Origin of the sequence: Antribacter soli, assembly GCF_021568775.1 — a bacterium.
Classification (GTDB): domain Bacteria; phylum Actinomycetota; class Actinomycetes; order Actinomycetales; family Cellulomonadaceae; genus Antribacter; species Antribacter soli.
Genome location: NZ_JAKGSG010000028.1, coordinates 1 through 52731 on the forward strand (window position 1 = coordinate 1; position 52731 = coordinate 52731).

Sequence of the window (52731 nt, forward strand, 5' to 3'; positions counted from 1 at the left end):
GCGCACCCCGCCGGGGCGGTCGCGCCCGCCGGCCCGCCGGCGGGGGGGTTTGCCCCCCCCCCCCCCCGCGGCGCCGCTCAGCGCGGCGGCAGAGACTCCGCGTTTCCATCCCGCCCTATGTGCGCGCCGGATGGTCGACGGGCTGGTCCTCCGCGACGGCGCGCAGCAGCTGCAGCAGCAGGGCCCGCTCGACCGGGGTGAGGCGCTCGAGGCGCCCTGCAGCACCCGCCCGGCGCCGCGACCAGAGGTCTTCGAGCACCTCGTGGCCGGCGTCCGTGAGCTCCAGCAGGCGCGCCCGCCTGTCCGACGGGTCGGGTACGCGACGCACGTACCCGTCCGCCTCCGCCTGGTCCACCTTGCTCGTGACGGACCGCGGCGCGAGCTCCATCGCCGCCGCCACGTCCGCGGCGCGCACCGGTCCCGACGCGTGGGCCAGGAAGCGCAGGAGGCGCACCTGGCCGGGCGTGGTGCCGGGCGGCTCGGCGCAGTCGGCGACGGCCTCGCGGCGCATCCGGCGCGAGGCCGTGTGCAGCAGCTCGAGCAGCTCGGCCGCGTCGTCCCGTGCCACGCCGCCTGCACCGGGCTGCCCGTCATGCTCCGGGCGACCGGGGTGCCCGCCGCCCTGCTCCGCCCGGCTCGTCATGCGTCACACCCTACCATTCTTGTGAGCCAGGCACATGATGAGTTATGCTCACTATCGGCCCTGGCGCACCGCCGCCCGGGCGACCATCCTTCTCCCCACGCTCGGGAGGTACCGCATGAGCATGCAACACATGACCGGAGGCGGTCGGGGCGGCGGCATGGGCGGGGGCGGCACGATGCGGCTGTTCACCCAGGACTCGTCCGTCACCGACCATCATCTCGGCCGCAGCACCCTGCGGCGCATCCTCACCTTCGCGCGCCCCTATCGCGCGCGTCTCGCCTTCTTCCTGGTCCTGCTGGCGCTCGACGCCGCGGCCGGGGCTGCCACCCCACTCCTCTTCAAGTACCTCATCGACGACGGCATCGCCCAGGGCGACGGCCGGCTCGTCATGCTCCTGGCGGGCGGCGCCGCCGCGCTCGCCCTCGTCTCGGCCGGCCTGTCGGTCGCCGAGCGCTGGGTCTCGTCCCAGGTCGGCGAGGGCCTGATCCTCGACCTGCGCACCGCGGTCTTCGACCACGTGCAGCGCATGCCGCTCGCGTTCTTCTCGCGCGCCCGCACCGGCGCCCTGGTGCAGCGCCTCAACGGCGACGTGCTCGGAGCCCAGCGCGCGTTCACGAGCACCCTCCAGACCGTCGTCTCCAACGCGCTGACCATCGTGTTCACGCTCGCCGCGATGTTCTCGATGTCGTGGCAGCTCACGCTCCTGTCGCTCGTGCTGGTGCCGGTCTTCGTGCTGCCGGCGCGCTGGTTCGGGCGCCGGCTGGCCGCACTCACGCGCCGCGGCTACGAGCTCAACGCCGACCTCGGCCAGCTGATGAACGAGCGGTTCAACGTCGCCGGCGCCCACCTGGTCAAGGTGTTCGGCGACCCGGCACGCGAGTCCGAGCAGTACGCCGGTCACGCCCGCGCCCTGCGTGACCTCGGTGTCCGCACCGCCCTGCTCTCGACGTGGTTCCGCGTGGGGCTCACGACCGTCGCGTCGCTCGCGGTCGCGACCGTCTACGGCCTCGGCGGCCTCCAGGCGATCGGGGGCACGCTCACCGTGGGCGTGGTCGTCGCTCTCACCGCCTACCTCGGCCGCCTGTACGGCCCGCTCACGGCCATGTCGAACGTCCAGGTGGACGTCATGACCGCCTTGGTCAGCTTCGAGCGCGTCCTCGAGGTGCTCGACCTGGAGCCAACCGTCGCAGAAAAGCCTGGCGCGGCGGACCTGCGCCCTGCGGTGGCAGAGCAGGGCGCGAGCGTCGAGCTGGACGGCGTCGTCTTCCGGTACCCGGGTGCGGACGAGGTCTCGCTCGCGTCGCTCGAGTCGGTCGCGACCCTGCGGCACGACCCCACGGCGGACACCCTGCGCGGGGTCTCGTTCACGGTCCCGGCCGGCGCCATGGTCGCGCTCGTCGGCCCGTCGGGAGCCGGCAAGACCACGGTCTCCCAGCTCGTGACCCGGATGTACGACCCGACCGAGGGAACGGTCCGCATCGCGGGCCAGGACCTGCGCGACGTCACCTCCGCCTCGCTGCGGGACACGGTGGGCGTCGTCTCGCAGGAGGCACACCTGTTCCACGACAGCGTCGGCGCCAACCTGCGCTACGTGCGCCCCGACGCAACCGACGCGGAGCTCGAGCGGGCGCTGCGTCAGGCCCGCATCTGGGGCCTCGTGACGTCGCTCCCCGAGGGCCTCGACACGGTCGTGGGCGACCGCGGCTACCGCCTCTCGGGCGGCGAGCGTCAGCGCCTCGCCATCGCCCGGCTCCTGCTCAGGGCACCTGACGTCGTGGTGCTCGACGAGGCCACCGCCCACCTGGACTCCGAGTCCGAGGCCGCCGTGCAGGAGGCCCTGGACCACGCCCTCGCCGGGCGAACGTCCCTCGTCATCGCGCACCGCCTCTCGACGGTCCGCGCCGCGGACCTGATCGTGGTGCTCGACGACGGGGTCGTGGCCGAGCAGGGCACGCACGCCCAGCTTCTGGCGAGGGACGGTCTCTACGCGGACCTGTACCGCACCCAGTTCGCAGACCGGTCGTCCGATGCGGACGGTGGGGAGGGTGCGGAGGACGCGGGCGTGGCCGCCGACCGCAAGCCCACGGCCACGCCCGAGCCGACGATCGTCTGACGCCGCCCCGGGCGCAGCCGGGGCGGGCTGGCGCCGGCCCCCCGCAACCCCGGCGCGGCCGCGGGCGAGCGCCCGGCCCTCGCCGCCGTGCACGACCGCCCGAGCAACGCTCAGACGAACCGCCCCAGGTGGATCCCGGCGAGCGCGAGCGCTGCGATGGTCTCCCCGTCGCGGATCCCGCCGGCGGCGACCAGACCGAGCGCGTCCGCGAACGGCACCCACCGCACGTCGGCGATGCCTTCCTCCTCCTGGGTGGCGGCCACCGCGCCCGCGGGCATCACGGCGGGGCGCAGCCCGCGCGCCAGGAACACGTGCTCGGGCGCCACGGCGATCCCGTTCAGCGCCTCCATCCGGCCGACGGGCGCCCACTCGGCGGCCTCCAGCCCCGTCTCCTCGAGCAGCTCACGCCGCGCGGCCTCGACGGGCTCCTGGCCGTCGGTCCCGCCGGCGGGCACCTCCACCGAGCCGGGACCGGTCGTGTAGCGGTCGACCGTCACGAGCAGCACGCGGTCGTCGTCGTCCAGCGCCACCACGAACACCGATGGCTGCCGCAGCTCCAGCACGCCGTAGACGCCCGCACCGCCGTCGGGCCGGGTCACGGCGTCTTCCCGCACCCGGATCCAGGGGTTCTCGTAGGCGGTGCGGCTGCTGCGCGTGTTCCAGGACATGGCAGGAATCGTAGGCGCGAGAACGGCCCGCCACCCCGAGGGGTGGCGGGCCGTCGTGTCGGTCATGGCCTGCGGCGGTCAGACCGCCGCAGGCCAGACATCACCAGCTCAGTTGCCGGTGAGCTTCTCGCGCAGAGCGGCGAGCGCCTCGTCCGAGGCCAGCGTGCCGGTCGCCTCCTGGGCCGGAGCCGAGGAGTACGTCGTGGCACCGCCGTTGCCGCCACCGGCGGCCGGGGCGTCGCCCGAGGCCTCCGAGTCGGCCGTGAGCGCCTCGGCGACCTGCTTGCGGTGCGCGGTCCAGCGCTCGTGCGCCTTCGCGTACTCCGCCTCCCACGACTCGCGCTGGGTCTCGAAGCCCTCGAGCCACTCGTTGGTCTCCGGGTCGAAGCCCTCGGGGTACTTGTAGTTGCCCTGGTCGTCGTACTCCGCCGCCATGCCGTACAGCGCGGGGTCGAAGTCCTCGGACTCGGGGTCGACGCCCTCGTTGGCCTGCTTGAGCGACAGCGAGATGCGGCGACGCTCGAGGTCGATGTCGATGACCTTGACGAACACCTCGGCACCCACGGTGACGACCTGCTCGGGCAGCTCGACGTGGCGCACGGCCAGCTCGGAGATGTGCACCAGACCCTCGATGCCGTCCTCGACGCGCACGAACGCACCGAACGGGACGAGCTTCGTGACCTTGCCGGGCACGACCTGGCCGATGGCGTGCGTCCGGGCGAACGTCTGCCACGGGTCCTCCTGCGTCGCCTTCAGCGACAGGGAGACACGCTCGCGGTCGAAGTCGACGTCGAGAACCTCGACCGTGACCTCCTGGCCCACCTCGACGACCTCGGAGGGGTGGTCGATGTGCTTCCAGGACAGCTCGGACACGTGGACGAGACCGTCGACGCCGCCGAGGTCCACGAACGCACCGAAGTTGACGATCGAGGAGACGACACCGGGGCGGACCTGGCCCTTCTGCAGCGTCTGCAGGAAGGTGGAACGGACCTCGGACTGCGTCTGCTCGAGCCACGCGCGGCGGGACAGCACCACGTTGTTGCGGTTCTTGTCGAGCTCGATGATCTTGGCCTCGATCTCCTTGCCGACGTACGGCTGGAGGTCGCGGACTCGACGCATCTCCACGAGGGACGCCGGGAGGAAGCCGCGGAGGCCGATGTCGAGGATGAGGCCACCCTTGACGACCTCGATGACGGTGCCGGTGACGACGCCGTCCTCTTCCTTGATCTTCTCGATCGTGCCCCAGGCACGCTCGTACTGAGCGCGCTTCTTGGACAGGATCAGACGACCCTCCTTGTCCTCCTTCTGGAGAACCAGGGCCTCGACGGCGTCGCCGACGGCGACGACCTCGCCGGGGTCGACGTCGTGCTTGATGGAGAGCTCCCGGGACGGGATGACACCCTCGGTCTTGTAACCGATGTCGAGAAGGACCTCGTCACGGTCCACCTTGACGATCGTGCCCTCGACGATGTCACCATCGTTGAAGTACTTGATGGTGGCGTCGACAGCAGCAAGGAAGTCCTCCTCGGTGCCGATGTCGTTGACGGCAACCTGGGGTGCGGACTTCGCAGGGGTGGAGATGGTCATTGAGTTCGATGCTCCGATGCGGACAGGGCGTAGTGCGGACAGGGTCGTGGCGAGTACGCTGCGGCTCGACGACGTCCGAGGACGAGAAGGCCCCACGGCCGACGGCTTCCAGGAGACTGGGCCACCAGCCGGCGAGATGCCGGGATGACGGGATCGCGCGGGCGCACTGCACCGCGGAACATCCTACCGAGACGGCGTGTCGTGGGTCAACGCGAGCGAGCCCGGCCCGGCGAGCCGCCGGACCCACCGGCCCCCTGCAGAGCGGCAGGTCACCGGCAGGCCCGCGTCAGACCGCCAGATCCAGGTCCCGGCCGGGGATCGCGTCGAGCAGCGCACGGGTGTAGTCGGTCTGGGGTGTGTCGAACACCTCGTCCACCGTGCCCTCCTCGACGAGCCGCCCGGCCTGCATGACGATCACCCGGTCGGCGATCTGCCGCACCACGGCCAGGTCGTGGGTGATGAAGAGGTAGGTGAGGCCCAGGTCCTCCTGCAGCTGCGCGAGCAACCGCAGGATCTGAGCCTGGACCACGACGTCGAGCGCCGAGACGGCCTCGTCGCACACGACCAGCTCGGGCGACAGGGCCAGGGCGCGCGCGATCGCGACGCGCTGGCGCTGCCCGCCGGACAGCTCCGACGGGAACCGCCGCAGCACCCCCTTGCCGAGCGCCACCTGCTCCGCGAGCTCCTCGACGCGCGCACGGCGCTCCGCGGGATCGCCGTAACCGTGCGCGCGCAGCGGCTCCTCGATCGCCCGGTACACCGAGTACAGCGGGTCGAGCGACGAATAGGGGTCCTGGAACACGGGCTGCACGCGCCGCCGGTACGCGATGCGCGACCGGTGGTCGTGCCCGCCGGCGGGCGCCCCGTCGAACTCGATCGTGCCCGACGTCGGCTTCTCGATGTCGAGGATCATCCGCGCCAGGGTGGACTTGCCCGAGCCGGACTCCCCCACCACCGCGACGGTGCCGCCGCGCGGCACGTCCAGGCTCACGCCCTCCACAGCGGTGAAGTCGCGTCCCCGGGACAGCAGCCCGTTGCCGCGGATGCGGAAGACCTTCGTGACGTCGCGCACCTGCACCAGCGCCGCCGTCGTGGGCTCGTCCGGGTTCCCGGACGCAGTGCCGTCGTCGGACGAGCCGGTCTCGGCCGAGGGGGCGAGAAGGGCCTCCTCGAGCACCTCCTCGAGGCCGCGCTCGCGCGCGATCTCGATCCGGCGCGACGCGAGCGACGGCGCGGCCGCCATGAGGCGCTTGGTGTACTCGTGCTGCGGCTCGGTCAGGACCCGGCGGGCGGGTCCCTGCTCGACGATCTCGCCGCGGTACATGACCACGACGACGTCGGCACGCTCGGCGGCGAGGCCGAGGTCGTGCGTGATGAGGAGCACCGCCGTCCCGAGGTCCCGGGTCAGGCCCGCGAGCTGGTCGAGGATGCCCCGCTGGACGGTGACGTCGAGCGCGGAGGTCGGCTCGTCCGCGACGAGCAGCGCCGGCCGCGCCGACAGGCCCATCGCGATGAGCGCGCGCTGGCGCATGCCGCCCGAGAACTCGTGGGGGTACTGGGAGGCGCGGCGGGCGGCGTCGGGCAGCCCGACCTCCTGGAGGAGCTCGACGGTACGGGCCCGGGCTGTGCGGAGCGTCCGCACGCCGTTGTCGATCAGGCCCTCGTCGATCTGGCGGCCGATGCGCATGACCGGGTCCAGGTTCGTCATCGGGTCCTGCGGCACGAGGCCGAGCTCCGTCCCGCGCAGCTGCGCCATGCGCTGCGCGCCGGCCGCCCCCAGGTCCTCGCCCTTGAACCAGATGTGGCCCTGCGCCACGGCGCCGTTGCTCGCCAGGAGCCCGAGCACTGCCATCGCGAGGGTCGTCTTGCCCGAGCCGGACTCGCCGACGATCGCCACGGTCTGCCCGCGCCGGACCTCCACGTTCGCCCCGGTCACAGCGCGTGCGGCACCGGACTCCGTGCGGAAGTCGACGGCAAGGTCCTCGACGCGCAGGACGACGTCGTCGTCGGCCGGCACCGCCGTGGCGGCCACGGCGATCTCCTTCTCGGGCGCGGGCGTCTCGGTCACGGCGGCCTCCGGGCGGTCGGGCTGGTCGGTGCTGTGCTGCGTCATCGGCGGGTCCTGTTCCGCGGGTCGAGGGCCTCGCGCAGGCTCTCGCCGACGAGCGTGAAGCCGAGAGCGGTGATCGCGATGCAGATGCCGGGCAGGATCGCCAGGCGCGGCGCGACCGCGAGCTCCTGCTGGGCGGCGGTGAGCATGCGGCCCCACTCCGCCGTGGACGGCTCTCCGCCACCCAGGCCGAGGAAGGACAGCGCGGCCGCCTCGATGACCGCGGTGGCGAGCGTCAACGTGGCCTGCACGATGACCGGGCCGACGCTGTTCGGCAGCACGTGGCTCATCGTCACCGAGCGCCGGGTCAGGCCGAGCGCGCTCGCCGCGAGCACGTAGTCCTGGCCCCGCTGGGCCAGCATCGAGCCACGCAGCAGGCGGGCGAAGATCGGCACCTGGACGACGGCGATGGCCACGATCACCGACCAGGGCGTCTGCCCCGCGATCGCGGCGATGGACACCGCCAGGAGCAGCGACGGGACGGACAGCATGAGGTCCACGAGGCGCATCGCGGAGACGTCGACCCAGCCGCCGAACCAGCCGGCGACCAGGCCGAGCAGGACGCCGCCGGCCAGGCCGAGCAGGGTGGACAGCACGCCCACCAGCAGCGAGGCGCGCGCACCCCAGATGAGCTTGCTCAGCACGTCGCCGCCGTAACGGTCCAGCCCGAGCGGGTAGTCGGCCGACGGGCCGGGGATCTGCGTCGGTCGGATCTCGCCGCGGCCGGGCAGCTCGTGCGGGCCGAACGGCGCGAGCAGCGGCGCGAGCAGCGCGACCAGGAGGAAGAGCGCGACGATGACGAAGCCGGCGATCGCAACGGGGTTCTTCCGGAGCGTGCGCCATGCGCGGGCCCAGACGCCCTCGCCGGCGGTGTCGCGGCCGGCCGGGTCGGTGCCGTCGCCGTGGATGCTGGCGGGGGCGTGGAGCGGCGCCGTCGGGGCGCCGTCGATCGGGGGGAGCTCGTTGGCGCTCACTGCTGCCTCCTCAGCCGCGGGTCGATCAGCCCGTACGACACGTCGACGATCAGGTTCACGAGGGCATAGACGACCGCGATGAGCAGGACGAAGCCCTGCAGGACGGGGTAGTCGGCGTTGAAGACGGCCTGCGCGAGGAAGCTGCCGATGCCGCTGAACGCGAACACGGTCTCGGTGAGCACCGCGCCGGAGAGCAGCAGGCCCACCTGGAGGCCGATCGTGGTGAGGACGGGGAGCATGGCGTTGCGCAGGATGTGGTCCCCGCGCAGGCGCGCGGCCGTGATGCCCTTGGCTCGGGCCGTGCGTACGTAGTCCGCGTTCTGCACCTCGGACACGGCGGCGCGGGTCATGCGCGCCACGATCGCCAGCGGGATCGACCCCAGGGCGATGCCGGGCAGGACCAGGTGTACCAGGGCGTCCCAGGCCGCGTCCCACTCGGCGGTGAGCAGGCCGTCCAGGACGTAGAAGTTCGTGGGGTGGGTGGCGACCATCGTCGTCGACTGGCGCCCCGCCGACGGGAACCAGCCCAGCTCGACGGCGAACAGGTACTTGAGGATGAACGCGAGGAAGAAGACCGGCACGGTCACGCCCACCAGGGACACGACGACGGACGCGTGGTCCACGACCGAGCCCGCGCGGCGCGCCGCGACGTAGCCCAGCGGGATGCCGATGCCGATCGCGAAGACCAGGGCCACGACGGTCAGCTCCATCGTGGCCGGGAAACGGACGAGGAACTCCTCCACGACCGGGCGTCCGGTCCGCAGCGAGGTGCCGAGGTCACCCTGCAGAAGCTGGCCGAGGTACTTGCCGTACTGGACCCAGACTGGCTGGTCCAGCCCCATCTCGGCCTCGATCGCGGCGGCGGCCTCCGGGGTGTAACGCTCGCCGAGCATGGCCGTGACCGGCCCTCCGGGCAGAGCCCGGACCCAGGCGAACAGGAGCACTGACAGCCCCAGGAGCAGCGGTATCAAGAGCAGCAGCCGCTGCACGACAAGTCTGAGCATGGACGAACCTCTGGTAAGCGGGGGGCCTGGGTCGCAGGCGCCGCCGGCCGGACGGGAACAGCGGTCGGGGCGCGGCACGCGCCGCGCCCCGACCTGGTGCGCGCCTCCCGCGAGGGTCCCGGCCGGCCGAGGCCGGCGGAAACCCAGAAGGCGCTGGTACGACTCACCTCACAGGTGGGTCAGTGTGTCACTCCGTGAAGGTGATGACGCTGAAGACCTCGTCCTGTACCGGAGAGATCGGGTAACCCTCGATACCGGGCGCGACGACCAGCGACGGAACCGGGCTCGCGATCGGCAGGCCCGGGAGGAAGTCCATCAGGGCCTCGTTCGCGGCCTTGTAGGCGTCCTCCTGCTCGTCGACCGGCGCGTTGCGGGCGGCGTCGATCACCGAGAAGATCTCCGGGTTGTTGAAGCCCCACTCGTTCGACTCGGCGCCGAAGAAGGTGCCGATGAAGTTGTAGGTATCGTTGTAGTCACCCGTCCAGCCCAGCAGGTGCAGGCCGTGGGCGGAGCCGCCCTGGATGGTGTCGAGGTAGGTGGGACGCCACGGCGCGGCGGTGGCCTTGACCGTGATGCCGACCGCCTCGAGGTCGGCCGAGATCGCCTCGAAGTACGCGGCGGGGTCCGGCATGTACGGGCGGGAGACGTCGGTCGGGTAGTTGAACTCGATCTCCAGGGTCGTCAGGCCCGCCTCGGCCAGGAGCGCCTTCGCCTTCTCCGGGTCGTACTCGTACGTCGTCACGTCGTCGCTGTAGCCCGTGACCGACTCGGGCACGAACTGCGTGGCGACGGCAGTGCCCTCGGGCAGCGTCGCCTGCACCAGGGCCTCGCGGTCGATCGCGTACGCGATCGCCTGGCGGACCAAGATGTTGTCGAGCGGCGCAGCCTTCTGGTTCATGCCCAGGTACAGGATGTTGAAGGCCGGGCGCTGGTGGAGCGTGAAGCCTGCCGTGGTCAGCGCGTCCACGTCGGCCGGGGCGACCAGGTCGTAGCCGTCGATGTCGCCGGCCTCGAGCGCCTGACGTCGGGCGGTGCCGTCCGGGATGACCGTGAAGACGATCTTCTTGACGTCGCCGATCTCGCCCCAGTAGCCGTCGAAGGCCTCGAGCGTGATGCTCTCGCCCGTCTTCCACTCGACGAACGTGTAGGGGCCGGTGCCGACCGGGTGACCCTGGCCGTACTCGGTCAGCTGCGGTGCGTCCTCGGTGCCCTGCACGTCGTCCGCGGCGAACTCCTCGAGGGCGGCCGGCGACTGCATGGAGAACGCGGGGAGCGACAGCGCCGCGATCAGCTCGGGGACCGGCGCGCCCAGCGTGACGACCGCGGTCGTCGCGTCGGAGGCCGCGCACGACGCGTACTTGCTGTCCGCGCCCCAGCCGCCGAAGACGGCCTTGTAGTAGTACGAGAGGCTCTCGGTCGCGGCCAGGCCGGTGAAGTTGACCCAGCGGTCGAAGTTGAAGCACACGGCCTCGGCGTCGAAGTCCGTGTCGTCCTGGAACTTCACGCCCTCCTTGAGGTGGAACGTGTACTCCAGGCCGTCCTCGCTGATGTCCCAGCTCTCGGCGAGCAGCGGCGCGGGGTCGGCCGTCCCGGGCTCGACGCCGACCAGGCCCTCGAAGATCTGGCGGGCGACGCGGAACGTCTCGCCGTCGCTGGCGAACGCGGGGTCGAGCGTGGCCGGGTCGGCCGAGCCGGCGAACACGAACGTGTCCTTGCCGGTGCTCTCCTCGCCGGTGGCCTGGTCACGCTCGCTGGCCACGCAGCCGGACAGGCCGACGGCGAGTGCCGCCACGAGAGCGGCGGCACCGGCCAGGCGGCTCGTTGGGCGCAGACGCATGGCATCTCCTTCCTAGGGACGCACGGCGACGACTTGGTTGGGGCCGCTCGTGCTGACGTTGGGCCGACTCTAGGAGTGCAAGCGTTGCGGGAGTGTTTCCGGTGTCCTGTCCGGGCGAATCGTGACCTTTTCGTGACTCGTCCTACCGGTCGCTTTTGGGACGCGGTCGCCGCGTCGGCGGAGGCGGCCTCCGACGTCGCCGCAGGTCACGGCGGGGCTGTCCCGCCAAGGCCGCAAAGCGGTGCGCGGCACGCCTCGGACCAGCGATGATGGGCCGGTGGAACCTGCCCCGCCCCGGCCCGCGTCGTTCGGGTACCGCAACGTGCCCGACGCCGAAGGCGGCTCCGCGGGCCGGCAATGGTGGGACGCCAACGCGGCGGAGTACCTCGAGGAGCACGGCGCGTTCCTCGGCGACACCGGGTTCCGCTGGGGGCCGGAGGGTCTCACAGAGGGCGAGGCCGGGCTCCTGGGCGACGTCACGGGCAAGCGGGTCCTCGAGGTCGGCTCGGGCGCCGCACAGTGCTCCCGCTGGCTCGCCGGCGCGCGCGGCGCGCACGCCGTCGCGACGGACGTGTCCGCTGCGATGCTCGGCGGCGCGCTCCAGATCAACGCCGCCACGCGGGTGTGGGTGCCCGTCGTGCAGGCCGACGCGCGGGCCCTGCCGTTCGCCGACGCCTCCTTCGACGCCGTCTTCACGTCGTTCGGCGCGATCCCCTTCGTGCCCGACGCGTGGCGGGTGCACCGCGAGTCCGCCCGCGTCCTGCGTCCGGGCGGTCGCTGGGTGTTCTCCGTGACGCACCCGCTGCGCTGGGCGTTCCCCGACGACCCGACCCGGCAGGGCCTCACCGCCACGAGGTCGTACTTCGACCGCCGGCCGTATGTCGAGGCCGACACGACCGGGAGCGTGCTCTACGCCGAGTACCACCGCACGCTCGGCGACCACGTCCGGGACGTGGCCGCCGCGGGGCTGCGCCTGCTCGACGTCGTCGAGCCCGAGTGGCCGGCGTGGAACACGCAGACCTGGGGTGGCTGGGGCCCCGAGCGGGGCGCCTTCCTGCCCGGCACGGCCGTCTTCGTCACGCAGAAGTCGTAGGGCGGTCTCGGACGGGCGCTCAGTGCCCCGCCTCGTGCCACGTGGCGCCCGCGCCGACGGACACGTCGAGCGGGACGTCGAGCTCCACGGCCGCCCCCATCTGCGTCCGCAGCACGTCCTCGGCCGCATCCCGCTCCCCCGACGCGACCTCGACCACGAGCTCGTCGTGCACCTGCAGGAGCAGCCGCGAGGCGAGCCCGCGCGCGTCCAGCTCCCGCTGCACGCCGAGCATCGCGAGCTTGATGATGTCCGCCGCGCTGCCCTGGATGGGCGCGTTGAGCGCCATGCGCTCGGCCATCTCGCGGCGCTGCCGGTTGTCGCTCGTCAGGTCCGGGAGGTACCGGCGGCGTCCCAGGATCGTCGCGGTCCACCCGGTGGCCCGGGCCTCCCCCACCACGCCCGTCAGGTACTCGCGCACCCCGCCGAACCGCGTGAAGTAGTCCTCCATGAGCGAGTGCGCCTCGGACCGCTCGATCCCGAGCTGCTGCGACAGGCCGAACGCCGACAGGCCGTAGGCCAGGCCGTACGACATCGCCTTCACCTTCGCCCGCATCTGCGGCGTCACGTCCGCCGGGTCCACCTCGAAGACCCGCGAGCCCACGTACCGGTGCAGGTCCTCCCCCGACCGGAAGGCCTCGATCAGCGCGGCGTCGCCCGACAGGTGCGCCATGATCCGCATCTCGATCTGGCTGTAGTCCGCCGTCATGAGCGTCTCGTAGCCCTCGCCCACGACGAACGCCCGGCGGATGCGACGGCCCGCCTCCGTGCGGATCGGGATGTTCTGCAGGTTCGGGTCGGCCGAGCTCAGCCGCCCGGTCGCGGCGATGGTCTGCTGGAACGTGGTGTGGATCCGCCCGTCCGGGGCCACCGACTTGAGCAGGCCCTCGACCGTCTGCCGCAGCCGGCTCGCGTCGCGGTGCGCCAGCAGGTGCTCGAGGAACGGGTGCCCGGTCCGCGCGAACAGCTCCGCGAGCGCCGCGGCGTCGGTCGTGTACCCGGTCTTGATCTTCTTGGTCTTCGGCATGCCGAGCTGGTCGAAGAGGACCTCCTGCAGCTGCTTGGGGCTGCCGAGGTTCACCTCCCGGCCGATCACGTCGTACGCGTCGCCCGCCGCCTGCGCCACCGCCTCGCCGAAGTGCTTCTCCAGGCCCGTCAGGTACTCGACGTCGGCAGCGATGCCGGTCGCCTCCATGCGGGCCAGCACCTCGGACAGCGGCAGCTCCACGTCGGTCAGCAGCGCGGTGGCGCCCCGGTCACGCAGGTCGCCCGCGAGCGCCGCGGCGAGCTGCACGACGGCGTGGGCGCGCACCGCCTCGCGCGTGCCCTGACCGCCGCCGTCGAGCGACAGGTCGAGGGCGCCCTGGGCGCCCTCCGGCTCCTCGACCCGCAGCTCGTGGCCGAGGTGGCGCACCACGAGGTCACCGAGGTCGTAGCCGCGCTGGTCGGGGTGGCACAGGTAGGCGGCGAGCTCGGTGTCGAAGGTCACCCCGCGCAGCTCGAACCCGCGCGACGCCAGCGCGTGCCAGGCCGCCTTGGCGCCGTGGGCCACCTTCTCGGCCGCCGGGTCCGCGAGCCAGGCCGCGAGCGCCTTCTCGTCGTCGGACGCCAGGTCCGCGAGGTCGAGCGCGACGGCCGCGCCGTCGGCGTCCGCTACCGCGACCCCCCACGCGTCGCCGCCCCCAGGCACCGCCCGGCCCGAGACGTCGAGCCCGAGCCTGCCCGTGCGGCCGGCGAGCCAGGCGCCGAGGCCGCCCGGGGCGACGTCGTCCACCTCCACCTCGAGCCCCGTCTGGGGGCCGGCCGGTGCCACTTCCTGCGCCGCCGGGTCGGCCGCGAGCAGGCGGTCGCGGAGCTGGCCGAACTGCAGCGCGTCCGAGACACGGTGTACCGCGTCCCGGTCGAAGCCGTGCAGCGTCAGGTCGTCCGGGCCGTACGGCAGCGGGACGTCGAGCAGGAGCGCGTTCAGCTCGCGGTTGAGCCGCACCTGCGCCAGGTGCGCGCGCAGGTTCTCCCCCGCCTTGCCCTTCACCTCGTCCGCCTGCTCCAGGAGGTTGTCGAGGCTCCCGTACGCCACGACCCACTTGGCGGCCGTCTTGGGGCCGACGCCGGGGACGCCCGGCAGGTTGTCGCTGGACTCCCCCACCAGGGCCGCCAGGTCCGGGTACTGCGCCGGCGGCACCCCGTACTTGGCCGCCACGGCCTCCGGCGTCATCCGCGCCAGCTCCGAGACGCCCCGGACCGGGTACAGCACCGTGACGTGCTCGGTGACGAGCTGGAACGAGTCGCGGTCGCCCGAGCAGATGAGGACGTCCATCCCGGCCGCCTCGGCGGAGCTTGCGAGCGTCGCCAGGATGTCGTCCGCCTCGATGCCCTCCTTCGCCAGCGCGGGGATGCGCAGCGCGTCCAGCACCTCGTGGATGAGCGGCACCTGGCCGCGGAACGTCTCCGGCGTCTCGTTGCGCGTGCCCTTGTACTCGGGGAAGCGCTCTGTGCGGAAGGTCACGCGCCCGGCGTCGAACGCCACGGCGGCGTGGGTGGGCTGCTCGTCCCGCAGGAGGTTCGTCAGCATCGACGTGAAGCCGTACACGGCGTTCGTCACCTGGCCGGACGTGGTCGCCAGCGTGTCCGGGAGGGCGAAGAAAGCTCGGTACGCCATGGAGTGGCCGTCGACGAGCAGGAGACGGGGTCGCGCGGAGGTCGTCACGGGTGACAACCTATCGCCCATGACTGACACGAGCCCTGGCACCGCCTCCCCCGGCACCCCGGACTGGCGCGCGCTCTACCCGGCGTCCGCGACCTTCGAGACCCTCTTCGAGCGGATGGGGCTCGAGCTCCTGGAGATCGGACCGGACCGCGCGGTCGGGCGGATGCCGGTGAAGGGCAACACGCAGCCCACGGGGCTGCTGCACGGGGGCGCGTCGGTCGTGCTCGCGGAGACGCTGGGGTCGATCGCCGCGCAGGTCCACGCCGGGCCAGGGCGCGGGGCGGTCGGGATCGAGGTGAGCGCGTCGCACCACCGCAGCGCGCGCGAGGGCTACGTCACGGGGACGGCCACGGCGGTGCACCTGGGGCGCACGACGGCCTCGTACGAGATCGTCGTCACGGACGACGCGGGCCAGCGCGTCTGCACGGCGCGCCTCACCTGCATGCTGCTCGGCTGAGCCGGAGGTGCAGCGCAGGGTGGGGGCCGAGGTACGAGGCACCCGCCCGCAGCGGAACCTCAGGCTCAGGCGAACGACAACATCGGCTGAGCCGGAGGTGCAGCGCAGGGTGGGGGCCGAGGTACGAGGCACCCGCCCGCAGCGGAACCTCAGGCTCAGGCGAACGACAACATCGGCTGAGCCGGAGAACAACACCGGCTGAGGCTCAGCCCGACCAACACCACCGGCCAAGCACACTGGGCACGGGCGCGGGCGTCAGCCCGCGTTCGCCCGGTGCGCGACGTGCAGCTCGCGCAGGTCGATCGGCCCGGACTCGGCGACGGAGCGCGCCCGGCGACGCCGGGCGATGAGGTCCTCGAGGCCGCGGGCGCCCTGGCGCAGGCGTGCCCGGCCGGAGTCGCGCACGCCCCCCGCGGCCTCCGGCGCAAGGCGGCGCTGGAGCGCGGAGACGGCGACGACGCGGTGGCCCAGCACGGGCGCGAACCCGAGCCGGGCGAGGAAGCGCTGGACGCCACGGTTGCCCGGGACGGGCGCCGCGTAGACGTCCACGCAGTCGTGGGCCGCGGCGACGTCGGCCGCGGCGCGCAGGAGCGCATGACCCACGCCGTGCCGCCGGGCGGCCGGGGCGACGAACACGAGGTCGAGGTAGAGGCTGGGCGTGCCGGAGAAGAGGTGGGGCCCGACGACGCGTGCGACGAGCATGCCCGCGACCTCGCCGTCGTGCTCCGCCATGAGGACGTGGCCGTCGACCGACAGCAGCACGCTCAGGTGCGCCAGCAGCCGCTCGGGCTCCGCAGCGGCGAGCTGCGCGACCGCAGGCGACTCGTCGCGGGCATGGACTGCGAGCGCTACCACGGCCCGGAGATCTTCCGGGGTCGCAGGCCGCACTTCGACCACAGGTCGCACCGGCTCCACCTCGCTCATGGTCGCGTTCCCAAGTAGGACAACCGTCCAACTGAAGGCAGACGATAGACCCGCCACCCCGCAGCGCACAATGCTGCGGGAGCGGTTGTTAGCCTTCACAAGTCCGGTGTTAACCCTCACATGCCCGGAGAGTCCGGGTTTGCGTGACGGGGCCGAAACCCCGTCAGTCAGCGGTCAGGCGCCGCCCACCTGCTCGATCACGGCGTCCGCGACCTCGCGCATCGTGAGGCGGCGGTCCATCGACGTCTTCTGGATCCAGCGGAACGACTCCGGCTCCGACAGGCCCATCTTCGTCATGAGCAGGCCCTTGGCGCGGTCGACGCGCTTGCGGGTCTCGAAACGCTCCTGCAGGTCGGCGACCTCGGACTCGAGCGACGTGATCTGCGCGTAGCGCGAGATCGCGATCTCCACGGCCGGAAGCAGGTCGGCCGGCGTGAACGGCTTCACGACGTAGGCCATCGCGCCCGCGTCGCGCGCGCGCTCGACCAGCTCCGTCTGCGAGAACGCCGTCAGCAGCACGACGGGCGCCGCGTGCGCCTTGCCGATGCGCTCGGCGGCGGAGATGCCGTCCAGCTCGGGCATCTTCACGTCCATGACGACGACGTCCGGCTTGAGCTCCAGCGCCAGGTTCACCGCCGTCTCGCCGTCACCCGCCTCGCCGACCACGTCGAAGCCGGCCTCGCGGAGCGTCTCGACGACGTCCATCCGGATCAGCGCCTCGTCCTCGGCGACGATCGCACGACGCGCCGCGCGGGACGGTGCGGCGGCAGGCTCGGGCTCGATCATCGGGGGCAGGTCCAGCGGCAGTGCCTTCTCGCCTGGGGTGTTCTCGTCGGTCACGTGGACATCCTAGTGGTCGCGGCTTGGGCCGCACACCTACGGTGTGGTTCGATGTTCGCTGCACGGCGTGCAGTGCGTCACCGCCCCGGTAGCCCAATCGGCAGAGGCAACCGACTCAAAATCGGTCCAGTGTGGGTTCGAGTCCCACCCGGGGCACACGACGACGGTCTCAGCAGCGGCATCTCGCGCCGGGCACGACGGCGAAGGGGTCACCTTCCGTACGGAAGGTGACCCCGCGTGCGTCATCGGGCACAAGCCGTCTGGCGTCGCTCGATGCGCCACGGGTGCCCGACGGCAGTCCGTCGGGCACCCGGAGAGCGCAGTGCGGTGCGAAGGTCAGGAAGCCGAGCCGCGACGGTCCGTGTAGCTGCCGATCTTGTGCACCAGGATCGAGTTCGTGGTGCCCGGGACGCCCACCGGGGCGCCCGAGACGACCACCACGAGGTCGCCCTTCTCGGCCAGGCCGTTGGCCTGCAGGGTCGAGTCGACCTGGTCCACCATCGCGTCGATGTTGTCGACCTTCGGCACCAGGTACGACGTCGTGCCCCAGGTGAGCGCGAGGACGTTCGCCACTGCCGTCTCCGGCGTGAACGCCAGGAGCTGGATCGAGGAGCGCAGGCGCGACATGCGACGCGCCGAGTCACCCGACTGCGTGAACGTGACCAGGTACTTCACACCCAGCGTCTCGCCGATCTCGGCGGCCGCGCGCGTGATGGCGCCACCGCGGGTGTGCGGCGTCGAGCCGAGCGGGGCGATGCGCTCGCGGCCCAGCTCCTCCGTGGCCTCGATGATGCGGGCCATCGTCTCGACCGTGACGATCGGGTAGTCGCCCACCGAGGTCTCGCCGGAGAGCATGACCGCGTCGGCGCCGTCGAGCACCGCGTTGGCGCAGTCCGAGGCCTCGGCGCGCGTGGGGCGCGGCGAGGTCGTCATGGACTCCAGCACCTGCGTGGCGACGATGACGGGCTTCGCGTTGCGACGGGCCATCTCGATGATGCGCTTCTGGACCAGCGGCACCTCCTCGAGCGGCATCTCCACCGCGAGGTCGCCACGGGCCACCATCACGCCGTCGAACGCCGCGACGATCTCCGCGAGGTTCTCGACGGCCTGCGGCTTCTCGATCTTGGCGATGACGGGGACCGTACGGCCCTCCTCCTCCATGACCCGGCGGACGTCCTCGTAGTCCTTCGCACTGCGCACGAAGGAGAGGGCGATGAAGTCGGCGCCAAGGCGAAGAGCCCAGCGCAGGTCCTCCTCGTCCTTGTCCGACATGGCGGGGACGGACACGGCGACGCCGGGCAGGTTCAGGCCCTTGTTGTTCGAGACCGGACCCGGCACCTCGACGCGGGTCACGACGCGCGGGCCCTCGATGGCCGTCACGAGGACGCGCACCTTGCCGTCGTCGATGAGGATCGGGTCACCCACGCGGGCGTCGCCCGGCAGACCCTTGTGGGTCGTCGAGACGAGCTGCTTGGTGCCGACGACGTCCTCGGTCGTGATGGTGAAGACGTCCCCCTCGTTCAGCCAGTGCTTCTGGTCGTCGGCGAAGCGGCCGAGGCGGATCTTCGGGCCCTGCAGGTCGACGAGCACCGCCACCGGGCGGCCGGCCTCCTTCGCCGCAGCACGCACGCCGTGGTAGACGGCCGCGTGGGCCTCCTGCTCGCCGTGGCTCCGGTTGATGCGTGCGACGTCCATACCGGCGGCCACGAGCGCGCGGAGCTGCTCCGGCGACTCGGTTGCGGGTCCGATGGTGCACACGATCTTTGCTCTGCGCATGTCTCCAGCCTCTGTGAATAGCAGCCCCGGCGCGAGCCGGAGCCAGGGAATGAAATCTCTAGGCCCGCAGGGCTGCCGTCCGGGGTCGGACCGGGGCCGGAAGCTCCGTGGAACCCTGCAGGAACGCGTCGGCGGCGGCTGCGGCCGCGCGGCCCTCGGCGATCGCCCACACGATGAGCGACTGCCCGCGGCCCGCGTCGCCGGCCACGAACACACCCGGCAGGCTCGCCGCGTAGTCGTCGCCGCGTGCCACCAGACCGCGGTCGGTCACCTCGATGCCGGTCTGCTCCTCGAGCAGGCGGGTCTCCGGGCCGGTGAAGCCCATCGCCACGAGCACCAGGTCGGCCGGGATCTCCCGCTCGGTGCCCGGTGTGGGCGCTCGGCGGCCGTCCGGCAGGTACGCGGTCTCGGCGACCTTGAGCGCGCGCACGCGTCCGGCGTCGTCCGCGAGGAACTCCACCGTCGACGCCAGGTAGGCGCGCTCGCCGCCCTCCTCGTGGGAGGTCGACACCTCGAACAGGATCGGGTCCGTGGGCCACGGCTGGTTCGCCGGGCGCTCGCCCGGCGGGCGCTTGCCGATGGCCAGCGTGGTCACGCTCGCCGCGCCCTGGCGCAGCGACGTGCCCAGGCAGTCCGAGCCCGTGTCGCCGCCGCCGATGATGATGACGTGCTTTCCCTCCGCGGTCGGCGCGCCCTCGACGGGACGACCCGCCGCGGCCTTGTTCGCCGGCGTCAGGAAGTCCATCGCGAAGTGGATGCCGTCGAGCTCACGCCCGGGCAGGCGCAGGTCGCGCGGCACCGTCGCGCCCGTGGCGACCACGACGGCGTCGAACCGGCGGCGCAGCGCGTCCCAGGAGATGTCCTTGCCGATCTCGACGCCCGCGCGGAAGCGGGTGCCCTCGGCCTCCATCTGCGCCAGGCGACGCTCGATGTGGAGCTTCTCGAGCTTGAAGTCGGGGATGCCGTAGCGCAGCAGGCCGCCGATCGCGTCGTCCCGCTCGTACACCACGACCGTGTGCCCGGCACGGGTGAGCTGCTGGGCCGCCGCCAGGCCGCCCGGGCCGGAGCCCACCACGGCCACCGTGGAGCCCGTGAGGCGCTGCGGCACCACCGGCTGCACCAGGCCGCGCTCGAACGCCTCGTCGACGATCGACACCTCGATGTTCTTGATCGTCACCGCCGGCTGGTTGATGCCGAGCACGCAGGACGACTCGCACGGGGCCGGACAGACGCGGCCCGTGAACTCCGGGAAGTTGTTCGTGGCGTGCAGCCGGTCGATCGCGTCGGCCCACTGCCCGCGCCACACCAGGTCGTTCCAGTCGGGGATGAGGTTCCCGAGCGGGCAGCCCTGGTGGCAGAACGGGATGCCGCAGTCCATGCAGCGGCCGGCCTGCTCCTTGAGGAACGGCTGCCCGTCCACCCGGTGCTCGTGCGTGTCCTTCCAGTCGCGCAACCGCACCTCGATCGGGCGGTTCGGCGGGAGCTCGCGCTCCCGCACCTTGAGGAATCCGCGGGGGTCAGCCACGAGCCACCTCCATGATCCGGTCCCACGCACTCGGGTCCCACTCGTCGCTGTCCAGGGGGTTCTCGGCCAGCGCGGCGCGTACGCGCGACCAGCCGAGCGGGAGCACGCGGGTCAGGCGTGCTCGTGTGAACTCGGGCTCGGCGAGGAGCTCCTCCGCGACCGGCGAGCCGGTCTCGTCGCGGTGCTGCTCCAGGAGCGCGGCCACCGCGGCCCAGTCGGCGTCGTCGAGCCGGCTCACCTCGAGCTCGCGGTCGGCGACGGCGGCCGCGTTCACGGCACCGGCACGCAGGTCGAGCACGTACGCGATGCCACCGGACATGCCGGCGCCGAAGTTGCGGCCCGTCGGGCCGAGCACCAGCACGGTGCCGCCCGTCATGTACTCGCAGCCGTGGTCGCCCACGCCCTCGACGACCAGCGTGGCCCCCGAGTTGCGCACGGCGAACCGCTCGCCGACCCGGCCGCGCAGGAAGACCTCGCCCGAGGTGGCGCCATAGCCGATCACGTTGCCCGCGATGACGTTCGTGGCGCCGTCGAGGACGGCCGCCCTGTCGGGACGGGCCACGATGCGCCCGCCGGACAGGCCCTTGCCGACGTAGTCGTTCGCGTCGCCGAAGAGGCGCAGCGTGATGCCGCGCGGCAGGAACGCGCCGAGCGACTGGCCGGCCGAGCCGGTCAGGGTGACGTCGATCGTGCCGTCCGGCAGGCCCTGCCCGCGGTACCGCTTGGTCACCTCGTGCCCGAGCATCGTGCCGACCGTGCGGTTGACGTTGCGGACCGGCAGCTCGATGCGCACGGCCTCGCCGCGCTCGAGCGCTGGCGCCGCGAGGGCGATGAGCTGGTTGTCCAGGGCCTTGTGCAGCCCGTGGTCCTGCTGCCGGGTCTGGTGCAGGGCCGAGCCGGGCTTGGGCTCCGGGCGGTCCAGGACCGGGCGGAGGTCGAGCCCCTGCGCCTTCCAGTGGTCCACGGCCCGGCGGGTGTCGAGCACCTGGACCTGGCCGACAGCCTCCTCGATACTGCGGAAGCCGAGGGCCGCCAGGTGCTCGCGCACCTCCTGGGCGACGAACTGGAAGAAGTTCACGACGAACTCGGGCTTGCCGGTGAACCGCTTGCGCAGCTCCGGGTTCTGGGTGGCGACGCCGACCGGGCAGGTGTCCAGGTGACAGACGCGCATCATGACGCAGCCCGAGACCACCATGGGGGCGGTGGCGAAGCCGAACTCCTCGGCACCCAGCAGCGCCGCCACGACGACGTCGCGGCCGGTCTTCATCTGGCCGTCCACCTGCACAACGATGCGGTCGCGCAGGTCGTTGAGCACGAGCGTCTGCTGGGTCTCGGCGAGGCCGATCTCCCAGGGCGTGCCGGCGTGCTTGAGGGACGTCAGCGGCGAGGCGCCCGTGCCGCCGTCGTGCCCGGAGATGAGCACGACGTCGGCGTGCGCCTTGGACACACCCGTGGCCACCGTGCCCACGCCGAACTCGGACACGAGCTTCACGTGGATGCGCGCCGCCGGGTTGGCGTTCTTCGCGTCGTGGATGAGCTGCGCCAGGTCCTCGATGGAGTAGATGTCGTGGTGCGGCGGCGGCGAGATGAGGCCCACACCCGGCGTCGAGTGCCGGGTCTTCGCGACCCACGGGTACACCTTGGAACCGGGTAGCTGACCGCCCTCGCCGGGCTTGGCGCCCTGGGCGAGCTTGATCTGGATGTCGTCGGCCTGGGTCAGGTACTCGCTGGTCACGCCGAAGCGGCCGGACGCGATCTGCTTGACCTTCGAGCGGCGCTCGGGGTCGTACAGGCGCTCGGGGTCCTCGCCGCCCTCGCCCGTGTTGGAGCGCGCGCCGAGGCGGTTCATCGCGATCGCGAGGGTCTCGTGCGCCTCCGCGGAGATCGAGCCGTACGACATGGCGCCCGTGTTGAAGCGCTTGACGATCTCCTCGACCGACTGGACCTCGTCGATCGGGACCGGCTCGCGGTCGGGGCTGAACCGGAGCAGGCCGCGCAGCGTCATGAGCCGCTGCGACTGCTCGTCCACGCGCCGCGTGTACTGGCGGAAGATGTCCATCCGGCCGGAACGCGTTGCGTGCTGCAGGCGGAACACCGTCTCCGGGTCGAAGAGGTGCTCCTCGCCGTCGCGGCGCCACTGGTACTCGCCACCGGTCGTCAGGGCCTGGTGCGGCTGGTGGTTGCCCGACGGCGGGTACGCCTCGGCGTGCCGCGCAGCCGTCTCGGCGGCGACCACGTCGAGCCCGACACCGCCGAGGCGCGACGTGGTGCCCGTGAAGTAGTCCTCGACAAGCTCGTGGGACAGGCCTACCGCCTCGAAGATCTGGGCACCGCGGTACGACATGATCGTCGAGATGCCCATCTTGGACATCACCTTGAGGACGCCCTTGCCGAGCGCCTTGATGAGGTTGGCGACCGCCTTCTCGGGGTCGACGTCGAGGTAGCCGCGCCGTGCGAGGTCCTCGACCGTCTCCATCGCGAGGTACGGGTTCACCGCGGCCGCGCCGTAGCCGATGAGGAGCGCGACGTGGTGCACCTCGCGCACGTCGCCGGCCTCGACGACGAGCGACACCCGGGTGCGCGTGTGCTTGCGCACCAGGTGGTGGTGCACGGCGCTCGACAGCAGCAGCGACGGGATCGGCGCCAGCTCGGAGTTGGAGTCGCGGTCCGAGAGCACGATGAACGAGGCACCGGCCGCGACGTGCGCGTCGACCTCGGCGAAGATCTGCTCGAGGCGCGCCAGCAGGGCCGCGCCGCCGCCGGAGACGTCGTACAGGCCGCGCACGGTGACGGCGCGGAAGACGCCCTCGAGCTCCGGGTCGCGGTCGACGCGGATGATCTTGGCGAGCTGGTCGTTGTCCAGGACCGGGAAGGGCAGCACGAGCTTGCGCGCGTGCTCCGGCGAGTCCGCCAGCAGGTTCGGCTCAGGGCCGATCGCGCCGCCGATGGACGTGACGAGCTCCTCGCGGATCGCGTCCAACGGCGGGTTGGTGACCTGCGCGAACATCTGCGTGAAGTAGTCGAACAGCAGGCGCGGGCGCGAGGAGAGCACCGCGATCGGCGTGTCCGTACCCATCGCGCCCAGCGGCTCGAGGCCGTTCGTGGCCATGGGCGTGAGGATGACCTTGAGCTCTTCCTCGGTGTAGCCGAAGGCGCGCTGGCGCCGGCGCACGGAGGCGGGGCTGTGAGCCACGTGCTCGCGCTCGGGCAGCTCGTCCAGGTGCACCGAGTGCTCGGCGATCCACTGGCCGTAGGGGCGCTGCGCCGCGAGGTGGGACTTGATCTCGTCGTCCTCGACGATGCGCCCGGAGCCCGTGTCCACGAGGAACATGCGGCCCGGCTCGAGGCGGCCCTTGCGCACCACGGACGCCGGGTCGAGGTCCAGCACGCCCGCCTCGGAGGCGAGCACGACGAGCCCGTCCTCGGTGACCCAGTACCGGCCGGGACGCAGGCCGTTGCGGTCCAGGACCGCGCCGATGAGCGTGCCGTCGGTGAACGTCAGGGCGGCGGGGCCGTCCCACGGCTCGATGAGGTTGGCGTGGTACTCGTAGAACGCCCGCCGGGCGGGGTCCATCTCGGCGTTGTTCTCCCACGCCTCGGGGATCATCATGAGCACCGCGTGCGGCAGCGAGCGGCCGCCGAGGTGCAGCAGCTCGAGCACCTCGTCGAAGCTGGCCGAGTCGCTCGACCCGGGCGAGCACACGGGCTGCAGCGGCGCCAGGTCGCCCAGGAGGTCGCTGGCCATGGTGCCCTCGCGCGCCGCGACCCAGTTCCGGTTGCCGCGGACCGTGTTGATCTCACCGTTGTGCGCGATGAGGCGGAACGGCTGGGCCAGCGGCCACGACGGGAACGTGTTGGTGCTGAACCGCGAGTGGACGAGCGCGATCTCGGAGGCGTACCGCGGGTCCGACAGGTCCGGGAAGAACGGCTCGAGCTGCGCGGTGGTGAGCATGCCCTTGTAGGTCAGCGTGCGTGCCGACAGCGAGGCGAAGAACAGCTCGAGCTCGTTCTCGGCCCGCTTGCGCAGCCGGTAGCACCGGCGGTCCAGGTCGACGCCGGCCAGCTCGCGCGACGGGTCCGCCACGACGAGCTGGCGGAACACCGGCATCGTCGCCCGCGCGCTGGGGCCGACGATGTCGGCGTTCACGGGCACGTCGCGCCAGGCCAGCACGTCGAGCTTCTCCTCGGCCGCGAGCGCCTCGACGCGCCGCTCCACGCGGTCGCGCTCCGCCGCGTCCTGCGGCAGGAACGCGATGCCGATGGCGTAGCGGCCCGCGGGGGGCAGCTCGGCGGCGACGACGTCGCGCACGAACGCGTCGGGGATCTGGGTCAGGATGCCGGCGCCGTCACCCGTGTCCTCCTCGGCGCCGACGGCGCCGCGGTGGTCCAGGTTCAGCAGCGCGGTCAGGCCTGCGTCGACGATGTCACGGCCGGCGGTCCCGCGGAGGGTGGCGACGAACGCCACACCACACGCGTCGTGCTCGGCGGACGGGTCGTACAGGCCCTGGGCCGGCCTGTGCAGCGGCATGCTCATGAGTCCTCACAGCCGCCCGGCATGCCGGGCGCGGTTCCTTGCTTGCGGTTCGGGACGACGTCGGCCCGTTCGGACAGGGGCGCGACGTCCGGTGGTCCCGGAGTCGTGCCCTCTCAGGTGCGCGCGTCGGCGCCCTTGTCGGGCTCCGCCGCGCGTGCGGTCTTCTCGTCCTGCTCGGCAGCGTCCCCTGCTGCCTTGTCCTCTGGTTCGTCCCCTGCGCTGCCCGACGACGTCTCGCCCACCTCGGACGTGACCGTCGCCTTCCCCTCAGAGCCGGTCTCCGGGCCCGAGCCCGAGCCCGGATCAGCGTCCGGGTCGAGCTCGGGCCGCAGCCGGACCGACGGCTCCCGCTCCGGGAACCGGCGCGCCAGCAGGACCGAGACGACCAGGGCCGCGAGGCCCAGGAGGATCGAGGTCCAGACGTTGAGCCGGAGCCCGAGGACGTGCTCCGCCGTGTCGATCCGCAGCATCTCGATCCAGACCCGGCCCAGAGTGTAGAGCAACACGTACGCCCAGAATACCCGCCCATGACCCAGCTTGAACCGACGGTCGAGGTAGACCAGGACGCCGGCCATGGCAAGGTTCCACAGGAGCTCGTACAGGAACGTCGGGTGGAACAGCGTGCCGACGTCGTAGCCCTCGGGAAGGTACTGCGGGGCGATCTCCAGGCCCCACGGCAGCGTGGTCGGCGAGCCGAACAGCTCCTGGTTGAACCAGTTGCCGAGCCGGCCGATCGCCTGGGCCACCAGCAGAGCCGGGGCGACGGCGTCGGCAAACGACGTGAACCGTACACCCATGCGGCGGCAGCCGATCCACGCGCCCAGCGCGCCGAGCGCCACCGCACCCCAGATGCCGAGGCCGCCCTCCCACACGTAGAGCGCGCGGACGGGGTCGCCGCCGGGGCCGAAGTAGGCGTCGGGCGACGAGATCACGTGGTAGATCCGCCCGCCGACGATGCCGAACGGCACCGCCCAGAACGAGATCTCCAGAACGTCGTCGGCCACGCCGCCGCGCGCCACCCAGCGCTTCGTCGTGATCCAGACCGCGACGGCGATGCCGACGAGGATCGCGAGCGCGTAGGCGCGCAGCGGGAAGATGCCGATGTGCCACGTGTGCTGCGGCGGGCTCGGGATCGACGCAGGCACCAGGGCGTGCAGCGACGCCGCGGCGTCGAGCGCGACGGAGGGGAGCGAGGTCACCGGGAGTCTCCAGGGGTCAGCGACGCGCGCGTCGGGGTCGTGGCACCGGAGTCGCCGGTGCGTGCCGACCGTACCCCGGACGCGAGGTCCTCGGTGACGGCGGCCAGCGCGGCGAGACGGTCGGCCCACGGGGCGTCGCCGAGCAGGGGCCGCACGAACGCCGAGCCGACGATGACGCCGTCGGCGTAGCGGCCCACCTGGGCCGCCTGAGCTCCGGACGACACGCCCAGGCCCACGCAGACGTTCTCCGCGCCGGCGGCACGCGTGTCCACGACGAGCTGCTCGGCGCGGCCGCCGACCTGGGTCCGCTCCCCCGTGACCCCCATCGTGGAGGCCGCGTAGACGAAGCCGCGCGAGGCGCGGGCCGTCAGGGCCAGCCGCTCGGGCGTCGAGCTCGGCGCCACGAGGAAGACCCGGTCGAGGCCGTGGGCGTCGCTCGCCGCGATCCAGGCCGCCGCCTCGTCGGGGATGAGGTCCGGCGTGATGAGACCCGCGCCGCCCGCGGACGCCAGGTCGCGCGCGAACGCGTCGACGCCGTACCGCAGGACCGGGTTCCAGTAGGTCATGACGAGCACGGGCACGCCGCGGGCCGCCACGGCGCTCACGACGCCGAACACGTCCCGGACGCGGGCGCCCGCGTCGAGCGCGCCCTGCGCGGCCGCCTGGATGACGGGGCCGTCCATCACGGGATCCGTGTACGGGATGCCGAGCTCGATCATGTCGACGCCGTGGTCCACGAGGGTGAGCAGCGCGTCCACCGACCGCTCGACCGTCGGGAAGCCGACCGGCAGGTAGCCCACGAGGGCCGGACGGCCCTCCTGCTCGCGCAGCCGCGCGAGGACGCCCGCCGTCGAGCCGGCCGGCGTGGTGGGCGCCGTGGTGGCCGTCGTCATGCGCGTCCCTCCTTCGTCTCGAGCTCCTGGTCCTCCAGGAGCCCGAACCAGCGCGCGGCCGTGGCCACGTCCTTGTCGCCGCGACCCGAGAGGTTCACGAGGATCGTGTACTCGCCGCTCGCCGTGAGGCCCGCGGCCTCGGCCTCCCGGCCGATCCGCAGCGCGCCCGCGAGCGCGTGGGCGGACTCGATGGCCGGGATGATGCCCTCGGTGCGGCACAGGAGGCGGAACGCGTCCATGGCCTCGTCGTCCGTGACCGGGCGGTACGTCGCCCGCCCGAGGTCGTGCAGCCAGGCGTGCGCCGGGCCCACGCTCGGGTAGTCCAGGCCGGCGGACACCGAGTGGCTGGGCAGTGTCTGACCGTCTTCGTCCTGCAACAGGTACGACCGGGCGCCGTGCAGCACGCCGGGCACGCCGCCCGAGAACCGGGCCGCGTGGCGGCCCGTCTCGATGCCTTCGCCGCCCGCCTCGAAGCCGTGCAGCGCGACGCCCTCGTCGTCCAGGAACGCGTTGAAGATGCCGAGCGCGTTGGAGCCACCGCCCACGCACGCCGCCACCGCGTCGGGCAGGCGGCCGGTGCGCTCCAGGAGCTGGGCGCGCGCCTCCTCGCCGATGATTCGGTGGAACTCGCGGACCATCTCGGGGAACGGGTGCGGGCCCGTCACGGTGCCGAGGAGGTAGTGGGTGGTCTCGACGTTGGCGACCCAGTCGCGCAGCGCCTCGTTGATCGCGTCCTTGAGCGTGCGCGAGCCGATCGTGACGGGCACGACCTCCGCCCCGAGCAGGCGCATGCGGGCCACGTTCAGGGCCTGGCGGCGCGTGTCCTCCTCGCCCATGTAGACCACGCACTCGAGGTCCATCAGGGCCGCCGCGGTCGCCGTGGCCACGCCGTGCTGCCCGGCGCCCGTCTCGGCGATCAGCCGCTTCTTGCCCATGCGCTTGACCAGGAGCGCCTGCCCGAGCACGTTGTTGATCTTGTGCGAGCCCGTGTGGTTGAGGTCCTCGCGCTTGAGGAACACCCGGGCGCCGCCGGCGTGCGCGGCGAACCGCTGCACCTCCGTCAGCGGGCTCGGCCGCCCCACGTAGTCGCGGTGCAGGCGGGCGAGCTCTTCCGTGAACGCCGGGTCGCCGAGGGCCTTGCGGTACTCGGTCTCCACCTCTTCGAGGGCCGCGATCAGCGCCTCGGGCACGAACCGCCCGCCGAACTCGCCGAAGTACGGTCCGGACACGTCCGCCAGGCGCGCCACCAGGCTGCCGGCTGAGGTCTCGGTCATGGGTCCTGTCTCCTTCAAGCCGGCCGCCGGCCCTGCAGCGACGGGTGAGAGCCTGCGGCGACCAGGTCGGCGACCGTGGCGCGCGGGGCGTCGTTCTTCACGAGAGTCTCGCCGACGAGCACGGCGTCCGCGCCCCCGCGCGCCATCTCCATGACGTCGCGCGGGCCCGAGATGCCGGACTCGGCGACGCGCACCACGTCGTCCGGGATGTACGGGGCGAGGCGCTGGAACAGCGTCATGTCGAGCTCGAGCGTCTTGAGGTTGCGGTGGTTCACGCCGATCACGCGGGCACCGGCGTCGAGCGCCCGGCGCACCTCCTCCAGCGTGTGCGTCTCCACCAGCGCCGTCATGCCGAGCGAGTGCACGCGCTCCACGAGCGACTCCAGCACGGTCTGCTCGAGCGCGGCGACGATGAGGAGGACCAGGTCGGCGCCGTGCGCGCGGGCCTCCCACACCTGGTACGGCGAGACGATGAAGTCCTTGCGCAGCAGCGGCACGTCGACGCGGGCCCGCACGGCGTCCAGGTCCTCGAGGCTGCCGGAGAACCGGCGCTGCTCCGTGAGGACCGAGATGACGGACGCGCCGCCCTTCTCGTACTCCTCCGCGAGCGCGGCCGGGTCGGTGATCGTGGCCAGCGCGCCCTTCGACGGGCTGGACCGCTTCACCTCCGCGATGACCGCGACGGCGTCCTGCGCCCTCAGCCGCCCGGTGCACTCGATCGCTCCGGGCAGCCGCGCCGCGCGCACCTTGAGCTCGTCGAGCGATGTCAGTGCCTCGCGCACGGCGAGGTCCTCGCGGACCCCCGCGACGATGTCCTCCAGGACCGTCATAGCTGTGCCTCCCCGTGCCCTCGGGCTCCCAGCCCCCTGCCCGGCGCCCCCGGGCCACAGCCATCGTAGGACGCCACGGGTGGTGCCCCTGTTCACCGACCGGAGGGCGAGACGACACACCGTCGTAACATCCCGGCGTGTCGGCACCCGTCGTCGCGGCTCCCCGGAGGCGTCAGCCGAGCCAGGGAGTCAGGTACGGCACCAGCGGCGGCAGGTTCCGGGCCACGCCGAACGCGACGACGACGGCGAGCAGCGCCCACCCGACCGCGACCGGGAACCGCGGCCCTGGCCTCCCGCGCGCGGCACGGACCACCCACACGACCCACGCGGCGACGACGAGGGGCACCAGCAGCACCCACAGCGGGTTCGCCGCCCACGCGGACGCGAGGTCGAGGTGCGCGAGGTCGTGCGTGGCGCGCAGCCCTCCGCAGGCGGGGCACGCGAAGCCGGTGAGCGCGAGCAGCGGGCAGAAGCCGTAGCTGCCCGGGACGTGCGGGTCGCGCACGGCCAGCACGACGGTGGCCGCCGCCGCGACCCCGGCCGTCACGAGCGGCGTGACGAGGCGCCCGGCGGACGGGCGGACGTCCCGCCCGGCCGGCGGTGCGGAGGTCGTGGCAGCGGCCACGAGGGGCCTCAGGCCACCGGCCCGGCCGGGACGACGCCGGCCGACAGGTCCCGCAGCTCCTCGAAGCCGACGGTCGCACCGAACACGACGAGCCAGATCACGAACAGCACGATCGCGATCGCGGTCAGCGCCACCGACACCCAGCCCAGGATGACGCCCGCCACGGCCATGCCGTCGTTGTTCGCCTCGCCCTTGCGCACCGCCTGGCGAGCCAGGTTACCGACGATGATCGCCGGGATGCCGGTGATGATGCCGCAGCTCAGGACGATGCCGGCGATGCCGAGCACGAGCGACCAGACGGCGAGGTCGTTCTTCGGGTACACCATCGCCGGCGCCGGCGGTACCGGCGAGCCGTACACCGGCGGCTGTGCCGGGACCCGTGCCGGGTAGGGCGGCTGCGGGTAGGGCGGCTGACCCTGGGCAGGGCCCTGGGCCTGCGTCTGCCCCTCTGTGGGACCCTGCGCCGGACCCTGTCCCGGGTACGGCGACGCGGGCGCGGCCGGATAGCCCGGCCCGGGCTCGTACGGCGCCGGCGAGCCCGGGTAGGGCTGCGGCGTGTCGCCCGCGGGCTCCTCGCCCGGCTGCGACGGGCCGTACGGCGGCTGCGTGGTCATCGCCTGACCGACTTCTGGCCCAGCCCCGCCTGGCGCAGGAACCAGCCGACGAGGAGCGCCGCGACGACCACGCTGAGGCCCGCCCAGAACAGGACGGCGCTCGGCGTCGGCAGCACGAGGGCGACGGCGGAGACGAGCGCGCCGAGCGTGATGCCGATCATCGTGACCCACGCGGCCACGGTGTGGCCGTGGTTCGACGGCGGCACGGCCGGCGGCAGGTAGGCGAGCTCGGCGGCCTTCGGCGTGTTCTCGACCATGGGGAGGGGTCCTTCTTCCTTGCGTGGCTCGTGTCGAGCGTGGATCGTTGCCTCGGCCCCAGACTATCCGCTCGCGCCCGAGGTCAGCGGGTCGTGGGATCGTCCCCGCGGGTGAGGGCGTCCCAGGCGTCGTGCGCGTCCAGCTCGCCGGCCGGCTCCACCGTCCGGTCGGCCGCGGCCGCCGTCGTCGGGGCGTCGGGCGCCGCCGGTGCGTAGGCCGGTCCCGACGCCTGCGCGGAGACCGCGGGTGCCGTGTCCCCCGCCCGCTCGTGGCGGCCGGACGGGGCCGACCACCGACCCGCACCCGCTGCTCCGAGCGCGGCGACGACGACCGTGAGGACCCCCACGACGACCGACGCCCACGGCCACGGCGTCACGACCACTGGCGAGGTGAGATCCGTCACGCCGGCCGCGCCGGCGGCCGCCGCGGTCGCGGCCGGCACCGGGTCGGCCAGGACAGCCACCGCCGACGCGGCGACGAGGACCCCGGCCGCCGCGACGACGGCGAGCACCAGGTACCGGGCGACCCGCCCGCCGAGGGTCAGTGCTACACCGGCGGCGAGCAGCACGAGGCCGCCCGCACCCAGGCCGGGCGCCGCCTGGGTGCCCGACGCCGTCACGGTCACCTCGGGCGAGAGGGCCGTCGCCACCGTGGTGCGCACCCACGTGGCGGCGCCGGTCCCGAGGGACAGCCCCCCGAGCGCGACGACGGCGAGCAGGGCGCGGCTGCGCGAGCGCAGCGCCGGGAACCTCATGCGGATGCTCCTGGGAGTGTGGTCACAGCGACCGGAACCGCGACGCGAGCTGCACCGCGCGGACCGCGGCCGCCGCCTTGTTGCGTGACTCGGCGTACTCGAGCGCGGGCACGGAGTCCGCGACGATCCCGCCGCCGGCCTGGACGCTCGCCCGCCCGTCGCGGATGAACGCGGTCCGGATGGCGATCGCCATGTCCATGTTGCCACCGAAGTCGAAGTAGCCGACGGTGCCGCCGTAGATGCCGCGCGAGGCGGGCTCGAGCTCGTCGATCAGGGCGATCGCACGCGGCTTCGGCGCGCCGGACAGCGTGCCCGCCGGGAACGTCGCCCGGAGCGCGTCCAGCGCGGTGCGGCCCGGGCGCAGCCGGCCCACCACGGTGGAGCACAGGTGCATGATGTGGCTGAACCGGCGGGTGCGCATGAACTCCACGACCTCGACGGACGTGGGCTCGCACACCTTGACCATGTCGTTGCGGGACAGGTCCACGAGCATGATGTGCTCTGCCCGCTCCTTCGGGTCGGCGAGCAGCTCCTCACCAAGGGCGACGTCCTCCTCCGGGTAGGCGCCGCGCGGCCGTGACCCGGCGATCGGGTAGGTCGTGACGTGCCCGTCCGTGACCTTGACCAGCGTCTCCGGGCTGGAGCCCACAACGGCGAAGTCGCGCTGGGTGCCGTCGGCGAGCGGCTCGGTGAGGTGGAAGTAGTACATGTACGGGCTCGGGTTGATCGTGCGCAGTGCCCGGTACACGTCGAGCGGGTCCGCCGGGCAGTCCAGGTCGAGGCGCTGGGACAGCACGACCTGGAAGACCTCGCCGTCGCGGATCGCCTCCTTGCCCGCGAGGACCGCGCGCTCGAACTCCTCACGGGTGGAGCGGAACTCCAGCTGCGGGTCGGCGTCGCTCGGCGGGCGCACCACGGTGGTGACGCGCGGGGCGCCCTTGGCGAGCGTCGCCTGCATCGCGTCGATGCGCCCGACCGCGGCCGCGTACGCCTCGTCGACCCGCTCGTCCGTGCCGTCGACGTTGATCGCGTTCGACACGAGCCAGACCGTGCCCTCGCGGTGGTCCACAACGGCCAGGTCGGTCGCCAGGCACAGCGCCACCTCGGGCGCGCCCAGCTCGTCGGGGGCGGTCGCGGGCAGCGTCGGCTCCCAGTGCCGCACCACGTCCCACCCGAGCACGCCCGCGAGGCCGCCGGTCAGCGGCGGCAGCCCGGCCTCGCCCGGCGTGCGCAGCGCCTCGAGCGCGGCACCGAGCACGTCGACCACGTCGCCCGTCTGCGGGATCCCGACCGGCACGTCGCCCGTCCAGACCGCCTGCCCGTCGCGTGACGTCAGCGTGGCCTGCGAGTCGACCCCGACGAACGACCAGCGCGCCCACGAGCCCGCCGCCTCGGCCGACTCCAGGATGAACGTCCCGGGGCGGCCCTGGGCCAGCGTGCGGTACAGGCCCACCGGGGTGGCGTCGTCGGCCAGCACCGGGCGCACGACGGGGATGACGCGCCGCGACGGGGCGAGCACGCGGAAGTCCTCGAGGCTCGGCCACGTCTGCCCCCAGGGCAGTTCCGCGGGCGCGGCCGGCAGCGACGGCACCGCGGCGGTCGGCACGGGCTCGGCCGTGGCGTTGGCGGCGAGGGGCAGCTGGGTCACCGGGTCTCCTCGAACTCGTCGGGTGCGGGGGCGGTGCCGGACACCGCGTCGGGCCGGCTGTCGGGCTGACCGTCGGACGTGCCCTCGGGCCGCTGCCCGACGACGGCGCCCAGGTCGCCACCCGCGTCGAAGCACGTGCGCGTCCCCGTGTGGCAGGCGGCGCCCACCTGGTCCACGCGCACGAGCAGAGCGTCACCGTCGCAGTCGATCGCGACGGAGCTCACGTACTGGGCGTGCCCCGAGGTGTCGCCCTTGCGCCAGTACTCCCGGCGCGAGCGGCTCCAGAAAGTCACGCGACCCTCCGTGAGGGTGCGCCGCAGCGCCTCGTCGTCCATCCACCCGACCATGAGGACCTCGCCCGTGTCGTGCTGCTGCACGACCGCGGCGACGAGCCCCGCGTCGTCACGCTTCAGGAGCGCGGCGACCGCGGGGTCGAGCACCGCTTCGACGGGGTTGGTGGCAGTGCTGACGTCGGGTGCGGAGGTCGGGGTGTCGGTGGCGACACGCGGTTCTGCGGACACCCGAGCATCCTTTCACGCGGCACCCACGCGACCGTGCGCCTGACCGCGAACTGACACCGAACTGCCCGCCGCCGTGCCGGAGACACACCCTGCCGGTAGCGTGCGGACGTGGCCCGATTCGACCCCGCCTACTGGGACGCCTACAACGCCGAGCAGGCGCAGCGCCGCGAGCCGCGGGCGATGTGCCGCCGGGTCCTGGACCTCGCCGGGCCGGGCGCCGGGCGCCGTGCCCTCGACCTCGGGTGCGGCGCCGGCGTGGAGACCGCCGCGCTGCTCACCGCCGGATGGCGTGTCACCGCGGTCGACCCTGTGCCTCAGAATGCCGCGGTCGCGGTGCCGGACGACCTGCGCCCCGGCCTCGACCTGCGCGGGACGAGGCTGCAGGACGCCCTGCCCCTACCCACCGCGGACCTGGTGCACGCCTCGTACTCCCTCCCGTTCGTCGTGCCCGCCGACTTCGACCGGGTGTGGGCCGGCGTGCGCGCAGCCCTGGCGCCCGGTGGGTGGCTCGCCGTGACGGTGTTCGGGGAGCGCGACGACTGGGCGCGGGACCCGGCGCTCGCGACGACGATCACCTTCCGCGACCGGACGGCGCTCGACGCGATGCTCGACGGGCTGGATGTCGTGGAGCTGGACGAGGAGGACGCCCCCGGCATGAGCTTCATCGGGCCGAAGCACTGGCACGTGTTCGAGGTGATCGCCCGCCGCCCGGCCTGACGGGGCGGCTCCCGCCCGCGTCACCGCGTCTGCGACACCCAGCTCGCGTGCATCCGGGCGTAGATCCCGCCCGCCGCCGCCAGCTCCTCGTGCGGTCCGAGCTCGACGACGTGGCCCTCGTCGACCACGACGACCAGGTCGGACGCCTCCGCGGTGGAGAGGCGGTGCGCGATCGTGATGGTCGAGCGGCCCGACGTCAGCGAGTCGAGCGCCCGCGCGATCCGCACCTCGGTCGCCGGGTCGACAGCGGACGTCGCCTCGTCCAGCACCAGGAGGTCCGGCTGCGCGAGGTAGGCCCGCGCGATCGCCACGAGCTGCCGCTCCCCCGCCGACAGCGCCTCGCCGCGCTGTCCCACCCGGGTGTCCAGGCCGTCGGGCAGGTCAGCGACCCAGTCGCTGAGCCCGAGCTCGTCGAAGGCGGCCGCGACGCTCTCGCGGAGCGCCTCCAGCGAGGCGACCTCCTCGCCGTCGGACGCCCGGATCCCGTAGGCCGCGTTGTCCAGGACCGTGCCGTCGAAGAGGAAACCCTCCTGCGGCACGAGCACGACGCGCTCACGCAGGCTCTCCAGCGCGACCCGGCGCAGGTCGGTGCCGTCCAGGAGGACGGCACCGGACGTCGGGTCCATGAGGCGGGTGACGAGCTTGGCGATGGTCGTCTTGCCGGAGCCCGTCTGGCCGACGACGGCGACCTTGGTGCGCGCTGGCAGGTCCAGCGAGATGCCGTGCAGCACCTCCGGGCCGCCGGGGTAGGCGAAGCGGACGTCGCGCAGCGAGACCGCCGCCGGCCCGCGCGACAGATGCGCCGCGTCCGGCGCGTCCGTCACCTCCACGGGCGTCTCGACGACGGCGATCACGCGCCGCCACCCGGCCACCGCGTTCTGCAGCTCGTTGAGGATCTCCGTGGCCATCTGGACCGGGCCTGTGAAGAGCTGGACCAGGAAGAGGAAGGCCACGACCTCGCCCGCGGTCATCGACCCGCCGACTCCCAGGTACGCGCCGACCACGACGACGACGGCCAGGACGAGGTTCGACACGAGGACACCCGAGGAGAACACCGCAGAGACCAGCACCTGCGAGCGCGCCTGCGCCCGGCGGGTGTCCTCCACGGCCGCGGCGATGCGCCGCCCGGTCCGCCCGGAGACGCCGTAGGCGCGGACGGTCTCGGCCCCGACCACGGACTCGCTGATGGCGCCGAGCATCGCGCCGACACGCTCGCGCACGGAGGTGTAGGCAGCGTTGACGTGCTTCTGCCCGAACCGGATGAGGAGGAACATCGGCACGAAGCAGGCCCACACCACCGCGGTGAGGATCGGCGAGTACACCGCCATGAGGACCGTGGCGACGACCATCTGCAGCACCGCGACGAGCAGCATGATGCCGCCCCACTGGACGAACAGGGACACGGTGTCGACGTCGTTCGTCACGCGGGACACGAGAGCGCCGCGGCGCTCCGTGTTCTGCGTGAGCGTGGACAGGTCGTGCACGTGGCGGAACGCGCGGACGCGCAACGTCGCGAGGCCCGCCTCGGTGGAGCGGAACAGCCGGACATTGACCATCGCGGCACAGAACGCCGCCAGCAGCAGCGCCGCCCCGGCGAGCCCGGCGAGCAGGGCGACGCGGCCGGCGTCGGGCCCGCCGTCGGCGAGGAGGCCGTCGTCGATCGTGCGCTGCACGGTGAGCGGCACCACCACGCGGCCCGCGGCCGCGAGGACCGCGAGCGCCAGCGTGAGCCACAGCCCGTCGGTGATCTGCGGGGAGAGCTGAACGCCGCGGCGCAGCGTGGCCAGGACGCCGAGCCGGCTGGCGGACTCGATGCGCACGCCGTTGGCGTCGAGCTCGTCCTCGGGCACCTCGGTGGCGTCCTCAGGTGCCTCGGTCACGGTGGTCATCGGGCCGCCTCCTCCAGCTCGTCGGTGTTTTCCTTGCTTCCGCCGGCCTCGGCCTGCCTGGACCCTCGCGGGAGGCCCTTGTCGGAGTCTTCCCGCTCCTGCTCGCGTCGCTCCGCCTCGGCCTGGTAGGCGGTGGCGAGCTCCCGGTACCCGGGGTCGCGGGCCATCAGCTCCTCGTGCGTGCCGACGTCGGCGACGCGCCCGCCCTCGACGTGCACCACCCGGTCCGCGAGCGCGACCGAGCTCATGCGGTACGCGACCATCACGACGGTCGTGCCTTGACCGCCGCCCCCGCCCAGGGTCGCGGGCACCCTGCCCTGCTCGGCGAGGCCGCGCAGGATCTCCTGCTCGACGCGGGGGTCGACGGCGCTCGTGGCGTCGTCGAGCACGAGCAGGCGCGGCCTGCGGACGAGGGCGCGCGCGATCGCGAGGCGCTGGCGCTGCCCTCCGGAGAGGTTGGCGCCGCGCTCGCCGAGCGGCGCGTCGAGCCCACCGGGCAGGGCCCGGACGGTCTCGTCGAGCCGCGCGAGGCGCAGGGCCTCCCAGACCTCCTCGTCCGTCAGGATGCCGGCGCCCGACCCATGGCTGGAGCTGGTGCCCGCCTCGTCCCGGTCCGCGAGCGTCACGTTGGCGCGGACCGTGTCCTCGAAGACGAAGGTGGCCTGGGTGACGAGTGCGACCTGGGACGGGATCTCGCCCTCGGCGAGGGTGCGCAGGTCGGTGCCGTCGAGCAGGACGCGGCCCCTGGTGGGGTCGGACAGTCGCGCGAGCAGGGACACGAGGGTGGTCTTGCCGGAGCCGGTGGTCCCGACGACGGCGACCGTCGCCCCGGCGGGGAACGCCACGTCGATGCCGTCCAGGAGGGTTACCTGACGGGTGCCTCCCGCAGCGTCCAGGCCGTCCGGGGCCGGGCCGGCGTGCTCGACGTCGACCCCGACGCCTTCCAGGCGGACCTCCAGGCCGGCGTCCCCGGCGGTCAGGCGGCCGGTGCCGTAGGCGAGCGTGCCTTCGGCGTCGACGACGAGCGCGATGCGCTCGTACCCGACCAGGGCGCGGGGCAGCTCTCCGAGGACCCAGCCGAAGGCCATGAGCGGGACGGTCATCATCGTCAGGAGGTAGGCGGCCGTGACGACGTCGCCGGCGGCGACGTGGCCGGTCGTGGCGCGCCAGGTGCCGACGGCGAGCACGGCGAGCGTGCCGATCGCGGGCAGGTTCTGGATGATCGGGTCGAAGATCGCGCGCACGATGCCGACCCGCACGTTCGCGGCGCGCAGCGCATCGGCGGTCGCGGCGAACCGCGCCTCCTCGCGGCCCTCGGTGCCGAGCGCCTTGACGAGGAGGGCGGCCTCGAAGGACTCGTGGGCGACGTCGGCGACGTCGCCGCGCAGCTGCTGCGCCCGCGTCACGGCGGGCGACATGTGCCGCTGGTAGTAGGCGTTCACGGCCACGGTGACGGGGACGACGACGAGCGCGGCGGCCGCCAGCCACAGGTCCGTCGCGACGAGCATGCCGACCGCGACGCCGATCATGACGACGACGCCCAGCGCGAACGGCAGCGGGTTGAACACGCCGTTCGCGGCCTCGGCGTCCGACGTGGTGTGGTTGAGGAGCTGGCCGGCCGGGTGTGCGCGGTGCCAGGAGACCGGCAGGCGCAGGTACTGGCGGGTGAGGGCCGTGCGGTGATCGGCGATGTTGCCCACGTAGCCGAACCCGGCCCAGATGCGCCGGGCCGCGACGGCCAGCGCCATGGACAGGGCGACGGCGGCCAGGACCAGGCCGGCGAGCCAGATGCGGTCGCGCGCGGCGGGGTCACCGGCGGCGGCCGGGACGACGACGGAGTCCGTCGCCCAGCCCACCGAGCGGCTCACGCCGACGGTCAGTGCGCCGAACAGGCCCGACGCGGTGACCGCGATGACGTAGTCGCGGGGGTGGGCGCGCATGCCGCGCCACATGAGGGCCAGCGACCGGCGAGCGCGGGAGCCGGTCAGCGTCATGGGGCTGGGCGTCGTGCGCGGCTCGGTGCGGGTTGCTGGGCTGGTCCGGGGTCCGGCGTCTCGGGCGCCAGAGGGCATGGAGGGGCCTCGTTTCCGCGGTCGGTGGGTTGAGCCCGATCATCTCATGCCCCGGGAAACGATTCACGGGATTTCGCTCCGGGCGGTACGTCGCCCGCGGCGGCGTGCGCGGTCAGCGCACGTCGAGGCCCGCCGCGCGCATCGCGTCCTTGACCTGGCCCACCGTGAGGACGCCGAAGTGGAAGACGCTCGCGGCCAGGACCGCGTCGGCGCCCGCCCGGGCGGCCTCGACGAAGTGCTCCGGCGTGCCGGCCCCTCCCGACGCGATCAGCGGCACGTGCACACGCTCACGCACGGCGCCCAGCATCTCCAGGTCGAAGCCCGCGGTCGTGCCGTCGGCGTCCATCGAGTTGAGGAGGATCTCGCCCGCGCCGAGCGCCGCCGCCTTCTCGGCCCACTCGACCGCGTCGATCCCGGTGCCACGCCGCCCGCCGTGCGTCGTCACCTCGAAGCCCGACGGCGTGGTCGTGCTGCCCGAGACGCGGCGCGCGTCCACCGACAGGACCAGGACCTGGCTCCCGAACCGGGCCGCGATCTCCGCGACCAGCTCCGGCCGCGCGATCGCCGCGGTGTTCACTCCCACCTTGTCGGCGCCGGCCCGCAGGAGCCGGTCGACGTCCTCGGCGGAGCGGACGCCGCCGCCCACCGTGAGGGGCACGAAGACCTGGTCGGCGGTGCGGCGCACCACGTCGATCATGGTCTCCCGGTCGCCGGACGACGCCGAGACGTCGAGGAACGTCACCTCGTCGGCGCCCTCCGCGTCGTACAGCGCGGCCAGCTCGACGGGGTCGCCTGCATCACGCAGGTTCTCGAAGTTCACACCCTTGACCACCCGGCCGGCGTCGACGTCGAGGCACGGGATCACCCGGATCGCTACGGACATGTGTCATCCCTCCTGTGCCGGCGGCTCGGCCGCCTGCTGCTCGGGTGCGTCGGGGTAGTGCGAGTCGAGGATGTCGACCACGTAGACCAGTGTCTCGCCGGCCAGCGGGCTCGACGTGTCGGCGTATCCCAGGCTCGGCGGCACCACCAGCATCACCTGCGACCCCACCGCCTGCTCCAGCAGCCCCTGGTCCCAGCCCTCGATCACCTGGCCGATGCCGATCATGGTCGACTGCGGCGGCGAGCCCTCGCCCCACGTCGAGTCGAAGACCGCTCCCGTGCTCCAGGCGACGCCCGTGAACTCGATCGTGACGATCTGGCCCGCCTCGACCTGCTCGCCGGTCCCGCGCACGAGCCGGGTCACCTGGAGCTCCGCGGGCGGCGGCGCGCCGGCGGGGATCGTCACCGTCGGAGCACCCTGCGGATCCCGCGTCACCGTCGGCAGGCCTTCCGGGACGGGGACCTCCGTGCCGGACGCCCGCGTCGGCAGCACGTCCACGACAAGGATCACCGGCACGCCCTCCGCCTCGTCCAGGACGAGCAGACGCGCGCCGACACGGTTGCCCTCGAGCGCCTCGTACAGGGCGCCACCGAGCGACTCCGCGGACATCGTGTACGCCGCCGGCGCGTCCGCGAACGTGTTCTGCAGAACCGTGCCGTCGCGGCCGTCCTGCGCGTACAGGTTGAGGAGCAGCGGGCCGCCGTCCTCGAGGCGGTCGCCCGTGCCCGGCCACACGGTGCGCGAGCCGGGCAGGACGACGTCGAACGGGATCGGGTAGGTGAGCCCCGGCGCCACCCCCACCGGGCCCGAGACGTCCACCGGGGCCTGCGAGGGTAGCCGCTCCGGGTCGTCCAGGGGCGTCGGCACCGACATCGGCGAGCACGCTGCCAGGAACGCCAGCACCGCCAGGAGGGCGGCGAGGAGACGGACCGGCTTCACGCGGGACAGTCTCCCACGCCTCAGGAGGTGGCCGTCATGCGGATCTCACATCGACTCGATGAGCCGCTCGACCCTGTCGTCCACCGAGCGGAACGGGTCCTTGCAGAGCACCGTGCGCTGCGCCTGGTCGTTCAGCTTCAGGTGCACCCAGTCGACCGTGTAGTCGCGCCGCGCCTCCTGGGCCGCGCGGACGAAGTCGCCCCGCAGCTTGGCCCGGGTCGTCTGCGGCGGTACGGCGGTGGACTCGAAGATCTCGAGGTCCGTGGTCACCCGCTCGACCATGCCGCGCGCGGCGAGCAGGTTGTACAGGCCCTCGGTCCGGGAGATGTCGTGGTAGGCCAGGTCGAGGCGGGCGATGCGCGGGTCGTCCAGTGACAGGTCGTGCTTGGCCTGGTACCGCTCGATCAGCCTGAGCTTGATCACCCAGTCCAGCTCACGGTCCACCAGCGTCATGTCGCCCGTGGACAGCGCCCGTAGCCCGCGCTCCCACAGGTCCAGGACCTGCTTGACCACGGGCGTCGGGTCCATGTGCGCCTCGACGTGCTCGCGCGCCCGCTGGTAGTACTCGTTCTGGATGTCGACGGCCGTCATCGTCCGGCCGCTGGCCAGCGTGACGGGGTGCAGACCCGTGCGGTCGTGGCTGATCTCGCGGATCGCGCGGATCGGGTTCTCCAGCGTGAGGTCCCGCATCGGGATGCCCGACTCGACGAGCCGGAGCACCAGGTCGGTCGTGCCCACCTTGAGCATGGTCGTGGGCTCGGCCATCGACGAGTCACCCACGATGACGTGCAGGCGCCGGTACTGCTCGGCGTCGGCGTGCGGCTCGTCACGCGTGTTGATGATCGGGCGCGACCGCGTGGTCGCGCTGGAGACGGCCTCCCAGATGTGGTCGGCCCGCTGCGAGAGGCAGAACACCGAGCCGCGCGGCGTGGAGAGGACCTTTCCCGCGCCGACGAGGATCTGGCGGGTGATCAGGAAGGGCACCAGCACGTCCGACAGACGCGAGAAGTCTCCCGAGCGGCGCACGAGGTAGTTCTCGTGGCAGCCGTAGGAGTTGCCCGCCGAGTCGGTGTTGTTCTTGAACAGGTGGATCTTGCCGGGCAGGTCCTCGTGCTCCAGGCGCTGCTGCGCGTCCGCCACGAGGCCCTCGAGGATGCGCTCGCCGCCCCGGTCGTACGCGACGAGCTGACGCACGTCGTCACACTCCGCTGTCGCGTACTCGGGGTGCGAGCCCACGTCGAGGTAGAGGCGCGAGCCGTTGCGCAGGAACACGTTCGACGAGCGACCCCACGCCACCACCTTGCGGAACAGGTAGCGCGCCACCTCGTCGGCGGACAGGCCTCGCCCGTCGTCCGCCGCGCACGTCACGCCGTACTCGGTCTCGAGCCCGAAGATCCTGCGATCCATGGCCTTGCCTCCCCGTTCCATGCCCGGTGATGTGCCGTCGTGCCCTGCTCGCCCCCCGCGCGCCCTGCATCAGTCGGTGCCGGACTCCTTCTCGTCGCCGCTGCCGGGCTTGTCGCCCTCGCTGTCGCCCTTGTCGCCCGCTTCGGGTGCCGCAGGTGCCTGCTTGACCCCCGGTGTCCCGCCCACGGGGGGCGCGTCGGGCGTGGTGGAGCCCGGCGCTGTGGAGCTCGGCCCGTCCGCGTCCGGCGCGTCGTCGGCCCCGTCCTCGGCCAGCAGGTCCGCGAGAACCTGCCCGGTGAGGCGGCGGAAGGCGCGCCGCGGGCGTGCGCGCTCCAGCACGGCGACCTCGAGCTGCGCCACGTCGAGCCCGCCACCTGTGACCAGCGCCTTCGCGGCGGCGCCGCTCCCGGCGCCGCTCCCGGCACCGGCCGTCCCGGCGCTGCCCGTGCCCGCACCGCCGGCACCGCCGGCGCCGCCGGCCGGGCTGCCCTCGCCCGAGCCGAGCACGCCGACGGCCAGGCGCAGCACCTCACCGAGCGCCATGCCGGGCCGCCAGGCCTCCTCCACGTGCCGGCCGAGCGTCTCGGCCTTGCCGCCCATGACCACGTATCCGTGCTCGTCGGCGACCGTCCCGTCGTAGGTGAGGCGGTAGATCTGGTCCTGGGCGCTGCTCGCGCCCACCTCGGCCACGACCAGCTCCACCTCGAGCGGCTTCGACTCGGTGATGAAGACCGTGCCGAGCGTCTGCGCGTAGGCGTTCGCCAGGCCCCGCGCCGTGACGTCGGACCGGTCGTAGGAGTAGCCCCGCAGGTCGGCGTAGCGCACGCCCGCCACCCGCAGGTTCTCGAACTCGTTGTACTTGCCGACGGCCGCGAACGCGATGCGGTCGTAGATCTCCGAGATCTTGTGGAGGGCGCGCGACGGGTTGGCCGTGGCGAACGCGATCCCGCCGTCGTAGGCGAGCACCACCACGGACCGGCCGCGCGCGATCCCCTTGCGGGCGAAGTCCGCGCGGTCCTTCATCAGCTGCTCGGGCGAGACGTAGAACGGCATCGTCATGCGAGTGCACCTCCCTGTCGCCGACGGGCGACGATCTGCTCGACCACCTGCTCCAGCTCGTCCTCCCCGATGCGCCGGTAGCCGTCGGCCGTGACCGTCGCGACGACCGGGTAGATCCGGCGCACCGTGTCCGGGCCGCCCGTCGCCGAGTCGTCGTCCGCCGCGTCGTAGAGCGCCTCGACGGCCACCCGGACCGCCCCGGAGGCGTCGAGCCCGGGCTGCCACAGCTTCTTCAGCGCACCGCGGGCGAACACCGAGCCCGAGCCCACGCTGTAGTGCTCGTGCTCCTCGTACCGCCCGCCCGTGACGTCGTAGGAGAAGATGCGGCCGGCACCCCGGTCGAGGTCATAGCCCGCGAAGAGCGGTACCACGGCCAGGCCCTGGATCGCCATCGGCAGGTTGCCCCGGATCATCGTGCCGAGCCGGTTCGCCTTGCCGTCCAGCGACAGGAGGGAGCCCTCGATCTTCTCGAAGTGCTCGAGCTCGAGCTGGAACAGGCGCACCAGCTCGACGGCGATGCCCGCGGTGCCGGCGATGCCGACGGCCGAGAACTCGTCCGCGGGGAAGACCTTCTCGATCGCCCGGTTGGCGATCATCGAGCCCATCGTGGCGCGCCGGTCGCCCGCCATGACCGCGCCGGTGCCCGGCTCCCCGGGCGTCCCGTAGCTCACCGCCACGATGGTGGTGGCGTGCGGCGCCAGGCTCGCCGGATTCACCACCCCCGCCGCCGCACCGCCGAGCGCGGCGGCGCGGCGGCCAGGGAGCAGATCGGGCGCGTGGTCTGCGAGGAAGTCGACGAACGACGACGAGCCCGGCCGCAGGAACGCGTCCGGCAGCCGTCCCGAGGTGCCCTCACCGATACCCAATTACTGGCCACCCTTCTGGACGAAGCCGCGTACGAACGACTCGGCGTTCGTCTCCAGTACCTCGTCGATCTCCTCGAGCAGCGCGTCCACCTCGGCGTCCCGCTGCTGCGGCTGGGCTGCCGCGGCCGCTGGTGCCTGGTCGTCGTCGTCGGGAGTGCGGTCCTCGTTGGAAGAGTTGATGCGTTCCTGACCTGCCATGATCGCCTCCTTGGTGGTGCTACCGGATGACTTTGCGAGTCGCCGGTCCGGTAAGCCTAGGACGTACCTCTGACATTGCGCCCTACCTCCCTCCGGAAAGTCCCGCGAGCAGCTCGCGGGCATCCGAGCTGGAGTCCAGGAGGGCGCCGATGAGGCGCCGCGTGCCGCGCGTCGGGTCGAGCATCGGGACCCGCTGGAGGGTCTGCGCCCCGTCCACGTCGAAGATCACCGAGTCCCAGCTCGCCGCCGAGACCTGGTCGCCGTAGCGGGCCATGACCTCGCCGCGGAAGTACGCGCGCGTGTCAGCCGGCGGGTGCTGCACGGCGTGCCCCACGCTGCGCTCGTCCACCAGGCGCTCGACCGCGTCCCGCGCGAGCAGCCGGTGGTACACCCCACGCTCCGGCCGCACGTCGGACCACTGCAGGTCCATGGCGTGCAGGCGCGGGTGCGACCAGTCGAGGTTGTCGCGGGAGCGCAGACCGTCCAGCAGGCGCAGCTTGGCGATCCACTCGACCTCGCGCGCGCAGGACTGGGTGTCGGTGCCGAGGCGCCGCAGGACGGAGGTCCAGCGGTCCATCACCGCGTCGGAGTCGGCGTCGGTGCCGAGCGCCGCGAGCGAGCGCCCGACGACGTCGGTGTACACGCCCTGGACCTCGAGGGCCGTCATCGTGCGACCGTCGGCGAGGTCGAGCGGCGCGCCCAGCTCGAGGTCGCGCGAGACCTTCTGCACGTCGCTGACCGGGTCGGCCAGGCGCAGCGCCGCGAGCTCGGCACGTGCCGGCACGCCGGCCTCGTCCAGCTCGTCGAGGTGCTCGAGGACCCACAGCACGAGGGACGTCGTGCCCACCTTGAGGTAGGTCGCGACCTCCAGGAGGTTCGCGTCGCCGAGGATGAGGTGCAGGCGGCGCCACCGCTGCCGGTCCGCGTGCGGCTCGTCGCGGGTGTTGACGATCGGGCGGCGCAGCGTGGTCTCCAGGCCGACCTCGGCCTCGATGTAGTCGGCCCGCTGGGAGAGCTGGAAGCCTGCCTGGCCGCCGGTCGGGCCCAGCCCCACGCGGCCGGACCCGGTGAACACCTGCCGGGTCACGAGGAACGGCGTGATCAGCTCCGTGAGCGTCGCGAACGACAGCGCGCGGTCCACGAGGTAGTTCTCGTGGGTGCCGTAGCTCGCGCCCTTGCCGTCGACGTTGTTCTTGTAGAGGGCCACCTCGTTGCCGGGGATCGTCGCCAGCTCGCGGGCCGCGGCCAGCATCACCCGCTCCCCCGCCACGTCCCAGCGCACCAGGTCGAGCGGGTTCGTGACCTCGGGCGACGAGTACTCGGGATGTGCGTGGTCCACGTAGAGCCGAGCGCCGTTCGTGAGAATCACGTTCGCGGCGCTCGGGTCGTCGTACGGCTCCTCGACGGCTGGGCGCTCGACCTCCTGCAGCGGCGCCCTGCGACGGCTTCCCCCGCGGCCGTTCGCCGCGGTCGCCAGCCCGGCGGTACCGGGCACGGGCGGCGGCAGCTCACCCGCCGCGGGGCCGGACGGGGCGGGCGCCGAGGGGTCGTTCGTGATCATCGAGGGATGGGCCGAGGCACGGTCGAGGTGGAACCCGCGCGCGTCCTGCAGCGGGTCCTCGTCGTCGTAGTCCCAGCGTGCCGCCAGGCGTGCGCCGCTGCTCGCATCGCGCGCGGCGAGCGCGCGGTAGGTGGTCACGACCTGGCTGGACAGCAGCATGGGATTGGCCAGCGGGCGGCCCGGTTGCAGCACGCCGTACTCGGTCTCGATGCCCATCACGCGACGCACGCTCACACACACCACCCTATGCCCGGGACGTACCGCTCGGTCGCGGAGGCCCGCGCCCCGCCCCAGGTCGCGGGGCTGTGGGCGCGGGCCCTCCGGTCGGTCAGGTCAGCTGCTGGTCAGAGGTCGATCGGTGCCCGACCGACGCCGCTCAGAGGTACTGACCAGTGTTCTGGATGGTGTCGATCGTGCGCGGTGTCGCCCCCTCACCCTTCTTCTGGACGATCGTGCGGATGAAGACGATGCGCTCGCCCTTCTTCCCGCTGATCCGCGCCCAGTCGTCGGGGTTCGTCGTGTTGGGCAGGTCCTCGTTCTCCTTGAACTCGTCCACGCACGCCGTGAGGAGGTGCTCCACCCGGATGCCCTTCTGCCCGGTGGCGAGGAAGTCCTTGATCGCGTTCTTCTTGGCCCGGTCCACGACGTTCTGGATCATGGCGCCCGAGTTGAAGTCCTTGAAGTACAGGGTCTCCTTGTCACCGCTGGCGTACGTGACCTCGAGGAACTGGTTCTCCTCGTCCTCGGAGTACATGCGCTCCACGACGGAGGTGATCATCCCGTCCAGCGCCTCCTCGATGATGCCGTTGTACTCGGCCAGGTCCTCGGGGTGGATGGGCAGGTCGGCCGTGAGGTACTTCGCGAAGATCTCCTTCGCGCCCTCCGCGTCCGGACGCTCGATCTTGATCTTCACGTCGAGCCGGCCGGGGCGCAGGATCGCGGGGTCGATCATGTCCTCACGGTTGGACGCGCCGATCACGATCACGTTGTCGAGCCGCTCCACGCCGTCGATCTCGGCAAGGAGCTGAGGCACGATCGTGGTCTCGACGTCGGACGACAGGCCCGTGCCGCGGGTGCGGAACAGCGACTCCATCTCGTCGAAGAAGACCACCACGGGCATGCCCTGGGAGGCCTTCTCCCGGGCGCGGGCGAAGATGAGGCGGATGTGCCGCTCCGTCTCGCCCACGTACTTGTTGAGGAGCTCGGGGCCCTTGACGTTGAGGAAGTAGCTCTTCTTGGCACCGGGGTGGTCGCCGTTCTTCTTCGCGACCATCGCCGCGAGCGAGTGCGCCACCGCCTTCGCGATGAGCGTCTTGCCGCAGCCGGGCGGGCCGTACAGCAGGACGCCCTTCGGCGGCCGCAGGCCGTGCTCGCGGAACAGGTCCGGGTGGGCGAACGGCAGCTCGACGGCGTCCCGGATGGCCTCGATCTGCGGGCCGAGGCCGCCGATGTCGGTGTAGTCGATGTCCGGGACCTCTTCGAGCACGAGCTCCTCGACCTCGGACTTGGGCACGATCTCGAACACGAAACCGCTGCGGACGTCCACCGTCAGGGAGTCGCCGACGCGCAGGGGCTTGCCGACGACGGAACCCGCGAGCCGCACGACGCGCTCCTCGTCGGCACGCCCCACGACGAGCACCCGCTCGGCGTCCATGACCTCCTTGACCGTCACGAGCTCGCCCGTCTGCTCGTAGCCGCCGGCCGCGACCACCGTCATGGCCTCGTTGAGCTTGACCTCCTGGCCCGGCCGCAGCCGTGTGATGTCCAGCGTGGGGCTCGCGGCGACGTGCATCTTCCGGCCCGCCGACGAGATGTCCACCGAGCCGTCGGAGTGCGCGGCGAGGAACGTCGCGTAGGTACCCGGCGGCTTGGCAAGGTCGTCAAGCTGCTTCTTCAGTTCCACGATCTGGTCCCGCGCGGCTCGGAGAGCATCCGCGAGACGTTCGTTCTTTGCGGAGAGGAGTGCGATCTGTCGCTCGTAGTCGCGGTTTGGCAAAGATCCAGGATCGGGAAGGTTGTATCCAGCCGTGTTGTCGGTCATGACATCCCCTCTCGTCAGGGCCCGGGAGGCGACCATACGTCAGTACTGCCTCCAGGAACAGCACTCTAGGCGCAGTGACTGACACACCGGAGGGAAGGACACCCGTTCGAGACCTGCGGGACACGGGATCGTGACAACCCGTTCACGCGGAACGCCCTCCCAGCCGCTAGATACCGCGGCCGGCGGCCGCCGCCGTCACACGAACGTCATCACCCGGGTGTTATTCCTCCCGTCGCGAACACCGGGCGCGGCGGCTCAGTCCTCGTCGTCCCACGCGTCGGTCGCCGCGGCGTCCGCCGGCACGGCTCCTTGCCCCGCCGGGGCCGGGGCCCGGGTTGCCTCGCCCTGTCCGACGTCGCGGCGCACCCGGCGGATCTTCTTGTCGGAGACGGGGCGCTCGCCGAGGTCCTCGGGCGACCACTCGGCGTCGGGGACCACCGGGTACGAGCCCTTGGCCGGACGGCGCCTGCGCTCCGGCGGCTCCACGCCGTCGGCCAGCCGACGGGCTGTGATCAGGAAGCCGGTGTGGCCGATCATCCGGTGCTGCGGCCGCACGGCCAGGCCCTCCAGGTGCCAGCCGCGGACCATCGTCTCGAACGCCTGGGGCTCGGCGTAGCGGCCGTCGAGCCGCAGGTCCTCCGCCGTGCGGGAGAGCTGCGTCGTCGTCGCGACGTAGCAGATCAGCACGCCGCCGGGCGCGAGCGCGGTCGCCACGGCGTCGAGGTTCTCCCAGGGCGCCAGCATGTCGAGCACGACGCGGTCGACCGTGCCGGGCCCGGCCACCGTCGGCAGGACGTCGGCGAGGTCGCCGACCGAGAGCTCCCATGCCGGGTGCGGCCCGCCGAAGAACGTCTCGACGTTGCCGCGCGCGATCGCCGCGAAGTCCTCGCGCCGCTCGATCGAGTGCAGCGACCCGTGGTCGCCCACCGCTCGCAGCAGCGAGAGCGTCAGCGCGCCCGAGCCCACGCCGGCCTCGATCACCCGGGCACCCGGGAAGATGTCCGCCATCGTGATGATCTGGCCCGCGTCCTTGGGGTAGACCACTGCCGCGCCGCGCGGCATCGAGAGCACGTAGTCGGCCAGCAGCGGGCGCAGTGCGAGGTACTCGATCCCCGCCGTGTTGGTGACCACCCAGCCCTCGGGCTTGCCGATCAGGTCGTCGTGCGTGAAGTAGCCCTTGTGCGTGTGGAACGTGGCACCGGGCGCGAGGGTGATGGTGTGCAGGCGGCCGCGCGGGTCGGTCAGCTGGACCTTGTCGCCCACGCGGAACGGGCCACGGCGCTGCTCGGCGCCGGTGGCGCCCAGCCCCGGAAGGGGAGCCGGGGCCGCGCTCGGCGCGTCTCCCTGCGGGACGGGCGTGCCGGGGGTGTCGGTCTGGGAAGTCACGACGGACCATCCTACCGGCGGGGCCCTGCGCCGCAGATCGCGCGCCGCAGATCGTCCGCCGCGGAGCGAGGGTCAGCGGCCCCCGCGCAGGGCACGCGCGACGGCGGTGAGGTCGAGCACCCCGGTGACCCGTCCGCCGTCGGTCACGGGGACGAGGCGCGCCCCGCCGGAGGTGGCGGCCAGGCGGGCGAGCATCGCCTGGCCGGACAGGCCGGCGTCGACCGCCGAGCCCGGCACGAACGGCACCGCGACGGCGTCGACGGTCGTGCGGACCGCGGCCTCCGCGGGCACCCGCGCCGCCGCGTCGGGGTCCACCACGGCGAGCGGAACGCCGTCGGCCCCGGTCACCACGACCATCGTGCCCGACCCCGCACCGGTCGTCTCGGCCGCGACCGTCGCCGCTGCGACGGTCGCCCCGAGCGGCACGGTGACCGCGGGGACCGCGAGGCTCGCGACGCTCAGGCCGCCCACGACCGCACGACGGCGGCCGTTCGCGATGGCCGCCCCGGCCCCGGACCACAGGAAGGCGGCGAGGAGCGCCGACCACAGGACCGTCGTCAGGCCCGGCGAACGACCTTCCAGGTAGGGCCAGAGGATCGCCCAGACCAGGACGCCCACCGCGACGACACGGCCGGCCCAGCCCGCGACGACGGTCCCGCGACCCCGGTTGCCCGTCACGGCCCAGACCGCCGACTCCAGGATCTGGCCGCCGTCCAGCGGCAGGCCCGGCAGCAGGTTGAAGACGCCGACGAAGGCGTTCGACAGCGCGGCCGCATAGAGCAGGAGGGTCGGGACGGTCAGCACCGGCTGCGCCTGGTAGGCCAGCCAGAAGCCGGCCGCGAGCACGAGATTCGTCACGGGGCCGACGACGGCGACGATGAACCCGTCGAACGGGCGGGCGAGGCCGCCGGTGTAGGCCGTGTGACCGCCCCACAAGGTGACGGCGAGCTCGGTGACCTGCTGACCGCGCGCCCGCGCGACCAGGGCGTGGGCGGCCTCGTGCAGGAAGACGGAGCCGAACAGCAGCAGGACGAACGCGAAGGCGACGACGTACACGCCCGCGCCGAGGTGCGGGGCCGCGGACTGCACGTTCGGGGCGAACAGCAGGGTCAGCACGAACGCCGCGAGGAACCACGAGGGAGTGATGACCACCGGCGCGCCGGCCACCCGCCCGACCACCCAGCCCTTCGAGCGGGCCGGCGCCGGTGCGGGCTGCCGGGCCGGCTGCGCGGCGGCCGGCTGGACGTGCTCTTGCTCGGGGGTCACGCGCCCAGGCTAGGGCACGCTGTGGAGAACTCCCCGGTCGTGTCGGTGTCGGGTCGTAGGGTGGCGGGCATGACGATCACCGCGGACGGCACCATCCAGAGTGCCGCCGAGAGCGCCGCCGAGGCGGCCGCCAAGGACACCCCGGCCGAGGGCGCCGCCGGGACGGTCATGGCGCCCTCCCGCCCGCCCGCGCTCTCGCCGTCGCGCGCGAACGACTACATGCAGTGCCCCCTGCTGTTCCGGTTCCGCACGGTCGACCGGCTGCCGGAGCCGCCGAGCGCCGCGGCCGCGCGCGGCACGCTGGTGCACTCGGTGCTCGAGCGCCTCTTCGACGCCCCGCTGGGTGAGCGGACGCTCGCCGCCGCGCACGCGCTCGTGCCCGGCGAGTGGGACCGGCTCCTGGAGGCCGACCCGAAGTACGCGCAGCTCTTCACCGGCGGGGTCGGCCCGGACGGGCAGGACCGGGACGGCTGGCTCGCCCAGGCCGGCGCGCTGCTCGGGACGTACTTCACGCTGGAGGACCCGAACCGCCTCGAGCCCCGCGATCGCGAGCTGCTGGTGGAGACGCGGCTGGAGGACGGGCCGCTGCTGCGCGGGATCGTGGACCGCCTCGACGTCGCGCCCGACGGCGCGGTGCGGGTGGTCGACTACAAGACGGGCAAGGCCCCCCGGCCGGGCTACGAGGGCTCGGCGCTGTTCCAGATGCGGTTCTACGCCCTGGTCCTCTGGCGCGAGCGCGGGGTGCTGCCGAAGATGCTGCAGCTCGTGTACCTGGGCGACGGCCAGGTGCTGCGCGGGGAGCCCACCGAGGAGCACCTGCGGCAGACGGAGCAGAAGGTCCGCACCGTCTGGTCCGCGATCGAGAAGTCGGCGCGCACAGGCACGTGGCCCACGCGCAGGAGCAAGCTGTGCGGGTGGTGCGCCCACCAGGCGATGTGCCCGGAGTTCGGCGGCACTCCCCCGGAGATCCCCGAGGGCGCGGTGCGGCTGCGGCTGGGGATCGACGCAGGCTGAGCTCGGCGGGCATGCGGCCGCCATGTGGCGGCTAGCGCGCAGCGGCCGCCGGGCGTCAGACCCCGGCCGGGTCCCCGATCAGGTCGATCACCTCGCCGGACGCGAGGCGCCCCAGCGTGTCGACGTCGACCTGGGTGAGCGAGCGCGCCCGGCTGAGCCCGGGCCGGGCCTCGACCGGCACCACGGCCTCGACGCCGAGCACGTGCGCCCCGGACGCGAGAGCGGATGTGATGCCCACGGGCGAGTCCTCGATCGCGAGGCAGTCCTCGGCCGCGACGCCCAGGCGGTCGGCAGCCGTGAGGTACGGCTCCGGGTGCGGCTTGCCGTGGGTCACCTCGTCGCCGGTGACGAGCAGGGCGAACGTGTCCTCCGGCGCGCCCGCGGCCACCGCCTCGGCCTGGCTGCGGTAGGACATTGTGACGATCGCGCACGGCACCCCGGCGTCGGACAGGTCGCGGAGCAGGTCGAGCACGCCCGGCCGCCACGGCACCTCCTCGCGGAGCTGGGCGTTCACCCGGTCGACGAGCCAGTCGACGATCTCGGCCGGCTCCATCGGCACGCCGGCGGCCTGAAGCCGTGCGCCCGTGACGAGGAGCGTCTGCCCGACCACGCCGAGGGCGTCCTCGTGCGTCCACGTCCCGCCGTGCAGCGTCACGAGCTCGTGCTCCGCGCGCATCCAGTACGGCTCGGTGTCGACCAGGGTGCCGTCCATGTCCCACAGGACGGCCTTGGGCAGAGTGCCATTCACGGGCGGCAGCCTAACCCGCGCCCGTGACGGCCCGGTGATCGCCCGATGACGGCCCCGTGACGGTCCGGCGACGGGCGGACGGCGGGCGGACGGCGGGCAGGCCGACCCTGTTGACGACGCCTCAGCAGCGTGGCACCGCTACCACACGGCCCCGGCTCAGCACCCGGCACCGTGCCCGGTCATGGAACGCCGAGCACCCGCCCGGCAGGACGGCGAGCGTGATCCGCTCGGGGTGAAACGTCCCGCCGTGGGTTCCAGCACACCCTAGGCTGGGCAGATGACCGACTCGAGCTCCGGGACGAACCCGCGCGACGAGGGACGCCGCACCGCCCGCCAGACCGTCATGATCGCGGCGTTCGAAGGCTGGAACGACGCCGGCGGGGCGGCCACGGCCGCGCTGTCCCACCTGGCCGACGTGTGGTCCGCCGAGCACCTGCGCGACCTGGATCCGGAGGAGTACCACGACTTCCAGGTCAACCGCCCCCAGGTCGGCCTCGGCGACGACGGGGAACGCACGATCACGTGGCCCACGACGTCCGTGTCGGTGGCCCGCCTGGCCGAGCGCACGGTCGTGCTGGTGCACGGCATCGAGCCGTCGATGCGCTGGCGCCGGTACTGCGACGAGCTCCTGACCATCGCGGCCGAGCTCGACGTGCGCACCGTCGTCACCCTCGGCGCGCTGCTGGCGGACGTCCCGCACACCCGCCCGATCCCGATGACGGCCACCTCGGAGAGCGTGGGCCTCCAGTCCGTCCTCGACGTCGAGCCCAACACCTACCAGGGGCCCACGGGGATCGTCGGGGTGCTGCAGCACGAGGCCGCGAGCCGCGGCCTGCAGTCGGTGTCCCTCTGGGCGGCCGTGCCGCACTACGTCGCGAACCCGCCCTCGCCGAAGGCGACGCTCGCGATCCTCACGCGGATCGAGGAGCTGCTCAGCGAGCCGGTCCCGCTCCACGACCTGCCCGACGACGCAGTGGCCTGGCAGCACGGGGTCGACGAGCTCGCCGCCGACGACCAGGAGATCGCCGAGTACGTCCAGCAGCTCGAGGAGGCGAAGGACACCGCCGAGCTGCCGGAGGCGTCGGGCGACGCGATCGCGCGCGAGTTCGAGCGCTACCTGCGCCGTCGCGACATCAACGGCGGGGGCACCAGCGGCCCGGGGCCGGACAAGGGCCCCGACAAGTCCTGAGGCACCGCCCGTCTCGGCCGAGGTGGGGGGGGGGGGCCGCCCCCCCCCCCCCCCCCGCGGCGGGTCAGACGCCGCCGGGCGCGACCCCCCC

At 72.9% G+C, this 52731-nt stretch carries 42 protein-coding genes and 1 tRNA gene; 7 read left to right on the forward strand and 36 right to left on the reverse strand.

The features are described 5' to 3' along the window. Window positions 1–115: 115 nt before the first annotated feature. Window positions 116–643 carry a MarR family winged helix-turn-helix transcriptional regulator gene (locus L1785_RS09485; protein ID WP_236089015.1) on the reverse strand — a complete coding sequence of 176 codons (528 nt, stop codon included), beginning with the start codon at window positions 641–643 and terminating at the stop codon, window positions 116–118. A gap of 115 nt (window positions 644–758) precedes the next feature. Here L1785_RS09485 and L1785_RS09490 point away from each other — a divergent pair, with 115 nt between their 5' ends. Next, window positions 759–2756 (forward strand): ABC transporter ATP-binding protein, encoded by a 1998-nt coding sequence (locus L1785_RS09490; protein ID WP_236089016.1) that lies wholly within the window; start codon window positions 759–761, stop codon window positions 2754–2756. A gap of 110 nt (window positions 2757–2866) precedes the next feature. Here the strand turns inward: L1785_RS09490 and L1785_RS09495 are convergent, their stop codons facing one another. From L1785_RS09495 to L1785_RS09520, 6 genes are all read right to left on the reverse strand, one after another. Continuing rightward, on the reverse strand, window positions 2867–3424 hold the full coding sequence (locus L1785_RS09495; protein ID WP_236089017.1) for an NUDIX domain-containing protein: 558 nt from the start codon (window positions 3422–3424) through the stop codon (window positions 2867–2869). A 108-nt stretch (window positions 3425–3532) separates the two neighbouring features. Continuing rightward, window positions 3533–5011 (reverse strand): 30S ribosomal protein S1, encoded by a 1479-nt coding sequence (gene rpsA, locus L1785_RS09500; protein ID WP_236089018.1) that lies wholly within the window; start codon window positions 5009–5011, stop codon window positions 3533–3535. A gap of 286 nt (window positions 5012–5297) precedes the next feature. Further along, entirely contained in the window at window positions 5298–7124 is a 1827-nt protein-coding gene (locus tag L1785_RS09505) for a dipeptide ABC transporter ATP-binding protein (RefSeq protein WP_236089019.1), read from the reverse strand. After that, entirely contained in the window at window positions 7121–8095 is a 975-nt protein-coding gene (locus L1785_RS09510) for an ABC transporter permease (protein WP_372461850.1), read from the reverse strand. Before L1785_RS09510 ends, L1785_RS09505 begins: the two co-directional genes overlap by 4 nt. Next, window positions 8092–9099 carry an ABC transporter permease gene (locus L1785_RS09515; protein ID WP_236089020.1) on the reverse strand — a complete coding sequence of 336 codons (1008 nt, stop codon included), beginning with the start codon at window positions 9097–9099 and terminating at the stop codon, window positions 8092–8094. Before L1785_RS09515 ends, L1785_RS09510 begins: the two co-directional genes overlap by 4 nt. A 187-nt stretch (window positions 9100–9286) precedes the next feature. Continuing rightward, window positions 9287–10936: an ABC transporter substrate-binding protein gene (locus L1785_RS09520; protein WP_236089021.1), complete on the reverse strand. Its 1650-nt coding sequence runs from the start codon at window positions 10934–10936 to the stop codon at window positions 9287–9289. A gap of 277 nt (window positions 10937–11213) precedes the next feature. Here L1785_RS09520 and L1785_RS09525 point away from each other — a divergent pair, with 277 nt between their 5' ends. Further along, on the forward strand, window positions 11214–12029 hold the full coding sequence (locus L1785_RS09525) for a class I SAM-dependent methyltransferase (protein ID WP_236089022.1): 816 nt from the start codon (window positions 11214–11216) through the stop codon (window positions 12027–12029). A gap of 19 nt (window positions 12030–12048) precedes the next feature. Here the strand turns inward: L1785_RS09525 and polA are convergent, their stop codons facing one another. Next, window positions 12049–14754, reverse strand: a complete 2706-nt coding sequence (gene polA, locus L1785_RS09530) for a DNA polymerase I (protein ID WP_236089023.1) — start codon at window positions 14752–14754, stop codon at window positions 12049–12051. On the opposite strand from polA, the gene L1785_RS09535 reads away from it, so the two are divergent. After that, window positions 14753–15190, forward strand: coding sequence for a PaaI family thioesterase (locus tag L1785_RS09535; RefSeq protein WP_372461851.1), 438 nt, complete (start codon window positions 14753–14755; stop codon window positions 15188–15190). The genes polA and L1785_RS09535 overlap by 2 nt on opposite strands. A 255-nt stretch (window positions 15191–15445) precedes the next feature. On the opposite strand, the gene L1785_RS09540 is transcribed toward L1785_RS09535, so the two are convergent. Next, on the reverse strand, window positions 15446–16045 hold the full coding sequence (locus tag L1785_RS09540) for a GNAT family N-acetyltransferase (RefSeq protein WP_236089024.1): 600 nt from the start codon (window positions 16043–16045) through the stop codon (window positions 15446–15448). A gap of 243 nt (window positions 16046–16288) precedes the next feature. Then, on the reverse strand, window positions 16289–16900 hold the full coding sequence (locus L1785_RS09545) for an ANTAR domain-containing response regulator (protein ID WP_236089049.1): 612 nt from the start codon (window positions 16898–16900) through the stop codon (window positions 16289–16291). Between the two features lie 136 nt (window positions 16901–17036). Here L1785_RS09545 and L1785_RS09550 point away from each other — a divergent pair. After that, window positions 17037–17110 (forward strand) — tRNA-Leu (locus tag L1785_RS09550). A gap of 180 nt (window positions 17111–17290) precedes the next feature. Here the strand turns inward: L1785_RS09550 and pyk are convergent. From pyk to hisI, 13 genes are all read right to left on the reverse strand, one after another. Continuing rightward, window positions 17291–18730 carry a pyruvate kinase gene (gene pyk / locus L1785_RS09555; RefSeq protein ID WP_236089025.1) on the reverse strand — a complete coding sequence of 480 codons (1440 nt, stop codon included), beginning with the start codon at window positions 18728–18730 and terminating at the stop codon, window positions 17291–17293. 58 nt (window positions 18731–18788) lie between these two features. Continuing rightward, window positions 18789–20255 carry a glutamate synthase subunit beta gene (locus L1785_RS09560; RefSeq protein ID WP_236089026.1) on the reverse strand — a complete coding sequence of 489 codons (1467 nt, stop codon included), beginning with the start codon at window positions 20253–20255 and terminating at the stop codon, window positions 18789–18791. Continuing rightward, the gene (gene gltB / locus L1785_RS09565) at window positions 20248–24789 is read right to left on the reverse strand and encodes a glutamate synthase large subunit (RefSeq protein ID WP_372461852.1); all 4542 of its coding nucleotides are present in this window, start codon (window positions 24787–24789) and stop codon (window positions 20248–20250) included. The genes L1785_RS09560 and gltB overlap by 8 nt, the downstream gene beginning before the upstream one ends. Before the next feature lie 113 nt (window positions 24790–24902). Further along, window positions 24903–25937, reverse strand: coding sequence for a prolipoprotein diacylglyceryl transferase (gene lgt, locus L1785_RS09570; protein ID WP_268915079.1), 1035 nt, complete (start codon window positions 25935–25937; stop codon window positions 24903–24905). Window positions 25938–25984: 47 nt separating this feature from the next. Next, window positions 25985–26881 (reverse strand): tryptophan synthase subunit alpha, encoded by an 897-nt coding sequence (gene trpA, locus L1785_RS09575; protein ID WP_236089029.1) that lies wholly within the window; start codon window positions 26879–26881, stop codon window positions 25985–25987. Then, window positions 26878–28155 (reverse strand): tryptophan synthase subunit beta, encoded by a 1278-nt coding sequence (trpB, locus tag L1785_RS09580; RefSeq protein ID WP_236089030.1) that lies wholly within the window; start codon window positions 28153–28155, stop codon window positions 26878–26880. Before trpB ends, trpA begins: the two co-directional genes overlap by 4 nt. A 14-nt stretch (window positions 28156–28169) precedes the next feature. After that, window positions 28170–28985, reverse strand: a complete 816-nt coding sequence (gene trpC, locus L1785_RS09585) for an indole-3-glycerol phosphate synthase TrpC (RefSeq protein ID WP_236089031.1) — start codon at window positions 28983–28985, stop codon at window positions 28170–28172. Between the two features lie 172 nt (window positions 28986–29157). Next, on the reverse strand, window positions 29158–29610 hold the full coding sequence (locus L1785_RS09590) for a DUF2752 domain-containing protein (protein WP_308113303.1): 453 nt from the start codon (window positions 29608–29610) through the stop codon (window positions 29158–29160). Between the two features lie 8 nt (window positions 29611–29618). Then, the gene (locus L1785_RS09595) at window positions 29619–30224 is read right to left on the reverse strand and encodes a DUF4190 domain-containing protein (protein ID WP_236089032.1); all 606 of its coding nucleotides are present in this window, start codon (window positions 30222–30224) and stop codon (window positions 29619–29621) included. Next, a complete protein-coding gene (locus tag L1785_RS09600; RefSeq protein ID WP_236089033.1) occupies window positions 30221–30481 on the reverse strand; it encodes an HGxxPAAW family protein in 261 nt (86 codons plus the stop codon). Before L1785_RS09600 ends, L1785_RS09595 begins: the two co-directional genes overlap by 4 nt. Window positions 30482–30564: 83 nt before the next feature. Continuing rightward, window positions 30565–31236 carry a Trp biosynthesis-associated membrane protein gene (locus L1785_RS09605; RefSeq protein WP_236089034.1) on the reverse strand — a complete coding sequence of 224 codons (672 nt, stop codon included), beginning with the start codon at window positions 31234–31236 and terminating at the stop codon, window positions 30565–30567. A gap of 22 nt (window positions 31237–31258) precedes the next feature. After that, window positions 31259–32827, reverse strand: a complete 1569-nt coding sequence (locus L1785_RS09610) for an anthranilate synthase component I (protein ID WP_236089051.1) — start codon at window positions 32825–32827, stop codon at window positions 31259–31261. Window positions 32828–32880: 53 nt separating this feature from the next. Further along, entirely contained in the window at window positions 32881–33324 is a 444-nt protein-coding gene (gene hisI, locus L1785_RS09615) for a phosphoribosyl-AMP cyclohydrolase (RefSeq protein ID WP_236089052.1), read from the reverse strand. 189 nt (window positions 33325–33513) lie between these two features. Here hisI and L1785_RS09620 point away from each other — a divergent pair, with 189 nt between their 5' ends. Beyond that, window positions 33514–34122 carry a class I SAM-dependent methyltransferase gene (locus L1785_RS09620; RefSeq protein ID WP_236089035.1) on the forward strand — a complete coding sequence of 203 codons (609 nt, stop codon included), beginning with the start codon at window positions 33514–33516 and terminating at the stop codon, window positions 34120–34122. A gap of 20 nt (window positions 34123–34142) precedes the next feature. Here L1785_RS09620 and L1785_RS09625 read toward each other — a convergent pair whose 3' ends face one another. The 12 genes from L1785_RS09625 to L1785_RS09680 form a co-directional block, all read right to left on the reverse strand. Continuing rightward, entirely contained in the window at window positions 34143–36011 is a 1869-nt protein-coding gene (locus L1785_RS09625; protein ID WP_236089036.1) for an ABC transporter ATP-binding protein, read from the reverse strand. Then, entirely contained in the window at window positions 36008–38005 is a 1998-nt protein-coding gene (locus L1785_RS09630; RefSeq protein ID WP_236089037.1) for an ABC transporter ATP-binding protein, read from the reverse strand. The genes L1785_RS09625 and L1785_RS09630 overlap by 4 nt, the downstream gene beginning before the upstream one ends. Before the next feature lie 190 nt (window positions 38006–38195). Beyond that, entirely contained in the window at window positions 38196–38966 is a 771-nt protein-coding gene (hisF, locus tag L1785_RS09635) for an imidazole glycerol phosphate synthase subunit HisF (protein ID WP_236089038.1), read from the reverse strand. 3 nt (window positions 38967–38969) lie between these two features. Next, the gene (locus L1785_RS09640) at window positions 38970–39905 is read right to left on the reverse strand and encodes an FKBP-type peptidyl-prolyl cis-trans isomerase (RefSeq protein WP_236089039.1); all 936 of its coding nucleotides are present in this window, start codon (window positions 39903–39905) and stop codon (window positions 38970–38972) included. A 45-nt stretch (window positions 39906–39950) separates the two neighbouring features. After that, entirely contained in the window at window positions 39951–41312 is a 1362-nt protein-coding gene (pafA, locus tag L1785_RS09645; protein ID WP_236089040.1) for a Pup--protein ligase, read from the reverse strand. 69 nt (window positions 41313–41381) lie between these two features. Further along, a complete protein-coding gene (gene prcA, locus L1785_RS09650; protein ID WP_236089041.1) occupies window positions 41382–42371 on the reverse strand; it encodes a proteasome subunit alpha in 990 nt (329 codons plus the stop codon). Next, a complete protein-coding gene (gene prcB, locus L1785_RS09655; protein WP_236089042.1) occupies window positions 42368–43237 on the reverse strand; it encodes a proteasome subunit beta in 870 nt (289 codons plus the stop codon). Before prcB ends, prcA begins: the two co-directional genes overlap by 4 nt. Then, the gene (locus L1785_RS09660; RefSeq protein ID WP_236089043.1) at window positions 43238–43435 is read right to left on the reverse strand and encodes a ubiquitin-like protein Pup; all 198 of its coding nucleotides are present in this window, start codon (window positions 43433–43435) and stop codon (window positions 43238–43240) included. Between the two features lie 82 nt (window positions 43436–43517). Further along, window positions 43518–45212, reverse strand: a complete 1695-nt coding sequence (gene dop, locus L1785_RS09665; protein ID WP_236089053.1) for a depupylase/deamidase Dop — start codon at window positions 45210–45212, stop codon at window positions 43518–43520. A 160-nt stretch (window positions 45213–45372) separates the two neighbouring features. After that, complete coding sequence (gene arc / locus L1785_RS09670) at window positions 45373–47037, reverse strand: proteasome ATPase (protein ID WP_236089044.1); 1665 nt, start codon at window positions 47035–47037, stop codon at window positions 45373–45375. Between the two features lie 255 nt (window positions 47038–47292). Beyond that, the gene (locus tag L1785_RS09675; protein WP_236089054.1) at window positions 47293–48342 is read right to left on the reverse strand and encodes a tRNA (adenine-N1)-methyltransferase; all 1050 of its coding nucleotides are present in this window, start codon (window positions 48340–48342) and stop codon (window positions 47293–47295) included. A gap of 153 nt (window positions 48343–48495) precedes the next feature. After that, window positions 48496–49689: a site-2 protease family protein gene (locus tag L1785_RS09680; protein ID WP_236089045.1), complete on the reverse strand. Its 1194-nt coding sequence runs from the start codon at window positions 49687–49689 to the stop codon at window positions 48496–48498. 168 nt (window positions 49690–49857) lie between these two features. Here L1785_RS09680 and L1785_RS09685 point away from each other — a divergent pair, with 168 nt between their 5' ends. Next, window positions 49858–50703 (forward strand): RecB family exonuclease, encoded by an 846-nt coding sequence (locus tag L1785_RS09685; RefSeq protein ID WP_236089055.1) that lies wholly within the window; start codon window positions 49858–49860, stop codon window positions 50701–50703. A gap of 55 nt (window positions 50704–50758) precedes the next feature. Here the strand turns inward: L1785_RS09685 and L1785_RS09690 are convergent, their stop codons facing one another. After that, the gene (locus L1785_RS09690; RefSeq protein WP_236089046.1) at window positions 50759–51451 is read right to left on the reverse strand and encodes an HAD family hydrolase; all 693 of its coding nucleotides are present in this window, start codon (window positions 51449–51451) and stop codon (window positions 50759–50761) included. A 277-nt stretch (window positions 51452–51728) separates the two neighbouring features. On the opposite strand from L1785_RS09690, the gene L1785_RS09695 reads away from it, so the two are divergent. Continuing rightward, window positions 51729–52640 (forward strand): PAC2 family protein, encoded by a 912-nt coding sequence (locus tag L1785_RS09695; protein ID WP_283250184.1) that lies wholly within the window; start codon window positions 51729–51731, stop codon window positions 52638–52640. The last annotated feature ends 91 nt before the right edge of the window (window positions 52641–52731 follow it).

Bases quoted from the DNA above. Each gene is read 5' to 3' on its own strand.
- L1785_RS09485 (WP_236089015.1), bottom strand. From the start codon at position 643: ATGACGAGCCGGGCGGAGCAGGGCGGCGGGCACCCCGGTCGCCCGGAG.
- L1785_RS09490 (WP_236089016.1), top strand. From the start codon at position 759: ATGAGCATGCAACACATGACCGGAGGCGGTCGGGGCGGCGGCATGGGC.
- L1785_RS09495 (WP_236089017.1), bottom strand. From the start codon at position 3,424: ATGTCCTGGAACACGCGCAGCAGCCGCACCGCCTACGAGAACCCCTGG.
- rpsA (WP_236089018.1), bottom strand. From the start codon at position 5,011: ATGACCATCTCCACCCCTGCGAAGTCCGCACCCCAGGTTGCCGTCAAC.
- L1785_RS09505 (WP_236089019.1), bottom strand. From the start codon at position 7,124: ATGACGCAGCACAGCACCGACCAGCCCGACCGCCCGGAGGCCGCCGTG.
- L1785_RS09515 (WP_236089020.1), bottom strand. From the start codon at position 9,099: ATGCTCAGACTTGTCGTGCAGCGGCTGCTGCTCTTGATACCGCTGCTC.
- L1785_RS09520 (WP_236089021.1), bottom strand. From the start codon at position 10,936: ATGCGTCTGCGCCCAACGAGCCGCCTGGCCGGTGCCGCCGCTCTCGTG.
- L1785_RS09535 (WP_372461851.1), top strand. From the start codon at position 14,753: ATGACTGACACGAGCCCTGGCACCGCCTCCCCCGGCACCCCGGACTGG.
- polA (WP_236089023.1), bottom strand. From the start codon at position 14,754: ATGGGCGATAGGTTGTCACCCGTGACGACCTCCGCGCGACCCCGTCTC.
- L1785_RS09545 (WP_236089049.1), bottom strand. From the start codon at position 16,900: ATGATCGAGCCCGAGCCTGCCGCCGCACCGTCCCGCGCGGCGCGTCGT.
- pyk (WP_236089025.1), bottom strand. From the start codon at position 18,730: ATGCGCAGAGCAAAGATCGTGTGCACCATCGGACCCGCAACCGAGTCG.
- gltB (WP_372461852.1), bottom strand. From the start codon at position 24,789: ATGAGCATGCCGCTGCACAGGCCGGCCCAGGGCCTGTACGACCCGTCC.
- trpA (WP_236089029.1), bottom strand. From the start codon at position 26,881: ATGACGACGGCCACCACGGCGCCCACCACGCCGGCCGGCTCGACGGCG.
- trpB (WP_236089030.1), bottom strand. From the start codon at position 28,155: ATGACCGAGACCTCAGCCGGCAGCCTGGTGGCGCGCCTGGCGGACGTG.
- trpC (WP_236089031.1), bottom strand. From the start codon at position 28,985: ATGACGGTCCTGGAGGACATCGTCGCGGGGGTCCGCGAGGACCTCGCC.
- L1785_RS09595 (WP_236089032.1), bottom strand. From the start codon at position 30,224: ATGACCACGCAGCCGCCGTACGGCCCGTCGCAGCCGGGCGAGGAGCCC.
- L1785_RS09600 (WP_236089033.1), bottom strand. From the start codon at position 30,481: ATGGTCGAGAACACGCCGAAGGCCGCCGAGCTCGCCTACCTGCCGCCG.
- L1785_RS09605 (WP_236089034.1), bottom strand. From the start codon at position 31,236: ATGAGGTTCCCGGCGCTGCGCTCGCGCAGCCGCGCCCTGCTCGCCGTC.
- L1785_RS09625 (WP_236089036.1), bottom strand. From the start codon at position 36,011: ATGACCACCGTGACCGAGGCACCTGAGGACGCCACCGAGGTGCCCGAG.
- L1785_RS09630 (WP_236089037.1), bottom strand. From the start codon at position 38,005: ATGACGCTGACCGGCTCCCGCGCTCGCCGGTCGCTGGCCCTCATGTGG.
- hisF (WP_236089038.1), bottom strand. From the start codon at position 38,966: ATGTCCGTAGCGATCCGGGTGATCCCGTGCCTCGACGTCGACGCCGGC.
- pafA (WP_236089040.1), bottom strand. From the start codon at position 41,312: ATGGATCGCAGGATCTTCGGGCTCGAGACCGAGTACGGCGTGACGTGC.
- prcA (WP_236089041.1), bottom strand. From the start codon at position 42,371: ATGACGATGCCGTTCTACGTCTCGCCCGAGCAGCTGATGAAGGACCGC.
- L1785_RS09660 (WP_236089043.1), bottom strand. From the start codon at position 43,435: ATGGCAGGTCAGGAACGCATCAACTCTTCCAACGAGGACCGCACTCCC.
- dop (WP_236089053.1), bottom strand. From the start codon at position 45,212: ATGGGCATCGAGACCGAGTACGGCGTGCTGCAACCGGGCCGCCCGCTG.
- arc (WP_236089044.1), bottom strand. From the start codon at position 47,037: ATGACCGACAACACGGCTGGATACAACCTTCCCGATCCTGGATCTTTG.
- L1785_RS09685 (WP_236089055.1), top strand. From the start codon at position 49,858: ATGGCGCCCTCCCGCCCGCCCGCGCTCTCGCCGTCGCGCGCGAACGAC.
- L1785_RS09695 (WP_283250184.1), top strand. From the start codon at position 51,729: ATGACCGACTCGAGCTCCGGGACGAACCCGCGCGACGAGGGACGCCGC.